The 57,671-nt window shown below is 44.8% G+C and carries 58 protein-coding genes, 1 tRNA gene, 1 riboswitch and 1 other annotated feature (2 of these 61 running past the window's edge); of the genes, 15 read left to right on the top strand and 44 right to left on the bottom strand.

Annotated elements, in window-relative coordinates:
- The 3 genes from DHBDCA_RS02840 to DHBDCA_RS02830 form a co-directional block, all read right to left on the bottom strand.
- Positions 1 to 223: the 5' portion of a hypothetical protein gene (locus DHBDCA_RS02840; RefSeq protein ID WP_015042646.1), read on the bottom strand. It extends 332 nt beyond the left edge of the window; 223 of the gene's 555 nt are visible here — the first part of the coding sequence; the start codon lies at positions 221 to 223; its stop codon lies beyond the left edge, outside the window.
- 157 nt (positions 224 to 380) lie between these two features.
- Positions 381 to 1,307, bottom strand: coding sequence for an ATP-binding protein (locus DHBDCA_RS02835; RefSeq protein WP_015042645.1), 927 nt, complete (start codon positions 1,305 to 1,307; stop codon positions 381 to 383).
- 345 nt (positions 1,308 to 1,652) lie between these two features.
- Positions 1,653 to 2,396 (bottom strand): DnaD domain-containing protein, encoded by a 744-nt coding sequence (locus tag DHBDCA_RS02830; RefSeq protein WP_015042644.1) that lies wholly within the window; start codon positions 2,394 to 2,396, stop codon positions 1,653 to 1,655.
- 202 nt (positions 2,397 to 2,598) lie between these two features.
- Here DHBDCA_RS02830 and DHBDCA_RS02825 point away from each other — a divergent pair, with 202 nt between their 5' ends.
- Positions 2,599 to 3,189, top strand: coding sequence for an HD domain-containing protein (locus tag DHBDCA_RS02825; RefSeq protein WP_015042643.1), 591 nt, complete (start codon positions 2,599 to 2,601; stop codon positions 3,187 to 3,189).
- Positions 3,190 to 3,195: 6 nt separating this feature from the next.
- On the opposite strand, the gene DHBDCA_RS02820 is transcribed toward DHBDCA_RS02825, so the two are convergent.
- The 12 genes from DHBDCA_RS02820 to DHBDCA_RS02770 all read right to left on the bottom strand — a co-directional run bounded on the left by DHBDCA_RS02820 (position 3,196) and on the right by DHBDCA_RS02770 (position 13,612).
- The gene (locus tag DHBDCA_RS02820; protein ID WP_015042642.1) at positions 3,196 to 4,944 is read right to left on the bottom strand and encodes an MBL fold metallo-hydrolase RNA specificity domain-containing protein; all 1,749 of its coding nucleotides are present in this window, start codon (positions 4,942 to 4,944) and stop codon (positions 3,196 to 3,198) included.
- 39 nt (positions 4,945 to 4,983) lie between these two features.
- Positions 4,984 to 5,622, bottom strand: coding sequence for a response regulator (locus DHBDCA_RS02815; RefSeq protein ID WP_015042641.1), 639 nt, complete (start codon positions 5,620 to 5,622; stop codon positions 4,984 to 4,986).
- Between the two features lie 17 nt (positions 5,623 to 5,639).
- The gene (locus tag DHBDCA_RS02810; RefSeq protein ID WP_015042640.1) at positions 5,640 to 6,761 is read right to left on the bottom strand and encodes a sensor histidine kinase; all 1,122 of its coding nucleotides are present in this window, start codon (positions 6,759 to 6,761) and stop codon (positions 5,640 to 5,642) included.
- Positions 6,762 to 6,975: 214 nt separating this feature from the next.
- On the bottom strand, positions 6,976 to 7,215 hold the full coding sequence (locus DHBDCA_RS02805) for a thioredoxin family protein (RefSeq protein WP_015042639.1): 240 nt from the start codon (positions 7,213 to 7,215) through the stop codon (positions 6,976 to 6,978).
- Positions 7,216 to 7,260: 45 nt separating this feature from the next.
- Complete coding sequence (locus tag DHBDCA_RS02800; RefSeq protein WP_015042638.1) at positions 7,261 to 8,262, bottom strand: permease; 1,002 nt, start codon at positions 8,260 to 8,262, stop codon at positions 7,261 to 7,263.
- A gap of 59 nt (positions 8,263 to 8,321) precedes the next feature.
- Positions 8,322 to 8,603: an ArsR/SmtB family transcription factor gene (locus DHBDCA_RS02795; RefSeq protein ID WP_025205616.1), complete on the bottom strand. Its 282-nt coding sequence runs from the start codon at positions 8,601 to 8,603 to the stop codon at positions 8,322 to 8,324.
- A gap of 287 nt (positions 8,604 to 8,890) precedes the next feature.
- Entirely contained in the window at positions 8,891 to 9,910 is a 1,020-nt protein-coding gene (locus DHBDCA_RS02790; protein ID WP_015042636.1) for a transposase, read from the bottom strand.
- A complete protein-coding gene (locus DHBDCA_RS15675) occupies positions 9,846 to 10,286 on the bottom strand; it encodes a transposase (protein WP_021315398.1) in 441 nt (146 codons plus the stop codon). The genes DHBDCA_RS02790 and DHBDCA_RS15675 overlap by 65 nt, the downstream gene beginning before the upstream one ends.
- Before the next feature lie 482 nt (positions 10,287 to 10,768).
- Positions 10,769 to 11,116, bottom strand: a complete 348-nt coding sequence (locus DHBDCA_RS02785) for a hypothetical protein (protein WP_015262315.1) — start codon at positions 11,114 to 11,116, stop codon at positions 10,769 to 10,771.
- A gap of 144 nt (positions 11,117 to 11,260) precedes the next feature.
- A complete protein-coding gene (locus DHBDCA_RS15670) occupies positions 11,261 to 11,431 on the bottom strand; it encodes a helix-turn-helix domain-containing protein (protein WP_015042634.1) in 171 nt (56 codons plus the stop codon).
- Positions 11,432 to 11,560: 129 nt separating this feature from the next.
- Positions 11,561 to 13,003, bottom strand: a complete 1,443-nt coding sequence (locus DHBDCA_RS02775; RefSeq protein ID WP_015042633.1) for an IS4 family transposase — start codon at positions 13,001 to 13,003, stop codon at positions 11,561 to 11,563.
- 93 nt (positions 13,004 to 13,096) lie between these two features.
- Positions 13,097 to 13,612, bottom strand: coding sequence for a Crp/Fnr family transcriptional regulator (locus DHBDCA_RS02770; protein WP_242824953.1), 516 nt, complete (start codon positions 13,610 to 13,612; stop codon positions 13,097 to 13,099).
- A 277-nt stretch (positions 13,613 to 13,889) separates the two neighbouring features.
- Here DHBDCA_RS02770 and DHBDCA_RS02765 point away from each other — a divergent pair.
- Together DHBDCA_RS02765 and DHBDCA_RS02760 are read left to right on the top strand one after the other, a co-directional pair.
- Positions 13,890 to 13,966: transfer RNA gene (locus DHBDCA_RS02765), tRNA-Pro, on the top strand.
- Positions 13,967 to 14,173: 207 nt separating this feature from the next.
- On the top strand, positions 14,174 to 14,323 hold the full coding sequence (locus DHBDCA_RS02760) for a small, acid-soluble spore protein, alpha/beta type (RefSeq protein WP_019226900.1): 150 nt from the start codon (positions 14,174 to 14,176) through the stop codon (positions 14,321 to 14,323).
- A 74-nt stretch (positions 14,324 to 14,397) separates the two neighbouring features.
- Here the strand turns inward: DHBDCA_RS02760 and DHBDCA_RS02755 are convergent, their stop codons facing one another.
- The gene (locus DHBDCA_RS02755) at positions 14,398 to 15,009 is read right to left on the bottom strand and encodes a DUF975 family protein (protein ID WP_015042632.1); all 612 of its coding nucleotides are present in this window, start codon (positions 15,007 to 15,009) and stop codon (positions 14,398 to 14,400) included.
- A 196-nt stretch (positions 15,010 to 15,205) separates the two neighbouring features.
- Between DHBDCA_RS02755 and DHBDCA_RS02750 the strand changes: the two genes are divergently transcribed.
- The 5 genes from DHBDCA_RS02750 (at position 15,206) to ribE (DHBDCA_RS02730) (ending at position 19,788) form a co-directional block, all read left to right on the top strand.
- A complete protein-coding gene (locus DHBDCA_RS02750; RefSeq protein ID WP_015042631.1) occupies positions 15,206 to 15,739 on the top strand; it encodes a GNAT family N-acetyltransferase in 534 nt (177 codons plus the stop codon).
- A gap of 96 nt (positions 15,740 to 15,835) precedes the next feature.
- Positions 15,836 to 15,950: riboswitch (FMN riboswitch) on the top strand.
- A 188-nt stretch (positions 15,951 to 16,138) separates the two neighbouring features.
- A complete protein-coding gene (gene ribD, locus DHBDCA_RS02745) occupies positions 16,139 to 17,284 on the top strand; it encodes a bifunctional diaminohydroxyphosphoribosylaminopyrimidine deaminase/5-amino-6-(5-phosphoribosylamino)uracil reductase RibD (protein ID WP_015042630.1) in 1,146 nt (381 codons plus the stop codon).
- Entirely contained in the window at positions 17,284 to 17,937 is a 654-nt protein-coding gene (gene ribE, locus DHBDCA_RS02740) for a riboflavin synthase (RefSeq protein WP_025205606.1), read from the top strand. Before ribD ends, ribE (DHBDCA_RS02740) begins: the two co-directional genes overlap by 1 nt.
- 41 nt (positions 17,938 to 17,978) lie before the next feature.
- The gene (locus DHBDCA_RS02735) at positions 17,979 to 19,196 is read left to right on the top strand and encodes a bifunctional 3,4-dihydroxy-2-butanone-4-phosphate synthase/GTP cyclohydrolase II (RefSeq protein ID WP_015042628.1); all 1,218 of its coding nucleotides are present in this window, start codon (positions 17,979 to 17,981) and stop codon (positions 19,194 to 19,196) included.
- A 127-nt stretch (positions 19,197 to 19,323) separates the two neighbouring features.
- The gene (gene ribE / locus DHBDCA_RS02730; RefSeq protein ID WP_015042627.1) at positions 19,324 to 19,788 is read left to right on the top strand and encodes a 6,7-dimethyl-8-ribityllumazine synthase; all 465 of its coding nucleotides are present in this window, start codon (positions 19,324 to 19,326) and stop codon (positions 19,786 to 19,788) included.
- A 106-nt stretch (positions 19,789 to 19,894) separates the two neighbouring features.
- Here ribE (DHBDCA_RS02730) and DHBDCA_RS02725 read toward each other — a convergent pair whose 3' ends face one another.
- From DHBDCA_RS02725 to DHBDCA_RS02705, 5 genes are all read right to left on the bottom strand, one after another.
- The gene (locus tag DHBDCA_RS02725; protein WP_015042626.1) at positions 19,895 to 20,092 is read right to left on the bottom strand and encodes a spore coat protein; all 198 of its coding nucleotides are present in this window, start codon (positions 20,090 to 20,092) and stop codon (positions 19,895 to 19,897) included.
- A 19-nt stretch (positions 20,093 to 20,111) separates the two neighbouring features.
- A complete protein-coding gene (locus tag DHBDCA_RS02720; protein ID WP_015042625.1) occupies positions 20,112 to 20,321 on the bottom strand; it encodes a hypothetical protein in 210 nt (69 codons plus the stop codon).
- 179 nt (positions 20,322 to 20,500) lie between these two features.
- Positions 20,501 to 23,086: an ATP-dependent chaperone ClpB gene (gene clpB / locus DHBDCA_RS02715; RefSeq protein WP_015042623.1), complete on the bottom strand. Its 2,586-nt coding sequence runs from the start codon at positions 23,084 to 23,086 to the stop codon at positions 20,501 to 20,503.
- Positions 23,087 to 23,302: 216 nt separating this feature from the next.
- Positions 23,303 to 24,292 carry a DnaJ C-terminal domain-containing protein gene (locus tag DHBDCA_RS02710; protein WP_015042622.1) on the bottom strand — a complete coding sequence of 330 codons (990 nt, stop codon included), beginning with the start codon at positions 24,290 to 24,292 and terminating at the stop codon, positions 23,303 to 23,305.
- A gap of 164 nt (positions 24,293 to 24,456) precedes the next feature.
- Entirely contained in the window at positions 24,457 to 25,401 is a 945-nt protein-coding gene (locus DHBDCA_RS02705; protein ID WP_015042621.1) for a diacylglycerol/lipid kinase family protein, read from the bottom strand.
- Between the two features lie 421 nt (positions 25,402 to 25,822).
- Here DHBDCA_RS02705 and DHBDCA_RS02700 point away from each other — a divergent pair, with 421 nt between their 5' ends.
- A complete protein-coding gene (locus tag DHBDCA_RS02700; protein ID WP_015042620.1) occupies positions 25,823 to 26,089 on the top strand; it encodes an SHOCT domain-containing protein in 267 nt (88 codons plus the stop codon).
- A gap of 121 nt (positions 26,090 to 26,210) precedes the next feature.
- Here DHBDCA_RS02700 and ltrA read toward each other — a convergent pair whose 3' ends face one another.
- The 11 genes from ltrA to DHBDCA_RS02650 all read right to left on the bottom strand — a co-directional run bounded on the left by ltrA (position 26,211) and on the right by DHBDCA_RS02650 (position 36,075).
- The gene (gene ltrA, locus DHBDCA_RS02695; RefSeq protein ID WP_015042619.1) at positions 26,211 to 27,608 is read right to left on the bottom strand and encodes a group II intron reverse transcriptase/maturase; all 1,398 of its coding nucleotides are present in this window, start codon (positions 27,606 to 27,608) and stop codon (positions 26,211 to 26,213) included.
- Between the two features lie 184 nt (positions 27,609 to 27,792).
- Positions 27,793 to 27,948, bottom strand: a complete 156-nt coding sequence (locus DHBDCA_RS15370) for a hypothetical protein (RefSeq protein ID WP_021315529.1) — start codon at positions 27,946 to 27,948, stop codon at positions 27,793 to 27,795.
- Between the two features lie 163 nt (positions 27,949 to 28,111).
- A complete protein-coding gene (locus DHBDCA_RS02690) occupies positions 28,112 to 28,819 on the bottom strand; it encodes a Crp/Fnr family transcriptional regulator (RefSeq protein ID WP_015042618.1) in 708 nt (235 codons plus the stop codon).
- A 395-nt stretch (positions 28,820 to 29,214) separates the two neighbouring features.
- Positions 29,215 to 30,561 carry a reductive dehalogenase gene (locus tag DHBDCA_RS02685; protein ID WP_015042617.1) on the bottom strand — a complete coding sequence of 449 codons (1,347 nt, stop codon included), beginning with the start codon at positions 30,559 to 30,561 and terminating at the stop codon, positions 29,215 to 29,217.
- 13 nt (positions 30,562 to 30,574) lie between these two features.
- Positions 30,575 to 30,889 carry a hypothetical protein gene (locus DHBDCA_RS02680; protein ID WP_015042616.1) on the bottom strand — a complete coding sequence of 105 codons (315 nt, stop codon included), beginning with the start codon at positions 30,887 to 30,889 and terminating at the stop codon, positions 30,575 to 30,577.
- A gap of 358 nt (positions 30,890 to 31,247) precedes the next feature.
- Positions 31,248 to 32,522, bottom strand: coding sequence for a DUF4349 domain-containing protein (locus DHBDCA_RS02675; protein WP_015042615.1), 1,275 nt, complete (start codon positions 32,520 to 32,522; stop codon positions 31,248 to 31,250).
- Positions 32,522 to 33,031, bottom strand: a complete 510-nt coding sequence (locus tag DHBDCA_RS02670; protein ID WP_015042614.1) for an RNA polymerase sigma factor — start codon at positions 33,029 to 33,031, stop codon at positions 32,522 to 32,524. Before DHBDCA_RS02670 ends, DHBDCA_RS02675 begins: the two co-directional genes overlap by 1 nt.
- A gap of 66 nt (positions 33,032 to 33,097) precedes the next feature.
- On the bottom strand, positions 33,098 to 33,649 hold the full coding sequence (locus DHBDCA_RS02665) for a chromate transporter (RefSeq protein ID WP_015042613.1): 552 nt from the start codon (positions 33,647 to 33,649) through the stop codon (positions 33,098 to 33,100).
- A gap of 45 nt (positions 33,650 to 33,694) precedes the next feature.
- Complete coding sequence (locus tag DHBDCA_RS02660) at positions 33,695 to 34,234, bottom strand: chromate transporter (RefSeq protein WP_015042612.1); 540 nt, start codon at positions 34,232 to 34,234, stop codon at positions 33,695 to 33,697.
- A 78-nt stretch (positions 34,235 to 34,312) separates the two neighbouring features.
- Positions 34,313 to 34,876: a CPBP family intramembrane glutamic endopeptidase gene (locus tag DHBDCA_RS02655; protein WP_015042611.1), complete on the bottom strand. Its 564-nt coding sequence runs from the start codon at positions 34,874 to 34,876 to the stop codon at positions 34,313 to 34,315.
- Between the two features lie 5 nt (positions 34,877 to 34,881).
- The gene (locus DHBDCA_RS02650; RefSeq protein ID WP_015042610.1) at positions 34,882 to 36,075 is read right to left on the bottom strand and encodes an amidohydrolase; all 1,194 of its coding nucleotides are present in this window, start codon (positions 36,073 to 36,075) and stop codon (positions 34,882 to 34,884) included.
- Between the two features lie 266 nt (positions 36,076 to 36,341).
- Between DHBDCA_RS02650 and DHBDCA_RS02645 the strand changes: the two genes are divergently transcribed.
- Positions 36,342 to 36,680 (top strand): P-II family nitrogen regulator, encoded by a 339-nt coding sequence (locus DHBDCA_RS02645; protein WP_025205581.1) that lies wholly within the window; start codon positions 36,342 to 36,344, stop codon positions 36,678 to 36,680.
- Between the two features lie 161 nt (positions 36,681 to 36,841).
- The gene (locus tag DHBDCA_RS02640; protein ID WP_015042608.1) at positions 36,842 to 37,048 is read left to right on the top strand and encodes an alpha/beta-type small acid-soluble spore protein; all 207 of its coding nucleotides are present in this window, start codon (positions 36,842 to 36,844) and stop codon (positions 37,046 to 37,048) included.
- Positions 37,049 to 37,156: 108 nt separating this feature from the next.
- Here DHBDCA_RS02640 and DHBDCA_RS02635 read toward each other — a convergent pair whose 3' ends face one another.
- The 4 genes from DHBDCA_RS02635 to DHBDCA_RS02620 form a co-directional block, all read right to left on the bottom strand.
- Positions 37,157 to 38,761, bottom strand: a complete 1,605-nt coding sequence (locus DHBDCA_RS02635; RefSeq protein ID WP_015042568.1) for an IS1182 family transposase — start codon at positions 38,759 to 38,761, stop codon at positions 37,157 to 37,159.
- A gap of 405 nt (positions 38,762 to 39,166) precedes the next feature.
- Positions 39,167 to 40,879, bottom strand: a complete 1,713-nt coding sequence (locus DHBDCA_RS02630) for a glutamine--tRNA ligase/YqeY domain fusion protein (RefSeq protein WP_051014018.1) — start codon at positions 40,877 to 40,879, stop codon at positions 39,167 to 39,169.
- Positions 40,880 to 40,940: 61 nt separating this feature from the next.
- A complete protein-coding gene (locus DHBDCA_RS02625; protein WP_015042606.1) occupies positions 40,941 to 41,861 on the bottom strand; it encodes an ADP-ribosylglycohydrolase family protein in 921 nt (306 codons plus the stop codon).
- Between the two features lie 162 nt (positions 41,862 to 42,023).
- A complete protein-coding gene (locus tag DHBDCA_RS02620; protein ID WP_242824952.1) occupies positions 42,024 to 42,611 on the bottom strand; it encodes a hypothetical protein in 588 nt (195 codons plus the stop codon).
- A 318-nt stretch (positions 42,612 to 42,929) separates the two neighbouring features.
- Here DHBDCA_RS02620 and DHBDCA_RS02615 point away from each other — a divergent pair, with 318 nt between their 5' ends.
- Both DHBDCA_RS02615 and DHBDCA_RS02610 read left to right on the top strand, forming a co-directional pair.
- Positions 42,930 to 44,087, top strand: a complete 1,158-nt coding sequence (locus tag DHBDCA_RS02615) for an MGDG synthase family glycosyltransferase (protein WP_242824951.1) — start codon at positions 42,930 to 42,932, stop codon at positions 44,085 to 44,087.
- 61 nt (positions 44,088 to 44,148) lie between these two features.
- Positions 44,149 to 45,414, top strand: a complete 1,266-nt coding sequence (locus tag DHBDCA_RS02610; RefSeq protein ID WP_015042603.1) for a polysaccharide deacetylase family protein — start codon at positions 44,149 to 44,151, stop codon at positions 45,412 to 45,414.
- Between the two features lie 47 nt (positions 45,415 to 45,461).
- Here DHBDCA_RS02610 and DHBDCA_RS02605 read toward each other — a convergent pair whose 3' ends face one another.
- A complete protein-coding gene (locus DHBDCA_RS02605) occupies positions 45,462 to 46,142 on the bottom strand; it encodes a SanA/YdcF family protein (RefSeq protein ID WP_015042602.1) in 681 nt (226 codons plus the stop codon).
- A 394-nt stretch (positions 46,143 to 46,536) separates the two neighbouring features.
- On the opposite strand from DHBDCA_RS02605, the gene DHBDCA_RS02595 reads away from it, so the two are divergent.
- On the top strand, positions 46,537 to 47,187 hold the full coding sequence (locus DHBDCA_RS02595; RefSeq protein ID WP_015042601.1) for a YidC/Oxa1 family membrane protein insertase: 651 nt from the start codon (positions 46,537 to 46,539) through the stop codon (positions 47,185 to 47,187).
- Positions 47,188 to 47,478: 291 nt separating this feature from the next.
- On the opposite strand, the gene DHBDCA_RS02590 is transcribed toward DHBDCA_RS02595, so the two are convergent.
- From DHBDCA_RS02590 to DHBDCA_RS02560, 7 genes are all read right to left on the bottom strand, one after another.
- A complete protein-coding gene (locus DHBDCA_RS02590; protein WP_015042600.1) occupies positions 47,479 to 48,150 on the bottom strand; it encodes a phosphoribosylanthranilate isomerase in 672 nt (223 codons plus the stop codon).
- Positions 48,150 to 49,001, bottom strand: coding sequence for an indole-3-glycerol phosphate synthase TrpC (gene trpC / locus DHBDCA_RS02585; protein WP_015042599.1), 852 nt, complete (start codon positions 48,999 to 49,001; stop codon positions 48,150 to 48,152). Before trpC ends, DHBDCA_RS02590 begins: the two co-directional genes overlap by 1 nt.
- 107 nt (positions 49,002 to 49,108) lie before the next feature.
- Complete coding sequence (gene trpD / locus DHBDCA_RS02580) at positions 49,109 to 50,128, bottom strand: anthranilate phosphoribosyltransferase (protein WP_015042598.1); 1,020 nt, start codon at positions 50,126 to 50,128, stop codon at positions 49,109 to 49,111.
- On the bottom strand, positions 50,129 to 50,911 hold the full coding sequence (gene trpA, locus DHBDCA_RS02575; protein ID WP_015042597.1) for a tryptophan synthase subunit alpha: 783 nt from the start codon (positions 50,909 to 50,911) through the stop codon (positions 50,129 to 50,131).
- On the bottom strand, positions 50,901 to 52,154 hold the full coding sequence (gene trpB / locus DHBDCA_RS02570) for a tryptophan synthase subunit beta (RefSeq protein ID WP_015042596.1): 1,254 nt from the start codon (positions 52,152 to 52,154) through the stop codon (positions 50,901 to 50,903). Before trpB ends, trpA begins: the two co-directional genes overlap by 11 nt.
- Entirely contained in the window at positions 52,151 to 53,083 is a 933-nt protein-coding gene (locus DHBDCA_RS02565; RefSeq protein WP_015042595.1) for an aldolase catalytic domain-containing protein, read from the bottom strand. Before DHBDCA_RS02565 ends, trpB begins: the two co-directional genes overlap by 4 nt.
- On the bottom strand, positions 53,076 to 55,262 hold the full coding sequence (locus DHBDCA_RS02560) for an anthranilate synthase component I (RefSeq protein ID WP_015042594.1): 2,187 nt from the start codon (positions 55,260 to 55,262) through the stop codon (positions 53,076 to 53,078). Before DHBDCA_RS02560 ends, DHBDCA_RS02565 begins: the two co-directional genes overlap by 8 nt.
- A gap of 169 nt (positions 55,263 to 55,431) precedes the next feature.
- Positions 55,432 to 55,678: a binding site (T-box leader), on the bottom strand.
- Between the two features lie 155 nt (positions 55,679 to 55,833).
- Here DHBDCA_RS02560 and asnB point away from each other — a divergent pair.
- Positions 55,834 to 57,671, top strand: the 5' portion of a protein-coding gene (asnB, locus tag DHBDCA_RS02555; RefSeq protein WP_015042593.1) for an asparagine synthase (glutamine-hydrolyzing). The gene runs 4 nt beyond the window's last position; 1,838 of the gene's 1,842 nt are visible here — the first part of the coding sequence; it begins with the start codon at positions 55,834 to 55,836; its stop codon lies beyond the right edge, outside the window.

The following is a 57,671-nucleotide window of genomic DNA, read 5'->3' as shown; positions in this document are numbered from 1 at the left end:
TCTGAACTCCCTTAAACATTTCCTCCCCATAAGTGATGTCCCGGATGACAATTTGAGGATCAAAATCAATACTTACAATTTTAATCTCAGGTTCTGTTTGTTCCGGAGTGGAAACGATCTCCGTATTTCCGATCAAGCTGCCCATAATACCAATAAGAGCAACCAATATGACCAGTCCTCCGACAAACAAATACTTTCTTTTAATAATGAAGAATTTAGCCAAGTGTCTGCACCTCCATAAAACCATTTCTAATAGAAAACCTATGCATGCTTTTCATGGACATGCATAGGTTTATACCCAAAAAATCCTTATGGTTTGAGGAAATTCGCCTTAAGCAGACAGCTTAGGAAAATATCTTAGCTTTTTTCTGATTGTACTCTTATTTTTTATCCTTTTTTAATCCTTCCCGTTTTAAATAATTCTGCATCCGGATGTCCTGTGGTGCAGACAAACGGAAAATCCTGCACATCTGAAGAAGCCGGGAGCAGGTCCGTTCTCCCAAATAATGATCGATCTCATCAAAATCAAGATTGGTCGTAATGACAGTCGGCAGCTGCTCGTTCATCCGATAATTCAAGATGGAGTAGATCCGGTTGCGGGACCATTCGGTATAATTATGCGCACCCAGGTCATCGAGAATCAAAATCGGTACGGTTCTGGCAATATCCAGCAAGTCGTATTCCGTATTTTCACTTTTATTACTGAATGTAGCACGCAGTTCATCCAAAAGGTCCGGGACAATCAAAAAGAGCAGCTTGTGATTATTTTCCAGAATCTCATTCGCGATGGAAGCTGCCAGAAACGTTTTGCCGCTTCCGACGGAGCCCGTGAAGAGCAGCCCGACTTCATGGGGATTTGTCCGGACATTTTTTACAAACTCCTTGGCGGCCTTCAGTGCTTTTTGGGCATTCAGGTAATCTTCCTGATCCTGCTGGGTGTTCCGATAGTATTCGAGGCTGAATTTTTCAAAACGGCAGTTCATCAGTTCCCTGGACAGACGTGCATATTTAAAGCTGTTTACAATCCTCTTTTTCTCCATACACGAACAGGGTACCGCAGTATCTCCGTTCAGGATGATTCCCCTGTCTCCGCAGAGCGGGCAGACAGCACCGGCTTCAATATTTGTTCCGTGCTGAACAGTCGGCTGAATCTTTATCTCCGATTCATTCCGATTTGTTTTATCCAAATCCGTTGCAGTCCGGTCTTCCATGTTCGTGTTTCCTTGATTCGGCAGCACTCTCTCAATGATACGATCTGTTCTTTCCAGATGAAATCCCCCTCTGACAACAATTTCGTTACCCTTCAATGATGTCTATCTACCTATATTTCAAATACCATTTTGCGAGAAAATGTTCTTAAAATAACCCCACAAATAATGAGATACATTCCAACGATCAGACCTGCTTGTCTAACCCGATAATCGGTCTGGGGATAGTCTAACATGCTTGTTATCAGTCTGCGTGCCACAGTACCGCGACGAGCGAAGCCTGGATGGCGTAGCGCGGCCTTTTGACGGCCACGGATGGCCTAATGTCGCGATGCCATGGATGGCAAGGAGCGACGCGTCACGGAAGACACAACGGCCGAAAGCGGTATTGTGGCACGCAGACTTGCCCTAACAAATTTGTATAATCATTCTCAGAACGCGCTACTAGAGATAAATATTATCATATTTGCTTTTGATTTTTGGTGAGCCTTTCAACGGTTTGGCATTTTTTTTATTTTGTCTGGACTGGAAATTTTGGTCCTCAGCCTCGACTTCCAGACGCGTTTTGATCCCCTTCTTCTCCCACTCTCTTAAAATAGAATCGAGATAGCGGAAATTCCGAATCCCGGCGCCAACGCCTCTTCGTAAAGCCTCAATAATCAGTTCTTCGGAATACGAGGCCATCAGCCATTTTTCAATATGTTCACACTCCAGACCGGTTAACGGCCTGCCTAATTCCTGTTCGAACAGCGAAGTCAGCTTAGCCTGAGAAAGGTCCGGCATATTCTCTATATTCATTTTGCCATTACGTTCACTGCCTGAGGACATCTGCTTAAACTCATTGATTCCCCATAATTCCAATAACTGATCGATCAGCCCACTGAAATCATATTCACGATTCACGCTGTTTTTCGCTTTGCGGCTATTGACAGAAAGCAGTCCTCGGGTCTGGAGATTCTGGATCATGATTTTGTATTCTTCAACCGAGAGTCCCATTTTTTTGGTGATCTGTTCCTCAATACGATCACTGTTCGTACTTGACTCAGTCATCATATGAATCATCAGCATCATTTCCTTGTGACCGATTCCAAGTTCCGTATAATGATCAAGAATAAGATTAGGAATCGAAACGGAACCGGAAAATAAAAGAGCTTGACAAAAGCCCCCGTATACCTTGTTTTTTGACAATGCTACCACCTCATACCATTCATTGATGTTAGAAAAAAATTATTGGCATTATTGCTACTATTCTATATATTACACTATTACTGTCCTAAAATCCTAAAGATTTTAGGAGGAAAAACAATTTTTATGACGACATTTTTTCCATGTATTGGAAGGACTTTTGCGTTTTTTTGCCGTAATACTTAACAGAAAGGTGGTGCAGGATATGGATATCTCCAAAGAACTATTTCAAATTATCAACCAATCCGGTGCTCATCCGGCTCTTGGCTGGAAACACTGTCAGCGGGTCTATCATTTATCCAAAGAATTATCTCAGCATCTCAACCTGAATGATGAAGTACTTTATATTTCTGCAATGCTTCACGATACCGGAAAGTACCCGATGTACGCGCTTCCCAACGTCGATCATACCCTCAGATCAAAAGGTGTCGCGATGAACCTGTTGAAGAGCTATCACTTTGAGCAGGAAAAACTGGCAAAAATTCTGGACGCCATTGAATGCCACATGTATTATTCCGAGCCGGGCAACAGTGACGAGGCTATTTATTTAAGGGACGCCAATATCCTTGATAATCTCGGAAACATCGGATTAATGAAACTGCTGAGCCTTGTCGGACAGGACGAGCTGATCCCGAGTCCCGATGAGGCTTTAATGCGAGCGCAGACCTTTGCTGAAGCACTGCCCAAGAAAGTATACTCCAAGACCGGCAGGAGAATCGCTGTCAAACGGCGCGAAGAGATCATGCGTTTTCTGTCAGGGATTAAGCGTCAGACTTCGGAGTATGCCTGGATCTGATTCGTTTTACCGTTTCATTCTTGTTTTTAAAAGATCGGAAATGCTCTCAAAGGTATCAATCAGGTTTTCATAGTCCTTGCGCTCATTGCTCCTATCAATGAATAGTTTCAGGTCTTTGCGGAGTTTGGTATAGGCTCTGTTTGCTTCGGAAAGCAGAACTTTTCTCCGGCGTTTGAAGGTTCTGCCCCCTGGTCCTTCTTCTGAAGATCTTTGCTTAACAGATTTGGACGAATGTGACTGCCATTCCTGAGGTGCAGGATAACCCATCCTATCTTCAATCTCCTTTAGCCAGGGCTTGGAAGGTTTCAGACGCTTGATTTCGCCGTCCGCTATCTCCAGGCATTCACCCAGTTCCGGAATGATTGGCGCAATCCCGAATTTTTGCTGGACCAGAGATGAAAACGCCTGAATCGCATCATCTTCGCCATGGACCAGGATGAGATGATCTGTGTTGCCGCCGGCGGCTTTAAGCCAGGCCAGCAATTCATTCTGGTCCGCATGCGCTGAAAAACCTTGGAACGCAACGATTTCGGCGTTGACCGCCACTTTCTCTCCATGGATAGTCACTTCTTTGGCACCGTCAGTTAAAAACCGGCCAAGTGTCCCTTGAGCCTGATAACCGACAAAGATGACCGTGGCATCGTGCCGCCACAGATTATGTTTCAAATGATGTTTGATTCTTCCGGCATCAGCCATCCCGCTAGCCGAAATGATAATCGCGCCGCCCTGTATCGCATTCAGCCGGATCGAATCCTCCGCAGTTTCACTCAAATGAAGATTCGGCATGGTAAACGGGCTTTGGCCCGCCTCCAGCAGCTGCTTGGTTTCCTGATCAAAATTCCGGGTATTCCGCCCAAATATTCTCGTCGCTGCAACAGCCAGCGGACTATCGATGTAAATCGGCATTACCGGAATTTTTTTGTCATCTTGAAGTTTGCGCAGGTAGTACAAAAGGTCCTGTGTCCGATTTATGGCAAAAGCCGGAATGATAATATTGCCGCCTTTTTGGTGGGCATTATTAATGACCCTGGCCAGGTTTTCCATTCGATTGGTTTTATCCGGATGAATCCGGTTGCCGTAGGTTGTTTCCATCACAATCATACAGGCATCTCGTATACCATCAGGATCCTTAAGCATACACGCTTCTTTAATCCCTACGGGATCTTCGACATAAGGCTGACCGGAAGTCCCGATGTCTCCGGAAAATGCAATGGTTTTCGTCGTATTGTTTTCTTTGACGCTGACAATGACATGGGCCGAGCCCAAGATATGCCCGGCATCGGCAAACTGAAAGGACAGCGATTGCGAGATCTGGGTCTTTTGATTATAGGCCGCCTCGACAAAGTGCTTTTGAGCATTCACCGCATCTTCAACCGTATAAATCGGTTCGATTAATGGAACATCCATCCTGCTGTGCTTGCGGTTTTTTCTGGTTACCTCCATTTCCTGGATGTGCCCGCTGTCCGGCAGCATCACAGAACATAGTTCTATGGTTTCCGTGGTCGCATAGATCGGCCCGCTGAAACCTTTTTTGATGAGCTTCGGAATAAGCCCGGAATGGTCAATATGGGCGTGCGTTAAAATCACAGCGTCAAGAAGGTTGGGATCAAACGGAAACGCGCCGTAATTCAGTTCTTTCATGATTTTGGAACCCTGAAACATTCCACAGTCAATCAGGATTCTGGTATCTGTTGTTTCCAGCAAATAACAGGACCCCGTCACAGTCTGACTGGCACCATAAAAACAAAGCTTCATGCGTATTCCCTTCTGCAGCCTTGTGAAGCCACAAAAAATTTATTCCAGTGTAATAAGTTTCGTCTTCACTGCTTTCAAAGCAGCCTGGGTGCGGTCTTCAACCTCTAGTTTTCTAAAAATACTGGAAAGATGATTTTTGACTGTTTTTTCACTTATAAACAGAGTTAAGCCAATATCTTTGTTTGACGAGCCTTTGACCACATAGGTAAGTATCTCCATTTCCCTGTTGCTTAATCCGAAATGATCTTTTGGACTGTTCGGATTGGAAAGCTGGCCAAGCAGTTTGCCGGTTACCGACGGGGACAGAATGGGTTCTCCAGCATATACTTTGCGGATGGAATCAACCAGAGCTTTCGGAATAACGTCTTTCAGCAGGTATCCAGCTACCCCGAGCTGTAATACCTGGAACACCTTTTCATCCGAGTCATCAACAGTAAGAATCAAAATCCCAATGTTCGGGAATTCCCTTCTGATGACTTTACAGGCTTCAAGACCATTTACCCCAGGCATATTCAAATCCATCAGCAGAACATCAAACGGCGTCTTCCTCGCCATATTAATTGCCCCTTGACCATCTCCAACTTCGGATACAACCTGAATGCCTTCTTCAAATTCCAGAATTCTTCGTAATCCTTCCCTGAGAAGCGGGTGATCATCGGCAATTACAACCCTTATCATCTTGATCCTTTCCTCCTTTATTCAGAATATGGAATGTTAAACGTAACAACAGTGCCCTTGCCCAGTTCTGATTGAATCGATAATTGTCCGGAGTAAGCCTGAATTCGCTCATTAATTCCAATCAAGCCGAAATGGGCACCGGAATTATCCAAGCCATTGCTGATATCAAATCCTTTACCATCATCGATAATCTGACCGACAATTCTGTCATCCTGAAAATTCAAATGAACCCTGCACTTCGGAGATTCCGCATGTTTGGCCACATTGGTCATCCCTTCCTGAACCAGTCGGAAAAGGGCCACTTCTACGGAAGAATCAAGCTCCCTTTCTTGTCCTTCCACGATAAGTTCACAGGTCAGCCCATACGTTTTTTCAAAATTTTTCATATAATGATTGATGGTATCAACAATTCCCGCCCCATTTAAAGGAATTGGCCTGAGTCCGAAAATGATTCTGCGGATATCCTTCAGATTATCCCTGACCAGCATATTCAGTTCTTTCAATTCTTTTTTCACCTGGCGGTGATCAAGCTCCAGAAGCTTCTCCGCTATTTCCAGACGCAGAACAATGTTGGCCAGACTCTGGGCGGGACCGTCGTGAACTTCACGGGCGACCCTCAGGCGTTCTTCTTCCTGGGCCTTGATGATCTGAAAAGCGGTTTCTTTTCTCTGGTCACTGCTATAGAACTGACTGATCTCACTGATTCCTTCTTTTAAAAGCCGCAGGGCAAGACTGACCTGGCTCATCAGGTCCTCAGCCTTAATCACTGTGATATCCAAATTTTTTAACGTTCTTTCGATTTCATCCCTGCGGGAACGCAGCTGAAGCTCTTTCGCCTGGAGCAGTTGCAGCTCTACCTGTGCATCCTTTGTTTCCGAATACGCTTCGAGCATCTGCTTCTCATTGAACTTATCGAAGTTCTTGTTGACTTCCATCAGCTTCCGACGGAAGCGTTTTTCTTTCATAAACTGGGTATCCACCATTTTGATGGTGTCTTCGATTTCCCTGCGCATAAATTCCAGCTCTTTTTTTAACCGTTGTATTTCATTGCGGGTCATCTCATAAATATTGAATATTTCTTCTTTACTGTTCTCGATTGCTTTGAGCGTTGATTCAAAAATGACTGTTAATTTATCCATGGCGTAACTCCCCAATAATCTTTGAATGGGTTAATTATATTTGATTCGACATTTTCTTGATATTTCCTACTTAAACACGTGTGAAATATGAAAGTATCTGCAGTAAGCTGCAAAAAACGAGCGAGTACTTTTTCATCGTACTCGCTTTTAATCATACCAAAATTATTTTATTCAATCACTACAAGCCAAATGCTAGCGATAGCTTCATTTTTTTCTACTTCGCAGTTTCTAGAATCTTTACGATTTCCTTGGGTTTTAGAACTTTCCCAAAAGATACCACCTTTTCGTCAATAACCAGGGCCGGCGTGGACATCACACCATAGGCCATGATGTCTTTAATATCGGTAACTTTGATTACTTCGGCAGCAATGCCCGTCTCTTCCAAAGCAGCTTTCGTGTTTTCAGCAAGGGTAACGCAATTTTTGCAGCCGGTTCCTAAAATTTTAATCATCATATTCAATACACTCCTTTTACTTGAAAATTCAAATATTATAACCTCTTATATGAGCAAATATCCGAAGGCATTAAATGTATAACCGATGATAAGAATACCAATGGTTACAATCCCTGCAAATATGATAAGCAGTTTCATTTTTACAACTTTCTTGAGCATGATCAACGACGGGAGAGAAAGTGCAGTTACAGCCATCATGAAGGATAAAGCAGTTCCCAGACCAACTCCCTTGGCCACTAACGCTTCCGCAATCGGCAGCGTCCCAAAAATATCCGCATACATTGGAACCCCTGCCAATGTAGCCAGCAATACCGAATACCATTTATCCTGACCCAGAAGCAAGGAAATCACGTTTTCAGGAATAAAATTGTGAATCACGGCACCTATACCGACACCTATTAGAATATAGACCCACACTCTTCTCACAATATCACGAACCTGATCTTTAGCAAAGTCCAGCCTTTCCCGGGCTGTTAACTGCTCCGGTTCTATTTCCGGCATTTTATTGCTGAATACAAACGGTTCTACATACTTTTCCAGCTTTGCTTTGCTAATCACGGTTCCGCCGATCACTGCCAGAATCAAGCCGACGACAACGTAGGCAATGGCAATGGTCCAATTAAAGATACTTGCCAGCAAAAGCACCGAAGCCAAATCCACCAGGGGGGATGATATTAAAAACGAGAAAGTAACACCGACGGGAAGCCCCGCACTAATAAAGCCAATAAAAAGCGGAATAGAAGAACAGGAGCAAAAAGGCGTTACCGTACCGAGTAAAGCGCCAATAATATTTCCTGAAATACCGTTAAACCTGCCGAGTATTTTTTTTGTTCTCTCCGGCGGGAAAAAGCTTTGGACATAAGAAATGACAAAAATCAGGACGGCTAGCAAAATAAATATTTTAAGAACGTCATAGATAAAAAAATGGAGACCGCCTCCCCAGCGATCCTGGATACTAAACCCTAATACATTCTCAACCAAGCGCTTTACCAAATTTGAAAGCCATTCCATCCTGAGCAATTGGTTGTTTAGCCATTCAAATACCATCTAAGTCACCTTCTTGCTGTTTATTTGTTTAATTCAATAGTTATTTTTTTTACTTTTTGTTACATTGATTTTTGTAACCTTATTAAAAAGCCGGCAATGACTTCAAGTTTACTTTCATTGATAGAATACCGCATCCAGATGCCATCCCGCCTGCCATTCACCAGACCGCTTTCACATAAGATCTTCATGTGATAAGAAAGCGTGGATTGGGTTATGTTGAACGCTTCGAGTATCTTACAAGCACATAGTTCCCCATTGCCCAACATGTCAAATATTTTCAATCTTGTTTCATCAGATAATGCTCTCATCGCTAAGGCATAAGCTTGATAATTTTGTTCCAATTCAACCGCCCCTGTTGTAGGTTTATATATTGATAAACATCAATATGTTTATATATTAGTCAAGACATTGATACTTGTCAATGTCTATGGTATATAAATATTCGGCAAATCGCAGAAAACCTAAGTAAACCTAAAGCACTGGTGAACTGGAAACTTGTAGCGAGTAGCAAAGGTCGAGATTAAACGATGATCACATACTTTATAAATAAAAGGGGATGTAACGAAACTTTATGTTTCAGTTACGTCCCCTCTCACTTTTATGGAGAAATTTTTTAAAAAGTAAGTTTCTACTCTGTACTCAGCGCCATCTTCCTCATATTATGAGCGATGCAGTGTAATCCCCACTCGATTTTAACCTTTTCTAGCCCTTTTAACAGGAATCTTCGCATACCGTGATTCCCTTTAATGTCTCCAAAGACGCTTTCAACCTCGACCGGCCTCAAGCTCCTCATGCGCAAACCTTCTTCTGAACATAAATTCCTGCGAGCCTGTTCTCTATAAGCATTCAGTCTCCGATTGACATATATTCTTCTGTTGGCGTGTGGATCCGACGACTTCACGCACTGGTTCTTATGAGGACAACCGGAACAATTCAGGCATTCATAGATTCGGATTAAACTCCTGTAGCCGTTATCACTTTTTTGGTGCCGCTCATATAAGAAATTAAGTGTTCTCCCATAACCGCAGATATATTCATCGTTTTCATGATCGTAGGTGAAGTTCTGCGGCTTCATTATGTCGTCTTTCCATTTCTTACTGGCTTCTTTGTGGAAGGTATTGTATTTGACGTAATGCTTTAACTTTTTCTCCTGCAGATAGTCATAGTTTTCTTCGCTGCCATACCCGGCATCGGCAATAATGTTTTCTGGTAATTTGCCATGGAGAATCGATTTTAATTCTTCCAGGTGGTCTTTCATACAGCTGGTATCGCCTGGCCTCTGATGAATACTGTAACCGACCACAAACTGGTTTTCTGTCCCGATCTGAACATTGTAACCCGGCTTTAACTGGCCATTTTTCATATGGTCTTCTTTCATCCGCATAAAGGTGGCATCATGATCTGTCTTGGAATAACTGTTTCTTTCCTCCAAGATATGCTCTTGCTGCTCATATTTTTGCATGCGGGGCAGATAATCTTTCGTAAGGGTATTTCTTGTTTTCTTTAACTTTTTGGTTTCAGCGTCTGTTTTCTCTTCTTCCGATTTTTTGGCCAGTCTCTCGTCGATCTTTCTGACGGCTTCCTCAATCGCCTCTGTGTCGATTGGTTTGCCATTGCCCAGTTCTTCTAAATCCTTCCGCAAATACATCCAGGATAACCTCTTTCATCCGCTGAGACCGAAAGCGGTTGATCGCCATAAAATCCGGCTTATTGCCGCCACAGAGCCACATATACATAATATTTTCACGGGCTGCTTTCGCTATCCTGCGGCATGAAAAAACCCTGTCTGTATACGCATAAACCAATAATTTGGTCATCATGACAGGGTGAAAGCTGGAACGGCCGCCTCCAGGATATTTGGCAAACAAGGGTTCAAGATTCATGCGATCGATGGCGCGATTCACAACGCGGACGACATGATTTTGTGGGATCAGGCTGTCGATGCTTAAAGGCAGGGTTTGTTGTTCCTGCACATAAGGTTTGAATACTTTCTTGGTATGTACTTTCTGTCCTTTCTTAGACACTCAAATACCTCCCAATATGGCAATCTTTATATCTATGAACATTATGCCACATTCATACCAAAATATCTCCATATATCTTATTATTTCTTCAAATATTGCAGGGTTGCATAGATTTACAAGCGAACGTTAGTGGGAGTAAGCGTTAAGAAACCAGAAATTCGAGCGTTAAGACCTGCCAACGGTTAACTTGCTGTAAGCAGCGGGGTTTTGGCAGGTTAGCGCGGATTTCTGGTTTTAGCTTGCGGGAACGGGGGAGCGGAAAATCTATGCAACCCTGCAACACCCCAAAAAGAATAGACGCCATAATTGACGTCTTTCGCTTGGGGCTAAGTTTCGTTACAGCCCCCCATTTTAATCAATTTCTATAGTATATTTTACTACTTGACAGCGTTTGTATTTCCCTTTGTTCAACCCTTTACTCCGTTAGAAGCGGCCTGATATTGTTTCGGATAATTAGTCTTATAACAGGTTAATTAATTCAATTAAATGTAGACGAAAGCCAATGTCAAACCTACAGCGGCAATTAAAATAAATAACCCCCAATAAAGTTTATTGAATCGGTTCTTTGTGAGTTGGATCATCACCCAAAAGAGTGCGAAACCTCCAATGCTCTTGATTAACAATGGAAGGCTAAAATCAACAAGTGTCCAAACATAGCATCCTGTTAATACTGCGAAGCCAAAGACAACATACATGATTTTACGGAGTTTTGTTTTTAGGTTTTGGTCATCACTAAAAGTAGCGATAAAAAATAAGACCAGGAGCACACATGCAGCCAGAAAATGCCAGGGAGTATGATTCATTATTTCTATAGGACCTAAAGCTATCAAAGAAAATCCCTCCTAGAATATAATTATGATTTATTATAAGGTGATTTATGTTTCTAATACTGTTAAGTATTTAACAATTAATAAAAAAATTTGAAAAGTTGAATTTCCATACCTAAAAATCAGAGAAGTAGCTGCTTGACCCTATTATTTAAATATGTGCGTACTAAGACAAGGGTCATCTTTTAATATGTAATATCTGTTAGTGCGGTCGACTATTTTGGCTTCTTTTAACTCATTAAGGGCCTGAATGACCATTACCCGTGAAGAACCAATCATATCAGCTAATTCCTGCTGCGTAATTATTAAATCGATCATTGTCGCGTTTGGCAGCTTTTTCCCATATTGGTTGGCAAGGTTATAACTGAAGTTTCGCACCCCTCAAAACCCTTGTATCTCTAATTTAAAGGTATCCTAATGCCAGTGGTTCCTTCTGATTATTACCGATTAACTGGCATTTTTAAGGGCTATAAGCTGATTACTAAGAAAAGAATTCTCAAATAGTTCTTTCAAATGTTCATATTCACTGGAATTCCTAAATTCCAAAATGTCCACTAAACCAGACTTGGCGATGCTGGTGATCACCACTTGCAGCAAATCATCAAATAATTCCCAGAGCCGCTCCGCTACATTCTTCTCTATGAGTTCGTCCTTGATTTCCGCAAATAATCCTTCTAAGGATTCGTAGGCGTTTACTCGTCGAAAATAGGCTAGGAGTGTATAGAGGAGATAGCAGGTCGTGATATGGGCAATCTGCGCATCGAAATCCCTCGATTGACAAGTCCCGAGCTTCAAATGCTGCTTGGCTTCCTTAAAAAAGACTTCGATGGTCCAACGGATACTGTAAATCTCCAACATACTCAATAAACTAAGAGATATATCCGTCGAGAGGAACAGTCTAAATTTCTTTTGATAGGGAAACCGGCAAAAATACAGTTTGATTTGTCCGATTCCTTCATAATCAACAAGGACTTCGAAATAACGGATATTCCGTTTCCTACAGCGTTTTTCGTTTCCCTCACTTTTGAGGACCGATTTTAATTGGCTGGCATTAAGGGAAGTCTCTTTGTAGCGATACTTCCTCGTATCTTGCCGAACACCACAGACCAAATGCATCGATTTTTTGTCTAATCCTCGAATCGTTTGAATGAACTCGTAACTGCTGAACCAGCTGTCAACCAGGACATATTTAGCCTTAAACCCCTGTTTTACCGCCCGTTTTATCATATCCAGACCGTTCGAAATTTTGCTAACATGGCATTCTCTGATCCGTTTAGCCCCAGCAGATTTGGGGTCTCGTTGCTTTTTGAACCGTTCTTTACGGTGCCTTGCCTTTTTTAAGGGCTTTTCCACTTGTAAAGTGAAGTCTATAGGCGTGAGGCTTTTACCATCGAAGAAACCAAGGGTTAAATTTTTAAAGCCTAATTTGCTACCTTTCTTCCCTGCAACATGGTCAAACACCTGGGTCATTTGTTCAATTCTTCGACCTGTCTTAGCAAGAGTTGTATCATCTAGAATGAAAGCGGACTTTTCATCCACTTCGTTCGTAGGATTAACCAATCGTTGAAACTGTTTGGATATACCGATCAGCAATGCTCTCCAAGGCATTTTTTCATTGTTCTTCAGTCGATATATGGAATCTTTCTTCATAGTAGTAACCTTTTGGAAATCGCTTTTATATAACGCGTGGACACTTTTCAGTAACATTAGGGGCAACATCAACATTAGTGAGAGGATTTCCGCGGAACTGTAACCATCCTGTTTCAGAAAACCAACTTTGCGGCAAAGCGTTTTAAGCTTGAACGTCTTCATAACTTCACATATAATATTGTTAATCGAATAGCCGTGATTTTGGAGTACGTTTTCAATTTCTTTGACAGGTTTCCGCATGATAACACCTCATTTTTGGTTGATTTGGAGTAGCATCTTATTATACCAAAAACCTAGTGTTCATGCGGATTTTTATCGTTTTTTCGTCTTATTCTAAGCCGAATTTTCGGCTGTTTTATGGGTGCGAAACTTCAGGTTATAAAATAGACCTAATAATCTTTCTTTTACAGTTCGTCTAGTTTCCTTATCTGAATTCATATTGGCATAACGCTTTTGCCCAAGGTAATCAATTATCCTTAAGGCAAAAGAAGGATCTTTCTTAATTAACATTTCAAATTGCATTTTACTAAAGCAACAGATGCAAGCCTCTTCCATGGCTAACGCGCTAGAACATTCCTTTTGTTCTTGATATAGCGACAACTCACCTAGTACCTCACCGGGACCACAGATATCCAGAATTGTTTCATGTCCATCTTCAGCACTTTGCACAAGTTTAAGTTTTCCTGATTTCACAAGAAATATAGTACTTGTAATATCCCCTTGATAAAAAAGATAGTGTCCTTTGGACAGCCGTTTTTTATTTGTACATTGACACAAGTTTGTAATCTGTTCTTTTTCCAGACCCCGAAACAGATCCAATTCTTCTAGGCAGATGAGGCAACGTTTCATGCAATTCCCCCTATGTTTATAAAGAAAATATATCAAAATAGATTCAACTTTTCAACAAAGTAAAAATAATCCCGCTTTACGAGCCAGATTATTATTTGGAATTATCAGCACAAAACCTGATCAATCTTTTATTTTCCTCGAAAGTGTCCCCTCTTTTAAGAAAAGTTATTGTCAAACAAAGGTTAGCTATCGCTCAATAACAAATATTCAAAGCATTTTATCCTTGACATGAATTCAGCCTTTTGTTATGATTTTATTTGTTCTTTAAAAGAGACATCGGGGCGTGGCGCAGTTTGGTAGCGTGCTTGGTTCGGGACCAAGAGGCCGCAGGTTCGAATCCTGTCGCCCCGACCATTGAAACTCAAAAGAAACTCCGGGTTTTTACCCGGAGCTTATTTTTTATATTTATATATTTGACCCACTTTTGAACCTCTTTATGAATTGTCATATTTAGGTTAAATGTTAAAAACTTACTGAACTAAAATAAACTACCTGTGTATTTTATTCCTATATGCAGATACTACAGATAAATAAATAATAAATAAAAAGGAGGGATATTGAATGGCTAAGTATAAACTGCCGGTTAACAAACAAAGTGTTGCCAGCGAGCTTAATGTTAACCTAGGCCCAGACACCTCCGCAAGACAGAATGGCTCTGTTGGGGGCAGTATGGTTAAGAAAACTTTTGAATATATTAACAGTAGAATCTAGTCATCAAGCCAATAAAAAATAATTTACTCCGGGTTTTTGCCCGGAGTAAATTATTATATAACTCAAAATATGACTCAAAACTCTTCCGCAGTACAGACACCATTTTTGATGCTTTCTTTTTTCAGTTCCTGATAGAAATTTGTAAACGTAATTTGCATGTAAGGCATCAGCCAGATATAGCCAAGACAGAACGGGATCGTGGCCAGGATCGCCCAGCCAATGAAGCTGAGCGTAAGCAGGAATAGCTTGCCGCGATAGCCATAGCTGATTTTTTTACTGAGATCAAAGGCCTTTCTGATACCCATATCAGGATTATCAGCATAAATATAAAAGCTCATCATATAGCCGTATGCTTTAACGATCCCCGGAATAATCAGTAGCAGTGACCATAAAAGTGTCCACAGCATATACCAGAGATATAGCCCGGCGCAATTAATGGCATTTTTAAATCCAGAAAGGACCACTTCAACATTCGGGTCTTCCGCACGGCAGAACTTTAAGGTAAAGGTCACCAGACCAATCATGAGCGGGCCCGCAATTAAAATCGTAATAATCGGACCAACACACGGGATCCAAGACAGGATGAACACGATTACGGCATAAATCAGACAGGCCAGGATTGGTCTCAGCCAGTGCCCTTTTAACTGGATGCGGGCCATGGCTCTTAATTCTTTGTTTTCAAGCATTTTCTAGTCCCCTTTCAAAATTATTAATGATGACTCCAGATGAATAATTTCATCTTAACGAAAGAAGCAACAAAATTCAAGCATTTTTGCTATATTTTACCTAATTTTGCAATTGCTTCTCCTTCTACTTGATCTTATTTCTCTACATGCTAAACTATGATTACTTAAACGCATTTTTGTTTGGAAGGTGACTGCCATGTTAAACGGCAAATTAACCCGAATCCGTCCGCTCGAAATTGATGATCTGGACACCTTGTATGAATGGTATAATGATCACGACTTCTCTTACTGGATCAGCGGCAATTGGCCGCTTGCAACCTTGCTGCGCCGGGAAGATCTGGAGAGCAAACTTTTTGAAGAGGATACCAACCGCTATGCGATTACGGATTTACAAGGCAGCCTTATCGGTACAATTGGTTTCGATCAGGTCAATATTCCGGCCAGATCGGCCCGCATCTATATCGGAATTGGTCTCCAAGATTACTGGGGAAAGGGTTATGGGACCGATGCGCTGACTGCTTTTATCCGCTACCTGTTTGGCCAGTGGAATTTCCGGAGACTGACCGCCGAAACCTGGGTCAATAACACCAGAGCTCTCTCCTGCTATGAAAGGCTCGGCTTCATTGCCGAAGGCAGGCTGCGTGAAGCCTATTATGTGGAAGGGCAATATTATGACGCAATCATCTTAGGTTTATTAAAAAAAGATTATGCCGAGGTCGTCCGCCTTTAGACTCTCTTGATCTCTGTGCAAAATGGTTGCATTCTTGACAGGATTGCAGTATGATAATTGCAGCTTGACCGATCTATGCAGTAAAACTGAATACGTTCTTTACTCTGGGGATAGGTGTAATTCCTTACCGGCGGTACAGCCCGCGAGCCTTATGGCAGATTCGTTGAAATTACGAAGCCGACAGTTAAAGTCTGGATGGAAAGAGCAAAACATGGTGTGATCGTGCACGTGCTTGTCGTGTTTGTCGCGTAGCCTCTCACCTGCTTGTTTTGAATGACTGTTGATCTGAATGATGACGCCCGGAGTATTTCCGGGCATTTTTATTATTTTTTCTATGATTTATCAATGATTTATATTTTCATTTGTCGTTGACACGCTAATGACTGGAGGGTACATCCATTGCCTGATCGTTTTACCGCAGAAGATAAAAACTACATGGAACGCGCGCTGAATCTTGCCTTACTGGCAGCAGGCAGAACCAGTCCAAATCCGCTTGTGGGCTGTGTCATTGTCCGGGATGGGCAGATTGTCGGGGAAGGCTGCCATAGGAAAGCCGGTACGCCGCATGCGGAAGTCCATGCCTTAAATGCTGCAGGATCAAGCGCAGAAGGTGCCGATGTCTATGTCACACTGGAACCCTGCTCCCATTACGGCCGTACACCTCCCTGCACCGATGCGCTGATTGCAGCAGGCGTAAAGAAAGTGATTGTCGCGATGACGGACCCGAATCCGCTGGTCAGCGGTCAGGGTGTGAAAAAGCTGCAGGATGCCGGTATTCTTGTCGAAACCGGTCTGCTGGCTGAAAAAGCTCGAAAAATTAATGAGCCTTTTCTGAAAGCGATTATCACAAAAATGCCCTTTGTACTGTATAAAGCTGCAATGACGCTCGATGGCCGGACTGCCGTAGAATCAGGAGACTCCAAATGGATCACTTCGGAAGAGGCCAGACATTTCGTTCATGGGTTAAGAAATACTTTTGACGTCATTATGGTCGGCAGTCAAACAGTCCTTCAGGATAACCCGCTCTTAACCTGCCGCAATATTGAGAATGGCCGGGACCCGGTCCGGCTGATCGTCGATGGTTCCCTGTCTGTTCCTTTAAACGCTCAGATCCTCCGGAACGAATCCGCCAGCCGCTGCATCATCGCGACAACAAAGGCTGCTGACGAGAATAAACTGCTGCGGATGCGTGAAACATTTGCTGCCGACAAGGTTGAGATCTGGCAGTATGATACGTCCAGGCAGGTTCCCTTGCCGGACCTGCTGAGAGATATCGCGGCCAGAGGCTTAAACAGCATCTTATTGGAAGGCGGCGGCACGCTCGCCGGTAAAATGCTGGAATCCAGGCTGATTGATCAAATCATGTTTATGTTGGCCCCGAAACTGGCCGGATCCGGCTTCTCCCCGCTCTCAGGCCTGCACCTCGCCAGCATGTCCGAGGCAGTAACTGTCAGTCAACTGGTGGTCTGCGAACTGGGAGGAAATTATAGTTTTACCGGGACAGTTGACTATAACCATACCAACAAAATGGGAAGTGACAAATGATGTTTACAGGAATCATTGAAGAACTGGGCATAATAAAGAGTCTAGATCTGCTGAAAGACTCCGCCAGATTAACGATTGAAGCTTCTTTCGTACTGAAGGGATCCCAAATCGGAGACAGCATTGCCGTCAACGGGGTCTGTCTTACAGCGACCGCCATCGGTTCCGGAAGTTTTTCTGTCGATGTTATGTACGAAACGCTCCAGCGAACAAACCTTCAAGAATTAAAGCAGCATACCAAAGTCAACCTGGAAAGAGCACTGCAGCTGCAAAGCCGTTTGGGCGGCCATCTGGTGAGCGGCCATGTCGATGGCATCGGAAAAATTACTGCAATGACTCCAGTCGGCATTGCTCAAACCTATCGAATTCAAACGTCCCCGAAGATAACCTCCTCCCTGCTGCCGAAAGGGTCAGTGGCCATCGATGGAATCTCGTTAACGGTCATTGATGTCGGGGATGACTTTTTTACGGTCTCCCTGATCCCCCACACCTTTCAGCATACGACACTCGGCTTTAAACGCATTGGTTCTACGGTGAATCTGGAAACCGATATCATCGGAAAATATGTGGCCAGATTCCTGCAAAAGGACCACAGCCCACCCCAAACCAAAAAAGATATATCCGTTGAATTCTTAACTGAAAATGGTTTTATCTAACGTTTAGCAAACGTTTTATCTAACGAAAGGAGCTTAAACAGATGACACAACAAGAAAATATTTTTGCAAGCATTCCGGAAGCCATCGAAGATATTCGTCAGGGCAAAATGATTATCGTCGTCGATGATGAAGACAGGGAAAATGAAGGCGATATTATCATGGCTGCTTCCAAGGTGACTCCCGAAGGGATCAATTTTATGGCCACCTACGGCCGGGGATTGATCTGTACTTCCCTGACTGCTGCACGGCTTAAAGAGCTGAATTTGGATCTGATGGTCCAGAACAACACAGATCCCCACGGCACAGCTTTTACGATAAGCGTCGATGCCGCAACCAGTACCACCGGGATTTCAGCGTTTGAAAGAGCCGATACGATTCAGGTTCTGATTAACAAAGACAGCAAACCGCAGGATTTGCGCAGACCGGGTCATATTTTTCCGCTGCAGGCCCGGGAAGGCGGTGTCCTGGTCAGAGCCGGCCACACCGAAGGATCGGTCGATCTGGCCCGGCTGGCCGGTCTTGAACCGGCTGGTGTCCTTTGTGAAATCATGAATGAAGACGGGACCATGGCCAGGGTGAACGACCTGCTGAAATTCAAGGAGAAACATAATCTGAAAATGGTAACGATCAAAGACTTGATCAGTTACCGCCGCCTGAACGAAAGACTTATTGAAAGAGCCGAAAGTATTGATTTTCCAACAGAATTTGGGACGTTTAAAGCAGTCGGTTTTAAAAGCAAAATTGACGGCAAGGAACATCTGGCCCTGGTCAAAGGCAATGTCGACGACGGGGAACCCGTTTTGGTCAGAGTCCACTCCGAATGTCTGACCGGAGACGTTTTCTACTCGCGAAGATGCGACTGCCGGGACCAGTTAACGGCAGCCATTCAGCAAATCGAACGCGAAGGGCGCGGCCTACTTCTCTATATGCGCCAGGAAGGCCGCGGAATCGGACTTCTGAATAAATTGAAAGCGTATAAACTTCAGGAAGAAGGCAAAGACACTGTCGAAGCAAATCTGGCGCTGGGTTTCCCTCCTGATCTGCGTGATTATGGCGTCGGCGCCCAAATATTAGCTGATCTCGGTATCACCAAAGTCCGTCTGATGACGAATAATCCTAAGAAAATCGTAGGTCTGGAAGGCTACGGCATTCAAGTCACCGAACGCGTCCCGATCGAAATGCCCGCGAAACCGGAAAATGAATACTACCTGACAACCAAAAAAGAAAAAATGGGCCATTTTCTGACCAATATTCGCTGACCAGTGATAATCGGCAATCCTTAATTGACGAATGACAAAGACATTAAAGAAAATAGAGAACGAAAGAGACCAAATAGCATAAAAGAAATAAGACCAAACAGGCTGTAAAAGAAAGGAAGGATATCATTTGAAAACCATTGAAGGAAAACTGTTGGCCGAAAACCTCAAATTTGCGATTGTTGCCGGAAGATTTAATGAGTTTATTACGAATAAACTTATTGGCGGCGCTTTGGATGCGCTGAAAAGACATGGCGCTGATGAAGACAATATCGAGCTCGTCTGGGTCCCCGGTGCTTTTGAAATTCCGCTGGCCGCCAAAAAAATTGCTGAACAAAAACGGTTTGATGCGGTCATCTGCCTTGGTGCAGTGATCAGGGGGGCTACGCCGCATTTTGACTATGTCAGCAGCGAAGTCAGCAAAGGTGTCGCTAATGTCGGTCTGGAAACAGGCGTTCCTGTGATCTTCGGCGTTCTGACCACCGACACGATTGAGCAGGCCATTGAACGGGCAGGCACGAAATCCGGCAATAAAGGTTTTGATGCTGCCGTAACCGCGATTGAAACCGCGAATCTGTTTAAGCAGCTTGCGTAGTAGATCGATTCTTAAAACAAGGCAAATAAAAGACGGGAAGGATATACCGCTATATAACCTTACCCGTCTTTTTTACGCATGGATCTCCACTTGCTAACAAATAATCTTAGATCGATCCTCCGGATTTTTCAATAAGTTTTCCCAGACGTTCATAGACTTTGCTTGCTTCATTCGCCAGCTGAAGATAGCGGTGCCGGATTTCATCATTCGAGGCTTTGGTGGCAAATGTCATATACCCGGAAGCCGCTGCCGAGACATCTTTTTCGTAGTCATACATCATATCTAGATCCGAAAAATTACTCATAAACTTAATAATCCCCTTCCTACATGATTTGAGCAAGTTTACTTTTAAGGAAGCCGGTTACTCCCTCGAGTGCGCTTGCCTGATCCTTAAAAAATGCTTTTACTTCCCTGTCGTGAGCCATTTCACTGAACATTTCACATTTCCTCATCGATACTTCGCTTTCAACTAAAGATCTTGTTATCATTCCCTGATCGAGAATTTTCTTGATTTCGCTTTGACTATGCTGCATGATATCCCACCTTCCAAAATTCTTAAGTATTTTAGAATTAAGTATTTTCAGGATATACAAAAAGAGCTGAATTTATGCATTATTCCCTGTCATAATAATAAAAACAACATGGGTTTAACAGATAAAACCCATGTTGTTTTTTTATATTAATGTTTCAGACTCGTTCGATCGTTTTTTTGTTAAATCTTCTTAAACTGATAGTCCTGGTCATAATCCACGAGGATTTTGGTGCCTTCTGGAAATTCGCCCTGCAGAATCTGTTTAGCCAGCGGATTCTGGATTCGCTGCTGAATCACTCTCTTCAGCGGTCTGGCCCCGAATACGGGATCATAACCTTCCTCGGTGAGCATGTACAAAGCCTTATCGGATAAAGTCAGGGTAAGTCCTCTTTCTTTCAGCCGTTTCCGTAGCAGGTCAAGCTGAATTTCCACAATCCGGACAAGATCTTCTTTCTTTAACGGATCAAAGATGATCGTCTCATCAAGCCTGTTGATAAATTCCGGCCGGAAATACCGGCTTAACTCGGCTTCAATGGTTTTACGAATCAATTCCCGACTGCTGTGGTTTTCATTCATTTCCCGGATCTCCTGTCCGGCAATATTGCTGGTTAGGATCACAACCGTATTCTTGAAATTGACAATCCTGCCCTGGCCGTCTGTGAGTCTGCCGTCATCAAGCAGCTGCAGCAGAACATTAAAGACATCACCATGCGCTTTTTCAACCTCGTCAAGTAAAATGACGGCGTACGGTTTTCTGCGGACTGCTTCCGTCAGCTGTCCGCCTTCATCATAGCCGACATAGCCGGGAGGGGCCCCAATCAGCCGGGCCACGGAATGCTTCTCCATATATTCCGACATGTCAATCCGGATCAGGGCTTGTTCATTATCAAACAGAAATTCTGCCAGGGCTTTGGCCAGCTCTGTCTTCCCTACTCCGGTAGGGCCGAGGAACAGGAATGAACCCAGTGGACGGTTAGGGTCCTGCAAACCGGTACGAGCTCTCCGGACCGCATCAGCTACCGCTTGGACAGCTTTGTCCTGACCGATGACCCGTTGATGCAGGTTTTCCTCCATCGTAATCAGTTTTTCGGCTTCACTTTCCAGAAGCTTGGAGACTGGGATATGCGTCCATTTGGCAACGATCTCAGCAATATCGCTTTCTGAGACTTCCTGCTTCAGCAGCGTATTCTCCCGGCCCGATACGAGCTGTTCAAGTTCGGCCAGCTCTTTCTCAAGCTTTGGCAGTACGCCGTACTGAAGTTCGGCAGCCTTATTGTAGTCGTATTTTTGCTGGGCATTTTCAATCTCCACCCTCGTCCGGTCAATATCTTCCTTCAGCTTGTGAATATTGCCCAATTTTTCGCGTTCTTCCTGAAGCTGGGCCTCTAGGGCACTTCTTTTTTCCTTCAGGTCCCCAAGTTCCTTTTCAATATTGGCCAGTCTTTCCTGACTCGCTTTGTCTTTTTCTTTTTTCAGAGCTTCCCTTTCAATCTCGAGCTGCATGACTCTGCGTTTGATATCGTCGAGTTCCTGCGGCTCACTGGTGATTTCCATCCGCAGCCTGGCTGCTGCCTCATCAATCAGGTCGATCGCCTTGTCCGGCAGGAACCGTTCACTGATATAGCGGTCGGAAAGGATACTCGCTGCGATGATCGCACTGTCGGTAATCCTGACGCCATGATGCGTCTCATAACGTTCTTTCAAGCCCCTCAGGATCGAGATCGTATCCTCGACTGTCGGCGGTGCAACGATCACCGTCTGAAAACGTCTTTCCAGCGCCGCATCTTTTTCGATGTGCTTGCGGTATTCGTTCAAGGTCGTTGCCCCAACCATCCTGAGCTCCCCGCGGGCCAGCATCGGTTTCAGCATATTGCCGGCATCCATTGCGCCTTCGGCAGCTCCTGCCCCGACGACGGTGTGCAGTTCATCAATAAACAAAATAATATTTTCGCGGCTTTCAACTTCCTTTAAAACAGCCTTCAGCCGCTCTTCAAACTCCCCGCGGTATTTGGCCCCGGCAATCAGTGCGCCCATATCAAGGGAGATTACTTCTTTATTCTTAATCGCTTCAGGAACATCACCGCGCACGATTCGCTGGGCCAGCCCTTCGACAATAGCCGTCTTTCCTACGCCTGGTTCGCCAATCAAAACCGGGTTGTTTTTCGTCCGGCGGGACAGAATCTGCAGTACTCTGCGGATTTCCTCATCCCTGCCGATAACTGGGTCTAGTTTTCCTCTTCTGGCCAGTGTCACGAGATTTCGGCCGTACTGTTCCAGGGCAGCATAGGTTCCTTCCGGATTTTGACCGGTAACCCGCTGAGATCCGCGGATTTCCTTTAGAACTTTCAACAGGGCTTCCCGGGTAACTCCGGCTTCTTTCAGGATCTTTCCGGCATCTCCGCCGGCCTGATCAGCAACGGCCAGTAAAAGATGTTCCGTGCTGACATAATCATCTCCAAACGGCTCCATTTGATCATGAGCGTTAACCAAAACGGTTCTCATTCTCGGAGAAATGCTCAACTGAGAAGCCGCTCCCATCATTCTGGGCAGTCTTGCGATGCTGGATTTGGTCTTCTCGCTGACGCTAGCTAGCGAAATATTTAATTTATTCAGGATTTGAGGCACAACGCCTTCATTTTGTTCCAATAAGGCTAGTAGCAGATGTTCGGGTTCCACCTGACTGTTATGGTTACTTTCTGCGTTGTTTTGCGCAGCGATGATTGCCTCCTGGGATTTTTGGGTAAAACGGTTGGTATCAAAAGCCATGCGTATCACTCCTTTGAGTTAACATACCGGTATTTGTGGTAGGTCAACGGAATATATAGCCGTTTTCGGCAGGTTGCGCCCTCCATGGCGAGTCGCTCCTTGCCATCCATGGCATCGCAACATTAGTCCATCCGTGGCTGTCAAACAGCCGCGCTGCGCACTCCATGCTCCGCTTGACGCCGGTAATTGCGGCATGCAGACCTAACTCTGGAGTAATCAGCTGTTTCTTTCCTGGCTTAATTCCTGAAGCATACTAATTTCTTTCTCAGACATCTCTTCGGGCAGGACAAGCGTAATCTTTGCGTAAAAATCGCCAAAATGGCCGGATTTATTGAGAATAGGCATTCCTTTCCCTCTCAGACGGAAACTTTTTCCGGTTTGGGTGCGCGGAGGAATCTTGATGGATATTTCTTCGCCTAATGTTTTGACTCGGGCTTCTCCGCCAAGTACAGCCTTGAAGAAATCGATTTCGATGTTGGCGGACAAATCATCTCCGTCCCGGGTATAGACAGGATGTGGAACGATTTTTACCGTTAACAGAAGGTCTCCTTTGTTTCCGTCTTTCGCTCCTGCTTGTCCCTGTCCGCTGAGCCTAATTTTATTGTTATTCTTAATACCTTTCGGAACAGTGGCTTCAATTCTCCGGCCGCCGACTTCAATCATCCGTTTGGTTCCATGATAGGCTTCTTCAAGCGTAATACTGATTTCACCTTCAATGTCCCTGCCGGCCTGCGGTCTTCTGATCCTATTCGAATAATAATCATCGGACTCATCAGCATAGTCTGCTCCCATGCCAAAGATAGAGGAAAAGAAATCAGAAAATCCCCCCATACCCCTGCCGGCACTAGAGCCAAAACCTCTGTCCCCAAATGTTTCCGCGAACTCTTCCGGCGTCATTGTACGGGTATAGCGGTTGCTCCCCGGTGATTCCTGCCAGGCCGACCAGTCAAAAGAATTCCCTCTGCCGCCGTGCGACTGCCATTGCTGGTAGTTTGCCCTTAAATCATCATATTTTTTTCTTTTGGCAGGATCGGATATCGCCTGATAGGCTTCATTAATTTCCTTAAATTTCTCTTCTGAGGCTTTATCACCCTGGTTTAAATCAGGATGATACTTTTTGGCCAGTGCCTGGTATGCTTTTTTGATGGCCTTATTGTCTGCATCCGGAGAAACGCCTAAGATTTGATAATAATCTTTAAAATCCACTGTCCTCACCACCTCAAAACTGCTTTCCTTACCCATTAATTGTATTATATGCAAAATCCTTTTAAAGGTCAATATTGGTCAGACATATATTTGTCTTCAGCTGACCTTGCAGAATCTTCATCTATATGCGTATTCATCCGTATGGTTTTAACGTTAACGGAAACTTATACCCATAGTTTCAAGCACTTAGGGATTACCCGGTATGCCTTCGGACATACCCCCGGGATCTCCCCGTCGGTTTCAAAAAGTATGGAATCCGGCATATGCAGTTCAATTTCCTTACAGCGGAACACTTGGACTTCAGGAAGATGGATATGTTGCCCTTTATAAAGCAGCGGAAAGCGTGAAAAGAGTCTGGACAGCTTCATTTCTTTTATCACAACCAGATCGAACAAACCATCATCCAGGCGGGCATCAGGCGCAATACGCATTCCGCCGCCAATATATTGACCGTTGCAGACCATAAGCCCCCAGATATTCCCTTCCCAGAATGTATCCTGGTCCATTTTCAGAGAAACACAGACGCTCTTGTACGATAGAACGGCTTCTAAAGTACTGGTCAGATAAGAGAGCTTGCTACCCATCGCTTTACTCCGGCAATTGGTCCTGTGGACCGCTTCCGCGCCGACTCCGACATTGGATGCATTCAGAAAATAACGTGTCCGTTCTTCCCCTTCAAAATTCAGAAAGTCGACTCGGCCAAGATCAGAAAGAATAATATTGGGCTCCTTCAGCATCCTGATCAAGGCGTTCAGACCTTTTTCTTTGCCTGTTTTTATTGTCCTTACAAAATCCCCGCCTGTTCCCTGTTCAAAAACAGCCAGTTCGATATCGTCCGCGACAAGCCGGTCATTCTCAATAAGACCATTAAGCACCTCATTGACAGTTCCGTCTCCTCCGACCGCAATCATCCTCCGATACCCTTCGTCCAGAGCCATACGTGTTATTTCTGTTCCTCCCCCGGAGCGGGAGGTCAGCGCATAATCGACCTGTATTCCCGCCTGCTGAAGCTGCTGGTAATACCCTGGCCAAAGTCCCTGCGTTTTTCCATTTGCTGACCGGGGATTCACAACAGCAAACCATGATTTCTGCGATTTCTGCTGGCTCATTCTCATCTTCCTATCATCTTAGTTTTTCTCGGTCATTTTCTCGATCATTTTTCTCTGTTCATCCACTGGCATGGTTTAGTTTTAAACATATTGTTTCGCTAATTTTTAGAAATCCCCTTTACACGCGAAAAATTATTTTTTCCTGCCATCGTTCATGCAGTACTTTCTTCACAAATATTCCTAGGATCAAACTGCAAGGCTTTCATTCTGTCACTATACTTGCCAAAAACCTGCAGCATATTCATTACCTATTTCATTGATTTGATTTCCTTCCCTCAGATTTGCAACCATCATAAATCAGGTACAAATGGTACAAGATATTGATGACAATGGTTTAATCAAAAAAATAGTTTTCAAAACTAGGATTTACTTTTTTAATGGCCTAGAAAATCCAAGAGAATATAAAAGGAGGTAACTAAAAATGATGCGAGGCTGGTATGGACCAGGTGGAGACTGGATGATGGGAGGCAATTATTCCTGGATGGGATTTGCAGTCATGATCATCCAATTGCTTTTCTGGCTGGGAATTATTTTTCTTGCAGTCAGGCTGATTAGAAATTATCTGGACAGACAGAACACCTCCGGTAAACCGGAAGACCACGCTATGGCCATCTTGCGCGAACGATATGCCAAAGGGGAAATCGATCTGGAAGAATACAATACCCGAAAAAGCGAGTTAGGGAGATAAAATTTTACACAAATCAAAAGATATAAAAAGTTTTATTAAAGCATATCATCAATCGAGTAGGAGGGGGCGTCTCGCCCCCGGCCTCTCACACCACCGTATGTGCGGTTCCGCGTACGGCGGTTCAATAGTTTAAGTGCAGTACCTCGTATTTCTTGGCTATGTCATCATAGCCGAGGGATTCGAGGTATTTGTCAGTCAACGTATGATTAAGTATCCCGCTCCCGGCTACTCTCCAGTAGCCTTTGCCAGTGTACCCATTCTTGTGTGCCCAGTAAACCGACATGCCGAGTGCTATCAAGTTCCCGATTCGGGTTTTTGGTTTCTTCCACTGCTTCCAGATATACATCCGTATCCGTCGTTTCAGCCACCTGTTCAGTTCCTGAATTCTGCTCTTCATACCGGCAATAGCGTAATAATTAAGCCACCCCGTTGTATATAGCTTCAGTTCCTTCAGAATCTGTTGAATGGCCCTTCCGCGATTCCGTTTTGTGATGCCTTTGAGCTTTTCCTTGAATTTCTTCATTGACTTTTCATGCACCCGTATTCCCGTACCTTTGCCCGTCCTGTACAAGGCAAAGCCAAGGAACTTAAGCTTCAGCGGTGATCCCGCTTTACTCTTTTCCGAGTTCACTTTCAGCTTTAGTTTCTTCTCAAGGTACTGCTTACAGCTTTCTAATACACGTTCTGCTGCTCTGCGGCTCTTGGTGTAGACAGCAATGTCATCCGCGTATCGCAAATGCTTGTGCCCCCGTCTTTCCATTTCCTTGTCGAATTCATTGAGGTAGATATTCGAAAGTAACGGAGATAACGGGCCTCCCTGTGGGCTGCCTTCCTCCGTCTTGCTTTTCACTCCATTCTCCATGACTCCGCTTTTCAGAAACTTCTTGATGAGGTCTATAATCCGCTTATCTTTTACTTCTTTGCGTATTATATTCATCAGCAGTTCATGATTCATCGTATCGAAGTATTTTGACAGATCGATATCCGCTGCGCGGGTATATCCCTGTTCGTAGTACTCTTTCGCTTCCTTCATGGCTTGCTGTGCGCTGCGCCCCGGTCGATAGCCGTAGCTTGCCTCCGAAAACAGCGGTTCAAAGATTGGTTGCAATATCTGCACCAATGCCTGTTGCACCATCCGATCAATGACCGTTGGCACACCAAGTTTTCGTACTCCTCCATCCGGTTTGGGTATCTCTACTCTCCTAACCGGTTGAGGCCTGTACATCCCGTTTCCTAAACTCTGTAGCAACTCCTCTCTGTGTTTCCTGAGCCAGGGCAGCATTTCATCCACGGTCATTCCGTCGACTCCTGCTGCTCCACCGTTTGACTTAACCCTTTTGAAAGCCCTGTTCAGGTTTTCTCTGTCCAGAAGTCTTTTCATTAGGTCGACTGCACCGTCTTTTTCCTTGGTTTCTCGTTCAACGATGCTCCGCGCTCCGCCGTTGTCTTCGGGTTCCACCCTATCTTCCGGGCGGCAGCCAAGGTTTCCCTCGTATTCTGCCTTCTTCACATCGTCCACCTTCTTCCTTCTTCAAAAGACTACTACTGTTCAGCCCTTCCCGCGTTTCCGCGGTACTATAGCTTCTGCTGACTTCTCATGCCTCAGCTACACATCACTGCGCGGTTTGCTCCTGTGGGTCGTCGAATGCGTCCCTCTTGTCGGGAGCGTGGTATGAGATCTCCCCGGGTAAGAACAACAACCTTCATCCCATGTAACCGCCGCATTTACTGTACAGGGTTCGGGTAGTATTGGACTTTGTTTTATTAAGCAAACTCGTCCACCCTGATTCAGCCTTATATGCGGTTTCTGTTCGTCGGTTCAGGACTTTGCTTACGGCTTCCTTTAGATTCCACCTCACGATGGACACCCTTGCCGTTCGGCTAGCACTTCCTACTACCAAGCGTGCAGCGGACTCTCACCGCCGAGTTGTTGCCCATGCCGGGCGCACTTATAAAATATCAAGGGACAGATCCCTTGATATTTTACATTACCCCTGCCGCATTTTTAATGATCAGGTTGATTTAATAGGTTAATTCCTCATTTGCAATAAGGTTACATAATTTATTGAGATCGTAAACCTTAATGACTTTTCTATTCTTTTTTATAATGCCTTCTTTACTAAGATAAGTAAATAATTTACAAACGGTCACAGGATGGGTTCCTGTTATTTTGGCAATCGTCTTTTGTGACACATTCTCAACCGCTAACTCATAATAGTCATTCACCCGATTTCCTTTTGTCAGACAGAGGTTATATAGAAAAGAGAATACCCTAGCAGAAGGACGGCTTTGATAGAAGTCCCTTGATTGATACATAAAGTATTGCGTTTTTTGTATAAGATTCAAGATAAAATTTTTTAACAAACGAGTATTCTGCGATAATATTGCAACCATCATGTCCAAAGGAAAAAAACAGACAGTGCAATCTTTTACTGCAGTAATTTGGAATTCATGATCATCATTTTGGTTAAAAGCCACCGCTATGCCGTTCTTAAAAACTTCAAGCAGATACTTCTCCTCACCATTCCGCGATACCATACTCACATCAAGTTGTCCTGAAATCAAGAAAATAACATTACTAAAAGGTATGCCGGGCGAAACGATCTTGCTTCCCCTTGCAAATGTATGCAGGCTTCCAAGAGAAGTATACATGTTTAGCTCTTCAATGGGATCAAATGTTGGAATAATAGGCATCTTTATTATACAATCTGGTATTTTCCCGTTCTCCAAAGTTATCCCCACCTTTTAAAAGAAAATATAAACTATTAGGCTTAATACTGATTATTTTCAAATACCGCTTCAAATATGCTGTTAAGAAGTTATGCCGAATTATAGAAATTTCTCGAAGCGGATATTATCAATGGGTTAATATAACATTACAATAGGTTGTGCGTAGCTATTTGCTGAAACCAAAAAAGTCATTAGAAAAAAGAAGTAAGATTCTTTTCAAATGACGACTGAATCTCTGCAATATTTCTGATAAAGACTAAAGACAGGAAAACATAATCTAAGACCAATTGCAAGTAATAAACATCTGTTTTCGTATATCTTTAAGCGGCAAGATAAGACCTCGGCCGCTTAAAGATATACCTAATGAGAAAACTGAACTGATTATTGCTTGGCGGCTAATACCTCTCAGGCCATTCCAGCCACCATTTGTATTTCTCAATTTGTTCCGTACCGTAACCGAACATATCATCGATTGTTTTCAACAGACTGGAAGAAGCTTCTCCATGGCTACCAATCCAAGTGCCTGCCTCGTGAAACCAGGACTGCTCTTTAGAGTCCCAGGGGCATACCTTCATACACCTGCCGCAGGAAGATCCTTCTTTGTTCGTTGAGCGGAATATTGTGCATTTTAGAGAGTCAGTGTTCCATCGCAAGTATCCATTATGCTCGGCTGGCTCATCATCAAATGTAATAGCGCCCCCTGGACAGTTATCAGCACATTTTTTACACACCCGACAAAAATCCTGTAAGCCAAAATCAATGGGATTATCGGGAACGAGCGGCAAATCCGTGGTTACAGCTGCACACTTATGGCGGAATCCCAGCCGGGGATGAGCTACGCAGTCTCCTGTTCTGGATAGTTCACCCAATCCCGACGCTATCAGGCAGGGACCCATGACTGCTTCATAGTTGGAAATATGATTTGCTCTGGCATTATAACCCAGGTTACGAATATAACTCGCTAAGATGACAGCAATAACACCGGAGGCATGATATGAACGGAAGGATTGACCGGCACTGATACCATCATATCCGGTCGAACCCAACATCGTTTCCAAATGCTGGTCAACCATAAACGTAATGACATAAGGCATCCTCTCCGTGACCGGAATTGATTTAGACAAATCATCCCCATTCTTAAACAAATTATCCTGCGAAGGGGACCTGTAACTATAATAAGCATAAGCGGGCATCTTGCCGATTCCAACTTCGTCAGCCCGCAAAAAATACGCGCAATCCTTAATGTGTTGGGACATTTGTGCAGGATCTGGAATCGGCAGCTTTTCAGGAGCCGGTTTCCCGCCGCACAGTGCGTCTGGACCGATAACACCGACGAATCCCATAAGAGCAGCATTAAGAGGATGTTTACCAACAAAGTGATAGTGGAAGGATTCTTTTTGAGCTTCGGGGGTTAGTTTACCACGAATAGCATAATTGAATCCTGCGTCTGCTGCATGGGTGTTTTTAATAGGACCGACGATCTTTGAAGTTCCGAGCCATTGGTCGTTATTCTCAACAAATCGGACACTGGCACCACCATAATTTGCATTGGGATGCAGCTTGGATTTGGCTCCGTTTTTGGGACCTGTCTGGCTTGCCATAGCTTCTGACGGCAAAACTCCGATTGCGCCAACAATCCCTGCTGCCAGTGCAGAAGCAGCCCCTGCTTTTAGAAATTTACGCCGGTTCATCTGAAATTTTTGTCTCTGCTGTTTTTCTTCTTGTTCCAAAGATTTTGACATTACTTTTCACCTCTTAACTCGTCAAATTAGAACTTTTCTGTTTTTTACCTAGACCTATCAATCCCACTAATCTTGCTAATACTATTCCGATGACGACAGATAATCCGAAGAAGAGAAAGATTCCGGTACTGGTAGCTTTGACATGACCAATCTGAGCATTCAGCACAATGAAAGATAATCCGATACAAGTAATCATAAACCATACCAAATACAGAGACCAATTAAGCACAGTTTTCTTTTTGTCCGCCTTGTTTGCGTAAGGTCTCAGGGCTAAAATACCTGCTAAAAAAAGCATTCCGACAACAAAAATGAGAACCACATTCAACATTTTAACACCCCCTTTCCATACTTTTTCACATCAAGTCTATAGAATAAACTCAAGTCACTCGCATTATATCTCTGTAATACGTAATATCTCTTAGTAGCTACTAATTAGCGATTATTTTTCTAATTACAGGAACTTCTCCGCTTTTTAAAAGACATTTATAAAAACAATAAAAAGCTAGGATGCAGCGTCGTACAACAACATCCTAGCTTTTTCATCGATCGTTTGGTTTAAATATATGTTATGGCAACTCATAATTGATGCTTATGGGAAATAGGAACTAATGAATATCTATATTACCGATGGTATTTAATGAGTGGCACAATGATTCAGGTATAACCACTGCATTCTGATAAAGGCTTTATTCTTCATCTTCCTTTCGTCTAAAGCTTTTCTCCGAAAGCATCCTGCGTTTTTTAATGATCCGATAGACCAGCCAGATCAGCAGCAGGATCACCAATACCGGCAGCGCATAGCCGATGAAGACCAACACATAGTTGAGCGCATTCCAGAGGAAGCTTACAGTCTTGATCAAAGCATTCTTTACGGCAATCAAGGTATTCTTCAGCGATATCGGCTGCCAGGGATCCTTAACCGTCAAGTCACTCTGGGCTTGCTCAATATTGATGGTAACCGTTGAGTATTCCACCCGGTTGTCATAGTATTTGAGCTGCCCTTTCAGGCTTTCGATCTCTTGACGGACTGTAACCAGGGAATTTTCAATTTTCAGAATGTCCTCGACGGAATTCGCTTTTTCGAGAATTTCCAAGTACCGTTGTTCCTGAGCCTCCCAAGATCTCAAACGAGTTTCGGTATCAAAATAAGCTGTCGATACATCTTCGGTATACTGGTGTTGATTGACGATGGTGCCGAACTGGGGAATACTGTCTTGAAACGTTTGGAATTGTTTGGCCGGTATTCTTAAGGAGAGAAAAGCCATCACACTGTTGTCATAATTACTGCGGGTTGATTCGGCGATATATCCGCCAAGGGCCTTGGTTTTCTCCTCGATAGCCTTTGCCGCAGCGGCGACATCATCTGCCTTCAGGAAAACATCGAGCGAATAGATTATTTTCTGCCGGGAAAAATCATAGGCTGCAGATCCGCTCGGAATCAAATTCTCCGAACTTTTTTTCTGTGCAGCAGACTCAGTAAACGAGGAAGGAACCGTATTACCGGAGTCAGCTACTGCCCCTCCAGATTCAGCCGCAACACCGGCATCAGGGCTCGCTGCAAGTTCATTCCCCATATCATCCGTGGTACGATCTGTTGCCGTTTGCAGTGAACTGACCTGTTTCTGCAAACCATCCCCCATCAGGATTCCATTCACGCCAAGACCAACGGCCAGCACTACGACAGCGGCGCAGCCGATCAATGCAAATGCTTTTTTATTTCCATATAAAAGTTTATTTTTAATCCGTGTTACAAGCGCAGATAATCTGTTCTTCTTTACAGCAGCCACGAACGTCATGTTTTCCAGCGGCTGATTTTTAACAGAATCCAAAATTTTCCCCCGGGTTTTATCTTTGATCCGCTCCTTAAGACCGTCGTCCTGATAGACATAACCAAAAAATTTCTTAAGACGCATGAGATCACCATCTTCTTCCCACATGGCTTTTATTTTATCTTCAGACATCAGCATTCACCTCCAGCCACTTCCGCCTGATAGGCTGTCCGGAAACTTTTTTTGGCCCTGTATAGCAGGCTGTCTACCGCCTGTTGCGTGGTACCGAGAATTGTCGCCGTTTCGGATGCGCTGAATCCATCGATTAGCCGTAATTGAATCACAGCTACTTGATGTTCTGACAACTGAGAAAGGGTATTACTTACAGAAAGGACAGTACCCAGGTCCTCCCCATAATCCCTGCTGTTATTTGCATCCTGGATCTCTTCTGTAATTGGAATCATATTAACCTGTTTCCTGCCCCGATAAAAATCCGCGATATAATTCGAAGCAATTTTTAACGCCCAGCTTTTCAAAGAGCTTCTTCCTTCAAAGCCGGCCAGTGATCTCCAGACCTTAGCCATGACTTCGGAAGTAACATCTTCAATTTCTGGTGAAGGAATCCTCAGACAGACAAACCTGTAAACAGACGGGAATAGTTCCTCATAGATTTCATCAAATGAGACCTCTGTTTGATTCATACCCAGACCCACCCCCCTTAAACCGAAACATTGAATTCTACCCGGGCAACAGTATAGACGGAAAGATCAGTGTATTTCTGATTCAAAATTTTTTTTAAAAATGAATATCCCCAGAATCATGGAAATGACAACCAGAAATGCCGGATTTAGTCCGGGCCAAATCAGCATAATGGCAAAAGCTGTGATCCCCAGGACCCAGGTCACTTTATCCTTAAAAGCACTCTGACCCATCTGCAGCGCCGACTGAGCCAAAAGCACTACAACGACAGGTCTGACCCCTTTCAGCATAGCCTGCAGTGCAGGTGAGTCAGCATAGTTGATCATCAGGTGGCCCAAGAATATCATGATAAGCGCCGTCGGCAGAACAGTGCCAATGATTGCAGCCAGCGCCCCGCTCCAACCCTTGACTCTATGTCCGATCATTCCTGCCAGTTTCGTCGCGATCGGTGCCGGCAAAGAATTGGATATGGCCACAATGTTTGTAAAATCTTCATTGGTAAGCCATTGATATTTGTGCACCGTTTCATTCTGGATGATCGGAATCATGGCCGGCCCGCCGCCGAAACTAAAGTTACTGGCTCTGAAAAAAGCAATAAATAAGTCCCAAAGCACTTTCATGTCATACTCCCAAAATCTGAATTTGAAATGTTCAAACCGGGCAAATCAATAGATCAGGTAACCGATGACCATGGAAAGGACAATCAGCAATACCGGATGCAGTTTTAAAAAATACAGGGCTGCCGCGGACCCGACCGCGATCAGCACGGTGGCGTAATCCAGGGGTACCTGGATCTGAAAAGCATCAACAGCCATCTCATAAGCTACGATGATCAGCAAAGCAGTAACAATGGGTCTCACACCTGTCAGTGCAGCCTTTAGATTACTGGAATTCGCATATTTTTTTAAGATACCGCCTAAGACAATCAATATAAGCACCGTGGGCAGGATCGTTGCCAGTAAGGCGACGATCGCTCCCGGCCAGGAAGCAACCTGATAGCCGAGATAGGCCGCTACTTTGGTTCCAAGCGGTCCGGGAAGCGCATTTGCCAAGGCAATGGTATCGGCAAACTGAGCATTGGTCAGCCAGTGATGATTATCAACGGTCTCTGCCTGAATCAACGGAATCATCGCCGGCCCGCCGCCAAAGGACAAGTTGCTCGCCCGAAAAAAAGCGATAAACAAATTCCACAAATCGGTTGCCATTTGTTCTCCTTCTATTCCTGTTCCTATCTTGTCATGATGCTTTAACCCAATTCAATTATAGCAAACGTTTTTGGTCTTTCAAATCAATTCAAAAGTGCCCTTTTTCATCCAATAAGCTGTTGTCATGTTGACGATGAAATGACATAACACGGGAACCCAGAGTGTTAAAGAAACGGCATAGGCAACTCCGAGAAGGATTCCCATCAAGAAGACTTCCACAAGGATAAACACCTGACGCCAATATCTGTAGTGAATCAGTGTAAAGACAACAGCCGTCAACCATAACCCTAAAATTGGCTGAATCATGCCTCTGAACAGGAATTCCTCACTGAAAGCACCGAGGAAAAATATTGGAAATAGCTCTGTTAGTGAGAATTTGTCCATCAGGATAAGGTTAATCTCATCAAACAGCCTTTCCTTCGGCAGATATTTCAAGAAGAAAAATTGAAACGCAATCAGAACGGCACAGCCGACGGCCAACGTAATCAAGGCTTTACTTAAACTACCGATCGTGAACATTTCTGCCAGCACGATTTCTCTGTCCAATGATTTCAGCATGACCCAGAGGCCCAGGGCAATAACAATCAGGATCACCTGCGATAACAGGATATTCAAACCCAGCATCTTTTTAGATATTTCCATCGCCGTTACATCCTTTCCAGCAGTCCGAGCGCAGAGCATGCCAGAACCCTGGTTCCTATGCTAAGTGCCTCTTCATCAATATTAAAGCACGGATGATGGTGCGGATGGCTGATTCCTTTCTTCTTATTCCCCGCCCCGATGAATATCAGCATGCCGGGTAAGCGATGAAGATAAGCGGAAAAGTCTTCGCCCCACATCACCGGATTGGCTTTAACCAATGCTTTTGCTCCGAATTCTTCTTTTAGTATTTCCGTTACTTTGCCGACAACGGAACTGCTGTTAACAACAGGATCATAACCGAGCTCATAATCGAAGGTGTATTTTGCGCCATAAGCAATACAGATTCCTTTAATGATATTTTCCATTCGTTTCGGAACTTCCAAACGGGTGTCCCTGTCAAATGTCCTGACAGTTCCTTTCAGGTCTACCCGCTCCGGTATGATATTAAAGGCCGATCCCCCTTGAATATTCGTAATAGACAAGACTACGGATTTCAGAGCGCTGGTCTGACGGGATACGATATTTTGCAGAGCGGTAACGATCTGTGCACTGATCAATACCGGGTCGATGGTATCCTCTGGCATCGCGGCATGACCTCCTTTACCCCATATCGATATTGTAAAGTTATCCGGGGCAGCCATTAAAGGGCCCGAGGCTAAGCCGATCTTGCCAGCAGGCAAAGACGTAAAGAGATGAAGAGCAAGAATCGCATCGACCCCGTTCAGGAGACCAAGTTTGACAAGATCTTTGGCTCCGCCGGGATGTTTTTCTTCAGCATGCTGAAAGATGCAGCGGATTTCTCCCTTCATGTCGGATCTTAGTTCCGCAAGAACTTTGGCAGCCCCGACCAGCATGGCCGCGTGTCCGTCATGACCGCAGGCATGCATGGTTCCAATATTTTGGGACCGGTAAGGCAGATCGTTTTCTTCCTGGATCGGCAGCGCGTCAATATCACTCCTGAGCGCTACCATTTTTCCCGGCATACTGCCTTTAATGGCAGCCAGAACACTGGTCTCTGTCGGTCTCGACACCTCAATGCCCGGAACTTCATGCAATCTGTCGAAGATCATATCTGCTGTATGATACTCCTGAAAAGATAATTCAGGATAGCGATGAAAGGTCCTCCTCAGATCGATGATTTCTTCGTTCCTTTCGGCAACAAGTCCGCTAATGGCTGTGATTCGTTCGTTTTCCGGCATATCGTCAACTCCTGTATCGGATAAGTATCACCTATTAATTCTCCAAAAATGTGCATAATCCTTGAAACGCCGGACTTTTATTGGCCGATCGGCAATGAATACAAAATTCTTTGGTTAAATTTCTTGCATTATGCCGGCATTCTGCTACGATAGATTCAGATAAATAGTAAACACGGACAACGATGTCCTCGGGATTTAATCCCGGGGACTATTTTTTTTGCAAATACTGTTTATCAAAAATATTATTGATCAAAGAGGTGGATAAAATGAAAAAAATTGAGTGTATTATTCGGCCAGCCAAATTAGAAAATGTGAAAGAAGCCCTCGGAAAATTTGGTATCAAAGGAATGACGGTCACCAACGTAATCGGCTGCGGACTGCAGCAGGGAAAAACAGAAGTATACCGTGGAAATGCCTATACCATCAATCTATTGCCCAAATACAAAATCGAAATTATTGTCCCGGACGAATCCGTGGATAAAGTTATCGAAATCATTACCGAAACTGCCAGAACGGGAGAAATCGGTGACGGAAAAATCTTCGTCTATGATGTGCTGAATGCCGTACGGATCAGAACAGGAGAATCGGGAGAAAAAGCCGTCTAAAAGGCATAAATTTTTTAAGAAATATTTATATTGAGCTTTTCCCAGATATGTTACTTCCTAAAATATAAGCAAACAATTACCGGGTTTAAGAAAATCAAATTCACAAATAATAAGAACGACTCCCAAACAAAAAAACTTATATTTTTAAGGAGGAAAATGACATGGCTGGTGAAAGAAATTCAAACACTCCTGCCGTCCAGGGCGTAGGAAAAGGATTGGATCAACTGAAATACGAGATCGCTAATGAAATGAACGCTACGCTGGGTGCAGACCGCACTTCCCGTGAAAACGGAACTGTCGGCGGCAATATGACCAAACGCATGATACAATTTGCTGAGCAGCAGTTGAAAAACGGACAGAGAATCTAACTTCTCTTTGTTCACTTTTAGAAGCAACGTACAAGGGGGCGTAACGAAACTTTAGGTTTCGGTTGCGCCCCCTCACTTTTTATGGTGAATTTTTTAAAATTTAGTTTCCTATCCAGTGATCAACGCCATTTTTCTCATATTATGAGCGATGCAATGTAATCCCCACTCAATTTTAACCTTTTCTAGCCCTTTTAACAGGAATCTTCGCATACCGTGATTCCCTTTAATGTCTCCAAAGACGCTTTCAACCTCGACCGGCCTCAAGCTCCTCATGCGCAAACCTTCTTCTGAACACAAATTCCTGCGGGCCTGTTCTTTATAGGCATTCAGTTTGCGATTGACATATATTCTTCTGTTAGCGTATGGATCGGATGACTTCACGCACTGGTTCCGATGAGGACACCCGGAACAATTCAGGCATTCATAGATTCGGATCAAACTCCTATAGCCATTGTCACTTTTTTGGTGCCGCTCGTATAAGAAAATGAGTGTTCTCCCATAACCGCAGATATATTCATCATTTTCATGGTCATAGGTGAAGTTCTGTGGTTTCGTTATGTCTTCTTTCCATTTCTTACTGGCTTCTTTGTGGAAGGTATTATATTTGACATAAGACACAAGCTTTTTCTCCTGCAGATAGTCGTAATTTTCTTCGCTGCCATAGCCGGCATCGGCAATAATATTCTTTGGTAATTCCCCATGCAGGAGCGTTTTTAATTCTTCCAGGTGATCCTTCATACAGCTGGTATCGCCCGGTCTCTGATGAACACTGTAACCGACCACAAACTGGTTCTCCGTCCCGATCTGGACATTGTAACCTGGCTTTAACTGACCGTTTTTCATATGGTCTTCTTTCATTCGCATAAAGGTGGCATCGTGATCTGTCTTGGAGTAACTGTTTCTTTCTTCCAGGATCAGTTCTTGCTGTTCATATTTCTGCATTCTTGGCAGATAATCTTTCGTAAGGGTGTTTCTTGTTTTCTTTAACTTTTTGGTTTCAGCATCTACTGTCTCTTCTTCCGATTTCTTAGCCAGTCTCTCGTCAATTTTCCTTACGGCTTCTTCAATAGCCTCTGAGTCAATGGGCTTGCCATTGCCTAGCTCTTCTAAATCACTGTCGCCGTATTCCGCATTTTCTTCTTCATTGATCTGATCGATTTCTTTAAATAATTCCCGGCATTTCTCCCTTAACGCTTCTTTATAGCGCTTCGTGGATTTGCCCCATACCCAACTGTATTTATTGGCATTGGCCTCAATTTTTGTCCCGTCTAAAAAATAATTTTCCAGCTTGATGTATTTTTCTTTGACTAAGAGTTCAATAACTTCAGCAAATACTTCTAGAATAACCTCTTTCATCCGTTCACTCCGGAAGCGGTTAACTGACATGAAATCCGGCTGATTGCCGCCGCACAGCCACATATACATAATATTTTCACGGGCCGCTTTTGCTATCCGGCGGCATGAAAAAACCCTGTCCGTATACGCATAAACCAATAACTTGGTCATCATGACAGGGTGAAAGCTGGAACGGCCGCCTCCAGGATATTTGGCAAACAAGGGTTCGAGATTCATGCGATCGATAGCACGATTCACAACTCGGACGACATGGTTTTGAGGAATCAGGCTGTCGATGCTTAACGGCAGTGTTTGTTGTTCCTGCACATAAGGTTTAAATACTTTCTTGGTATGTACTTTCTGCCCTTTCTTAGACATTCAAATACCTCCAAATATGGCAATATTTATATCCATAGACATTATACCACATTCACGTCAAAATATCTCCCTATATCTGCTGATTTCTTCAAATATTGCAGACTTGCACAGATTCACAAGCGGACGTTAGTGGCAGCAGCGTTAAAAAACAGAAATCCGCAGCGTTAAAACATGCCAACGGTTAACTTGCAGTAAACAGCGGGGTTTTGGCATGTTAGCGAGGGTTTCTGTTTTTAGCTGCGAGAACGGGGGAGCGGTGGACTGTGCGAGTCTGCACTACCCCAAAAAGAAAAGACGCCATTTTTTTAAATTGACGTCTTTCGCTTGGGGCTAAGTTGTGATACAGCCCCTTTACTTTCATAAAACAAAAAAATTCTCACCATGTTTCCAAGATTATTTCCAAGATTATTTATTCATCTTTGCCCAACTGTCCCGCAGTCCGACGATCTGGTTAAAGACCGGATGATCAGTGGAATGGTCTTTCAAGTCCGCACAGAAATAACCCTGTCTCAAGAATTGATATTTGCTGCCGGGATCAGCTTCTTTCAAACCCGGTTCAATTTTGCATTGTTTCAGAATTCGCAGAGAATCCGGATTGATTCTGGCAAGGAAGTCGTCACTCTCTGCCGAATCATCTTCCGTATACTGGTCATCCCTGATCAAATAGTCATACAAGCGTATCTCAGCGTTTTCAGCATGGGGCGCCGAGACCCAATGAAGCGTCCCTTTGACTTTTCTTGAGCTGGCCGAACCGCCGCTTTTGGTGTCCGGATCATACGTACAATGGATTTCGATGATCCGGCCATCTTCATCTTTCAGGACTCTTTCACATTGAATAATATAGGCATGTTTTAGCCGGACTTCATTACCGAGGGAAAGACGGAAGAATTTTTTGGGCGGCTCCTCCATAAAGTCTTCGCGTTCAATATATAGGGTCCGCGAAAACGGGATCAATCTGATTCCTGCCTCCGGATGCTCCGGACTGTTCTCTGCTTCCAGGAATTCATCCTGGTCTTCAGGATAATTGATCAGAACAACCTTGATTGGATCCAAAACAGCCATGACCCTCTTGGCTTTGGAATTCAGATCTTCACGCAGGCAATGTTCCAGTAAAGCGACATCGACAATGCTGTTAGCTTTAGCTACCCCGATACGGTCGCAGAAATCTCTGATCGCTTCCGGCGTATAGCCTCTGCGCCTTAAACCGGAGATCGTCGGCATCCGGGGATCATCCCATCCCTGAACATAGCCGCCTTCAACCAGCTGACGAAGCTTTCTTTTGCTCATGACTGTATTCGTTAGATCCAGACGTGCAAACTCATATTGCCGGGGCCTGTCCTCTTCAATCAGCTGTTCTGTCAGCCAGTCATAGAGCGGCCGGTGGTCTTCAAACTCCATCGTGCAGATCGAATGGGTAATATGTTCAAGCGCATCCGATAAAGGATGAGCAAAGTCATACATCGGGTAAATACACCAGGTGTCTCCGGTCCGATGATGCGACGCATGCATGATGCGGTAAATCACTGGATCGCGCATATTTAAATTCGGAGAACTCATATCAATTTTTGCTCTGAGCACTTTCGCGCCGTTCGGGAATTCTCCGGCTCTCATTCTTTGGAACAAGTCAAGACTTTCTTCTACGGAACGGCCCCGGTAAGGGCTGTCCGTTCCAGGCTGGGTCAGCGTCCCACGGTATTCCCGTATTTCCTCTGCCGACAAATCACAGATAAAAGCCTTGCCTTTTTCAATCAGCTCTACGGCAAACGCGTACAGCTTTTCAAAGTAATCGGAAGCATAGTACATCCTGTCCTGCCAGGAAAACCCCAGCCATTGGACATCTTCCTGAATCGACTCGACAAACTCAGTTTCCTCTTTGCTCGGGTTGGTGTCGTCAAACCTAAGATTGCAGCATCCGTTAAATTCCAGCGCGGTGCCAAAATTCAAACAGATGGATTTGGCGTGTCCGATATGAAGATAGCCGTTAGGTTCAGGCGGAAAACGTGTATGTACCCTGCCGTTGTTTTTATTCAGCTTTAAATCTTCCCGAATGATGTTATGAATGAAATTGGACGATGAATAAGAAGAATTCGATGTATTCGATGTATTTGATGTATTAATAGCAGTAACCCCCTACGAAAAACACTTATATTATCTTAGTATAGTAGATTTCTAAAAAATATCAAATACCTATTTTCGTCCCCCTGCCAATAGCAAGCAGCCTGTCCGTCAGCGCTAAGAGTTCATCTCTTCGCGAGAGCTTCTCCAGCCACCTGGAAGGTATGTTCTCTATGCCATAGCAGGCTCCGGCCATCCCGCCGGTTACTGCGCCGATCGTATCCGCGTCTCCTCCGAGGTTTACGGCCATCACCAGCGCTTCTTCCAGAGAATTGGTCTGAAAGACACAGTTTAAAGCAGTTTCCAATGTATGGACAACGTAACCGCTTGTTTTCATTTGATCAGCACTTAAGTTCATTTGCAGGGCAAACGGAGCATCCGCCTGGGCCTTTTCCAGCACGATGCGGAGTTCTCCGCCTAAAAGCAATTCCCTGACAATTTTACAGTAAAAAACCACACAAGCTCCTGCTAGTGGATCATAATGGGTCAGAGCCGATAATCTTGCCGCTAGATCCGTCATTTTCGGCAGGTTATTGTGATAGGCAATGACCACCGGGACCGTTCTCATCAGTGAACCATTGCCGCCGCTTCTCCCGCCGCTGAGTCGATGGGCATTCTCAGCGATTTGCAGCCATTCCTGTTCGTTATCCGCTTCTGTCCGGATTCCTTCCTGCAGAACCATCCGGCAGATATTTCCGATACATTTGGGCTCTTGCCGGGACCATTCCCGAAAATGACGGGCGACGTGCTTTACTGGGTCTGCAGGGTCTTCAAGAATCCCGTTGGCTGCCGCAAGGGTCATTTCTGTATCATCGGTAATTTCTCCGGGTGCCAATTTCCAGAATCCCCCGCCGGTCATATCCCGGTGTCGGCCATAGGTATGAACAATTTCTTCGCGGTTCATAAATTCAAGGGTTGCCCCAAGCGCATCCCCGGCTGCCACCCCGAGCATTGCTCCCCTTGCTCTGGAAATAAGATCTGCCATTTTGTTTTCCCCTTATCCAAATCGCGCAACTTCTTGTTGAGGTTGCAACCATTAATTGCTATACCGTTATCATAACACTTTCATTTCAAAATGAGCTATCCGAATTTCAAATAAACGGTGACTAAATATCTTTAAATATCCAGATCATTTGCATTCAGCTATCTATAAATTAATTCTATTTTGCTTAAAATACTGAATGATCTGTTCCTTCTCGGCTTCTTCCGCATGGTTGGTTGTGAGGATTTCCCCGCCTTTCATACCATTCCATTTGATATACAGCGTTTGTTCAAAGCTTTCATTGATGATCGGGTCTTCATATCTCAAAACAATTACGAAGAAATACGGAGGCACATCTTTTAATGTCTTTTGTTTGTTTATGCCTTGGAGACTAATCAGTAAGGTGGCCGAAGCATTTTTAGGAATATCATTGACGAGCGCGTATTCGTCAATTGTGACCGGTTTTTCCTTTAAACCGGCCTGAAAAACAATAGACTTGCTCCAAAGACTAACAGCCGGATGCTCGCCGACATTGGTAAAAACCATCTCAAATTCAGGTGACTCTCTCAATACCACTTCGGGAGAATCCTTGAACGTAAAGTACGGACGGTTGGCTTCTCTCTCCTCGTTCCAGGCAGATACGGTGATATAGACGGTGATCAGTGCCGTCACAGCAAGTATGGCTGTCCCAACAGTGGCAATCATATTGGAATAACTGATTAGTTTGTTTTTTTTCTTTGACAATTTGCACACTCCCAGCTATCGTTAAACAAAATCATTATTTGCAGGTTCACAGAAATCTAAACGAAATGCAGAATGCAATTTTTTCATTTTAATATATTATTGTCTTTTCGTTGATATGTTTTATTTTACACAGGCCGGCACCATGTCAACCCTATATCTTTATAATTTTAGGATTAACTAGGTACTAGCTTCGCTCTGTTTAAGAATATATATAAAATAAATGGAAAAACTAGGTTTACAAAAACCACTATTAAAAAGTAAAATTATAAATGTATAGCTACCTTCAATGATCTTTGGACAATAATAGGTTGCTGGAAAGGGGAAGTTATGATGCGGATACTTTTTCTTCCGTTCCTTCAGATCCCTACGGGTCATCATACCGTAGCCGATGCAATGATTCGTTCCTTAGAAAACCGAATCAGTAATCTTGAATGCTCAAAGATAGATTTCTTCAGTTATGCGGACAAACGGCTGGAGAAAGCATTTCGGTTAACTTACCTGACCTGGATCGACCATTCGCCCCAAACCTTCGTCTGGATTTACCGGAACTTTGTGTACCCGACCAAATCAACCAAGCACTTTAACTGGTATGAATATAAATTTCTTGACAAAATGAATAGCCTGCTGCAAGAAGAACAGCCTGATTTGATCGTATGCACCCAGGCCTTCCCGTCCTTCTTAATCGACAGGCTTAAAAATTCCGGTATCGCAACTGCGCCCGTAATCAATGTCTACACTGATTTCTTTGTGAATAAGCTTTGGGGAACTGAATACATAGATTACCATTTTGTCCCTGATCAACATATTAAGGCGCAATTAATCTCCCAGAATAACATTGATCCGTCTAAAATATTTGTGACGGGTATTCCTGTTGATGACTGCTTCCTGCCTCGGACAGCCTCCGAACCGACGCTTCCTTACCATATTCTGATTTCCGGCGGAAGCGGCGGTCTCGGCGATATTGAACATTTGCTTTACAGCCTGCCGGGTAAAAAAGAAAAATCCTACACTTTTTCCCTGCTATGCGGCAAAAACAAGAAACTGTATAAAGATATCCGCTCCCTGAAACTGCCTAACTTAAAGCCCCTGTCCTATATTTCATCCAGGGAAACCCTCAACGCACTGTATGACGAGGCCGATGCCATTATTACCAAACCCGGCGGCGTAACCATCAGTGAGACGCTTCATAAAAAACTGCCGATTTTTGTCCATTCCGCACTTCCGGGACAGGAACAAATCAATAAGAATTATCTCAGCGAGAAAAAATTAATCTATGATTTAGATTTGAATTATCCGGTCGCCAAACAGTTAGACGCCTTTTTTAAAGATCAAAACGAACAAATACTTTGGCAAAACCGCGTTGACAGCTACTTATCGGAAATAGAGTACCATGCCTGGGAAAAGATTTTGGAACTAGCCCTAGGTCAATCCGTAAAGTCCCCGATCTACAAAGAAACGGTCAATATTTCCCAAGTCCCGAGCTGATTTCGCGGACCTCAAGGATTCGGATAGAACTTAAAGTCAACTTAAGGGAAGTGAATCTGCAGTGTCCACAACCTTGCTGTGCGCCTTTATCGTCGCAATTTCAGTCTTTGCGGTCTATACCCTTATTCCCGAACTGTTTGTGCATTTTTTCGGTATTGGTTCCTGGAAACGTCATTATTCTCCAGGTGTCACCTTAACATTTGATGACGGACCCGACCCCAGATACACCCCGAGATTCCTGGCAGTATTAGCCGAGCAAAATGTTCAGGCCTGTTTTTTTCTGGTCGCTGAAAAGGCTGAAAAACAGCCGGAACTTGTCAAGAGCATCCTAGACCACGGTCATATCATCGGCAGTCACGGCTACCGTCACCGGCACGCTTGGCTGATGCCCCCGCTAAAGACCTGGAACTTGTGGAATAAAGCGATGGAGGAAATGCACCGTCTGACCGGTCAGGAACCAGTCTATGTCAGAGCTCCCTGGGGAGGGGTTAACCTTTCCTTTTTATTTTGGTGCCATTTCAAAGGCAAAAAGCTGATTAGTTGGAGTGCCGACGGCAGAGACTGGCGCATTGAAAGAACTCCGGATCACATTATGCAAAAAATAACCGGTCTTACCAAAGAAGGCACGATTGTCCTGCTTCATGACAGCGGCGGCGATGAGGGCGCTCCTGAAAATACCTTAGCTGCCCTGAAACCACTGATCATGAAAATACAAAAAGAACGCAAGCTGCCGCTCGTTCCGCTTCAGCTTCCCGACTGGTCACTGCCGAAAAGGATTGGTTTCCGCGTTTGGGAGAAATGGGAGCATTTTTACGCGCAGCGTAAACAAATTACCAGAATTGATGAACGCAATATTTTTCGCCTGGGTCTTACCCGCTACCATGGACCTGACTTGTTTAATGAAAACGGTGAATTAATCGCCTCAGCAGGTGATCTGGTCGGTGAAATCCACTTAGACAATACCCGCTTCCAGAGCCTTGGTGCCAATATCCAAAAAATCGGCTATAATGCTTTAAAACAAGCCCGGCTCTCCCTGCCTGTTCTGGCAAGCTATATCTCTTTGAATCCAGGTTATAAAGATATCAAGGTTTTCCTGGGTGTTACACTCATCAACCGTGGTGTCAAAGGCCTTGGGTTTAACGTTACTGAATATACGAATGGTAATGCCGGATTCATTGGTTTCATGCAAAAAATTGTTTACCGGGTCTATAACCCGTCCGCGAAAAAAGATACAGAAAGACTTGGAACAAAGCCCAAAGTCGTCTGGATCAGTAAAGACGCCCTGCTTGAGAAATACCTGACAAAAAAGTCATCCACGCAAGGATGACTTTTTCCATTGAATAATTCTGTTCACTTCATTCTCCAGTTATTTATTTAATCGTCAGTAGCCCCGCCATCGCCAAATACCGGAATGACATCGCCCAAAAAAGTCGGTTTGGGCTTGATTATTTTTGTCCAGAGAAAATCTTTATTTCGGGCTGCAATCTCTCTTATCTGATAGTATGCCATTGCCTGTCCGTAATCATGCTGGTCTGAGGGGACCCCATAGGCTTCAAGACCCAAAGACCTGGCAACAAAAACGGCCCGCTTTAAATGATATTCCTGAGTCACGATGATTACCTTTTTAACGAGGAATATATCCCTTGCTCTATAAAGACTTTCATACGTACTAAAACCGGCGTGATCCATAAAGATATTCTGACCCGCGACCCCTTTCTCCTTTAGGAACCTCTTCATAGCATTGACTTCATCATAATCTGTTCGGCCATGGTCACCACTCACAAGAATTTTGGGGGCCTTGCCATGCTGGTAAAGCTCATAGCCCACGGTCAATCGGTCGGCAAGCATGGATGAAGCAGTTCCATCCGGGAAAACATAGGCACCTAACACCAGGACTGCGTCAACCTCAGGTACCTGATCCACATCGCAGATGTATTTCGTACCAACCCGTTCCACATAGTGATTAATGATCAGCATATAAATAATCAGAACAACCGATATCGCCAGAAGGCAGCCAATCAGATATTGAATACGTATTTTCAAGCGCTTCTTCATTTTTCATACCTTGCCTATTCCTATATTCTGCTGGCAGCATTCAACGATGCGTCCGTCTCTTGCTATTCCCATTTATCAATTATATAATAAATTTAGTTTTTGGGGGTGAGAAAATGCAATTTGACGCCGGCATACTGCTTATTCTAATCATTAATCTGACTTTGATCTTAGCCGTTTCCTGGGCCAGTATCAAACTTGTGCATTCTTCTTCCATCTGTATCAGATTTGCTGATACTTATCTTTCGAGTTGTCCAATCAGCTCCTCATCTCCCCAAAATATTAAGGTAAAAAAGCATTTGATATTTAGAAGAAAGATCAAAACTGACCAGGATGATGACTCACCTTATTCAAACCTCCTTGTTTTATAAGAAATAAAACTTTGGAGGATGTTTCAATGAATATGATTAGCACAGTCCTTTCCCAGTTATTAGCATTCCTTGTCAGTACTACGGGCGATTGGTTCATTGCGGTTGCTCTGATTACATTAGGGATAAAACTCTTGTTATTTCCTTTGTCAATAAAACAGCAAAAAGTACAATTATTAACCGCAAATCTGACCAAAGCCAGAACAATTTTATCTGGAAAATTTCAAAATCAAATTAAAAAAGTTAACTCTGAATCAATGAAAATTGCATCTAAATATAAAATCAATCCACTGTTTACGTTTGCAACACTTATTATCCAGGCCCCGGTTTTTTTCTCCTTGTACGTTGCTATTACGCATCTGAGTATACCAGTTGGCAGTATTCTTATTCCGTGGGTATCTGATCTCCATATGGCAGATCATCTTCATATTTTGCCGGTTATTGCCGGTCTGCTTCAGACGCTGAGTGTATTTACAGCAGAAAACAAAAATTTACTGATGTTCATATTCCCGGTTGCTATTGGCGTCGTTTTTCTGTGGAAAGCACCTGTTGCCCTGAGCGCTTACTGGATTGCCAACTCGGTCCTTCGGTTTGTAGAAGTCCAGATCTTTCATCTAGGCCCTATCCAGCGAAAATATTTGAATATCCCTTCTCCGGAAGAGATGGTACAAAGACTTTAAGCAAAGGGGACGTAACGAAACTTAGTTTCGCGGCGTCCCCTTCACCTATCTAACCCAATTTTATTAGAGCTTTTTATCCATTATTACATCTTAAATTCTCTATATTTCTTCTGATTACTTCAAATATTGTAGACTTGCACAATATGCGAAAGCGAGCGAGTAAAGTATTTGTGCAAGGCTACAAAACCCCAAGAAAAGTAAAGACGCCTCTATGAAATGAGACGCCTTTGGTGGGCTAGTTCAGATGCAGCCCCTTTGCTTTGGAAGCCACGGATAGCAAGGAACGGAACGTTAAGCACGGACACGGTCGATAAACCTTTTTATTTTATCCGGGTCTTTTTGCCCTTCCGTCTCGACACTGCTGCTGACATCCAGGCAATAGGGATGGAATAAAGAAATTGCCGACCCGACATTCTCTTCATTCAAACCTCCGGCCAAAATCATCGGAATATCCCGGCCTTTGTTTTTTTCAATTTGGCCGCTCTGATTTCTTTGCAGAAGATTCCAGTCAAAACTTTCTCCGGTACCGCCATAAGCCTCAGGATCATATTTATCATAAACAAAACCGTCAACCAAACCCTGATACGCTTCCAGGTTCAGCTCTGTCCGGTCCGCATGTCCTACCCTGACAGCTTTCCAGATCGTTACTTGACGATTAGCCTGGTATTTTTCCACGATCCGCGCTTGTAATTGACGTATATATTCCGGTGGCTCATCACCGTGAAGCTGTAAGATTTGCAGACCGGCTTCCACGGCGCGGAGTAAGACATCCGGGTCCTGGTTGGCGAAAACCCCAACCGGGATAATATTTTTGTCCAAGGAAGCGATCAGCATTTTCAGTTCGCTGAGCGAGACTTGTCTTTTGCTCGGGGCTAGCACAAATCCGGAAAAATCCGGTTTCAGCTCATTGATGACCCTGACATCCTCCAGGGTACGAATCCCACAAATCTTAACTTTTGTCATCAGAATATCCCGAAGAGGAGCTCAGCAAATTTTTGTTCAAGACTGCCTGCCTTCATAAAAGCCTCTCCGACCAGAACAGCATCAAATCCCCACGCTTGCGCCGTTAGGATATCCTCGCCCGTATGAATCCCGCTTTCTGAGACCTTGATCAGATGATCCGGGACCATCGCGCCGATTCTGCGGCTGTGGTTCAAATCCACCTCAAACGTCTCCAGGTTCCGGTTATTGATTCCGATGATGCCGGCTCCTGCTGCCATGGCCCTTTCAGCTTCTGCTTCGTTATGCACTTCCACAAGACAATCCAGGCCGATCTGTTCAGCTATTCCAAGATATTCTTTCAGCTGCTGATCATCTAATATTTTTACGATGAGCAGAATAGCATCCGCCCCCAAAATCTTTGCTTCGTAAATCTGATAAGGGTCAATCATAAAATCCTTTCGCAGCAGCGGAATCTTGACGGATTCTCTAATTTCCCTCAGATAATCCGGACTCCCGAGAAAGTAATCCTGCTCTGTTAAGACGGAGATTGCCGCAGCCCCCAGCTGTTCATACATGCTGGCTATTTGCAGATAATCGAAGTCCGGAGCCAGGATTCCTTTGGATGGAGAAGCTTTCTTGACTTCCGCGATTATGGAAATCCCTGCTTTTTCTTTGCTCAGGCGTCCCGCAGTCAGGGCTGAGGCAAAGACGCCTGCAGGCCGCTCCATGTTAACATCATGCTTAAGATTATCACGATCATCATTGATTTTTAGTTTTTTTGTTAGCTTTTCGATGAGCTCTTCGCCGGAAATTTTTTTCTTCTGATCGGAAAGCCGTTTTATTTTGGCCTCTACAATTTTATCAAGGATCATTTTTATCCCCCCTTCTTCAAACTCTCCACAGGTGCAAGCCCCTTTATGGCACTAAACTGAGACCTGTACTTAAACCCTGACTTGATAAAGCCGTTTTCTACCGAATGCTAATGCTGCCTAGTCACAGCGATAAACTCGTTAAGAACCGGCAGCGCTTTTTGTTCCCGTACAGTAGCACGGGCCATCTCGATTCCCTCCTGCAAACTTGCGGCTTTACCTCCGACATAAATAGCCGCTCCGGCATTCAGGATGACGGTGTCTGCTTTGGGGCCCTGACCTCCTGCCAGAATATCCAAGGTGATCCGCGCGTTTTCCTGTGGCGTTCCGCCTACAAGATCCTGCGGCGTACAAAGGGAAAAACCATAATCTCCCGGATGGATGACATACTCGGTTACCTTTCCGTCCTTGAGTTCTGCTGCGTAAGACGGTCCTGTCAGGGTGATTTCGTCGAGACCGTCACTGCCATGGACAATGATCGCATGGACAGCCTGGTGTCTTTTCAGTACTTCTGCAGCCACGGGCACAAGGCTTTTGTCGTAAACGCCGATCAGCTGTCTTGGGGCTGCGGCCGGATTGGCTAATGGCCCGAGGATATTAAAGATGGTTTTGAAGCCAAGTGCTTTACGCACCGGCATCGCATATTTCATCGAAGCATGGAAATGCGGAGCGAACATAAAACCAAGGCCCACCTGGTCGATACACTTCCCGATTGCTTCCGGTGTCAGTGCAATCTCGATCCCTAAAGCTTCGAGGACATCCGCAGCCCCGCTCTTGCTGGTAATGCTCCGGTTGCCATGCTTGGCAATTTTTACGCCATTACTGGCAGCGACGAACATTGCCGTTGTGGAAATATTGAACGTATGAGCGCCATCCCCGCCAGTTCCGCAGGTGTCCACCAGATTTTCTGATGCACACGCCACTTTGAGGGCTTTTTCCCGCATCACCTTACTTGTCCCGTAAATCTCTTCAATGGTCTCTCCTTTCAGGCGGAGCGCCGTTAAAAAGGCTGCCATGGAGATTTCACTGGCTTCACCGCTCATAATCTCCGTCATGGAATCATAGGCCAGCTGAGCACTGAGATCCTCTCTATTGGAAAGTTTTTTTAAAGCTATCTCCATTCCCATCATTCATTCCTCCTTATTAACACGCGCCATATCGCCTAAAAACTGATCCAGACCGGACAGCCCTTCAGTCTCAAGCACCTGCTGGATCTTACTGCCGATGATCGCTATATCGGCAGTTCCAATTAAACGGGCGACATCTTCCGGGCCTTGAATCCCGAAACCTACGGCGATTGTTTTGCCGGTCTCTTTCTTTGCTTTTTGGATTCCGTCCAAAATTTCAGAGTCAAAAGTTGTTTTGCTGCCGGTTACCCCTTTGCGGGGAACGTAATAGATGAATCCGCTCCCGATATCTGCAATTTCCTGCAGTCGCTTCGGATCGGAATAAGGTGTCGCTATACTTACTGCAGCCAATCCCTGTTGGCGGGAATAATCGTAGTAGGCTCTGGCCTCATCAAGCGGAGCATCCGGCACGATGGTTCCCTGGACGCCAATCTCTTTGCACCGGTCAATAAATGCTTCGACGCCGTATTGGTACAGAATATTGTAGTAGGTCATGACCAAAAACGGGATCGGGTATTTGCTGGCCATTCTCTCAATAAACTTCAGGCAGTTGCTGACTTTAATCCCTTTTTCCAATACGGCCTGGTTGGACTTGGTGAATACCGGTCCGTCAGCAATCGGATCAGAAAAAGGTATTTGCAGTTCAATCAGGTCGACCCCGTTGTTATAAAAGCATTCAATCACTTTTTCATTGGCGGCAAAATCAGGATAGCCAATAATTTGGTGGGTCATCAGCAGTATTTTCTTCTCTTTTCTCATAGCTTCAATTTGTTTTTCAATCTGCATATGCCTTACCTCTTTCTGTGACAAATGTTTTCCAGCCCTGATCCTGCAATGCTTCCCCAATGTTGAAGATATCTTTGTCTCCGCGGCCGGACATATTGACAACGATGACATCTTCCGGTTTGGTGTCAGCAATTTCCCTGAAAAGTCCGGCGAAAGCATGCGTGGATTCAAGCGCCGGTATCAGCCCTTCCTTGCTGATGATCAGTTTAAAGGCCTCAATGACTTCGGCATCTGTGGCGGCTAAAACCCGGACCCTCTTGGTTTCCGCCAAATGAGCCAGGATTGGTGATACGCCTACATAATCAAGTCCGGCGGAAATGCTCCAGGTATCCAGCATCTGTCCGTCATCATCCTGGAGAAACAATGTCTTGTAGCCCTGAGAGACGCCGGTTTTGGCTTTGGCATAAGCGATCCGCGAAGCATGTTTTCCGGAAGCTTCGCCCTTTCCGCCTGCCTCGACGGCAACAAGTTCTACGCCGGGCTCCTGCAGGAATTCCACAAAAGCGCCCATCGCATTGGAACCGCCGCCCAGACAGGCATAGATCCGGTCTGGATTTTTGCCGCAGATATCGTTGATTTGTTTTTTCATCTCTTTACTGATTACGGACTGAAAGAAAGTGACCATCTCCGGGAATGGCCTCGGTCCGCACGCCGTGCCAAGTGCATAATGCGTGTTATCAAAATTTCCTGCCCAGTCGCGAAGCGCTTCGTTAATGGCATCCTTAAGCGTTGCCGTCCCGGTTGTCACAGGAATAACTTCAGCTCCGAGCTGTTTCATCCAGAAGACATTGGCATATTGCCGTTCAGCGTCTTCAGCCCCCATATAGATCGTCGCCTGAAATCCCATTTTCGCCGCCATGATCGCCGTTGCCACACCGTGCTGGCCTGCGCCGGTCTCAGCGATGACTCTGGTCTTGCCCAGTTTTTTCATGAGCAGGCCCTGCCCGAGCACATTATTGATTTTATGGGCGCCGGAATGATTCAAATCCTCCCGCTTGATAAAGATTTTGGCTTTACCAAAATAGGCACTAAGCCCTTCCGCATACGTCAGCGGTGTCGGCCTGCCCGAAAAGTCCATCAGGAGGTTATAGTATTGCTTATAGAAGTCCTCGTCCCGCAATATTTCCTGAAAAGCCAGACTCAGTTCATCGACAGCCGGTATCAGGATTTCCGGGACAAATCTCCCGCCATAGGCGCCAAAATAACCATTTTCCCCAAGATAGTTAACCATTTCGTTTTTCATACCTGTACCTCACTTTGAAAATGATCATAGATTCGAATCAGATCTTCGCCCGCCCCCTGGATACTATAGACAGGATGCTGGTTGAAAATCCCCGTTAAGAGCTGTTTGGGGCAGTACCCCCAAGAATGTTCGTCACCATCATGGATGTAGTAATCATTAATCAGCGCGAGTACAGGCTTTAAATCATAATGGTCTTTGCCGGCATACGGCAAAAGACATTCCAGCGGACAGTTGCCGGCTCCCCTGCCCATTCCGTTGACACTCGCATCAAGGAAGCTCGCGCCGCTTTCAACCGCCGTAATGGTGTTGGAGAAGGCCAGCTGCATATTGTTGTGCACGTGAATTCCCACATTCATACCATTTAATTCTTCCTTGTACAGCGATACCAGCTTTTTGACATCATCCGGATAAAGCGCCCCGTAACTGTCTACCACATAGACTGCTGCTGCAGGGATTTGCGCTTTGATTTTTCTTAAGCCGCAAACAATTTCCGGGATACTTTCTCTGGAAATTGCCATGATATTCAGCGTTGTCTCATAGCCTTTATTTTGCAGAAAGCGGACATCTTCGACGGCTTCTTCAATCTGGTTTAAATAGCAGGCAACCCGGCCCATGGTGAACGGTGAAACTGAGGCATTTTCAACCGATCGCCGGTCAAATCTGCCGACATCCACCATAAAGGCCATTTTGGGAAGCCCCGGAATTCCTTTGATGATGTCATATATCTCGCTGTCATCACAGAATTTAAGTTTGCCGTAGGCTGTCCGTTCATAATACGCGGGATCTGCTTTATACCCAAGTTCAAGATAATCGACCTTCGCTTCGGAGATCTTTTGAATATGGTCTTTGATATATTTTTCCGGGAACCGGAAGTTGTTGGTCAGTCCTCCGTCTCTGAGCGTACAGTCCAGAATGGTCAGATTACGCATCGTATGCACCTCCTCGTTTATGCAAAATATTGGTGATGATCCGGAATCCTTTATCCTCATCCATCGACATGATGGATTCAGGGTGGAACTGGACTGCCAGAATGTTTTTATCTTTGCTTTCTACTGCCATAACCACACCGTCTTCAGTCCAGGCCGTAATCTCAAGTTCCGGCGGTACTTTTTCAGCAAACAGCGAATGGTATCTGCCTACTCTTAGATTGGCCAATTTTTTAAAGATTACTGATTCCGAGGATATTTTTAACGCCGATTGTTTGCCATGCACCGGTACATCCAATACGCCAAGCTTTCCGTTAAAATATTCGACAATCCCCTGCAGCCCCAGACAGACCCCAAAGAGAGGAATTCCTTTGTCCAGACAGAGCCCGATTGTTTCCCGGAGTTTAAAATCAGACGGTTTGCCCGGACCCGGGGACAGCACGACCAAATCATACCGTTCTTTCTTCAAGGCTTCTCTGGCCAGATGGTGCCGCATCGTGACCACCTGACAGCCGGCTTTACGGAAATAACCGGCCAGTGTATGCACGAAGGAATCTTCATGATCAACCAGCAGCACTTGAAAAGGATCAGCCGCATTTTCTTGCCGCGATGAACAAGCTGTGAGCAGATCGTTTCTATTTTCAGTCATACCGGCTTCCGCATCACCCAATACTTTGAGAAGGGCTTCAGCCTTGACGATCGTTTCTTTTTCTTCCTCTTCGGGAATGGAATCATACAGCAGCGTTGCTCCGACTCTGACCCCGGCGATCCCGTCTTTTAAGCGGATGGTTCTGAGCGTGAGTCCTGTATTCATCCGGCCGTCAAAACTAAGGATTCCGACTGCCCCGCCGTACCACATCCGGTTGGACTCCTCGTGGTCTTCAATCCATTGGACGGCGGCTTTTTTGGGAGCCCCGGTCACTGTTACCGCCCACATATGGGTCATAAAAGCATCCAAGGCGTCATACCCATCGGCCAGAATCCCCTCGACATGGTCCACGGTATGAATAAGGTGCGAATACATTTCAATCTGGCGCCGTCCCAGCACCTTAACCGTACCCGGTACACAGATCCTGGATTTGTCGTTGCGGTCGACGTCCGTGCACATCGTAAGTTCGGACTCATCCTTATGGGAGTTCAGCAGCTGACGAATCCTTTCGGCATCTTCCAGCGCATTGCATCCTCTTTGGATTGTGCCGGATATCGGACAGGTCTCGATTCTTCTGCCTTCGACCCTGACAAACATTTCCGGCGAGGAACCAATCAGGTGCTCATTGCCAAGATGAATCAGGAACCCATAAGGACTCGGATTAATCTTTGTCAAGTTTTCAAATATTTCCGAAGGCCTGATCTCACAGCGCCGGTAAAAGGTATGAGACGGAACGACCTCGAAAAAGTCACCGCGTTTAAAGTACGCTTTAGCAATCCGGACTTTTTCCGCATATCGTCCTTCGGTATCATTTGATATTTCCTGCGCCGGAATAGTCCGGCCGTCATTTTTTATTCTCCCGGCAGCTGACAGCATCGTTTTGGCCTGACCCAGACTGGAAAGACCGTCGAATTCAAAATCATACCGAATACGGAAGCAGTCATCCTTCTGATGGTCGATGACAAAGATTTCATCGGGGATAAACAAGACCATATCGGCCTGCGCTTCATCCCGCGGCCTTTTCAGATGGATGCTTTCAAACTGAAAGATCAGATCATAGCCGAAGCTTCCATATAGACCGAGAAAAGCGTCCAGATCAGAGTAAAACGCTTCCAGCAGGCTGCGGACCACAGAAAAAACAGATTTTTGCCTGCTTCTTTGCTCTTCCGGAAAAATTTCCTGACACGGAGCTACCCTGCCCGTTATTTTGTGCTGCCCGCGGATCAGGGTTTCCAAATATGTTTCCCGCTTCAGAACGTCATAGATAAATTCCAGCAGGATCAGCCCTTTTTGATCTAACGCCGTTATTTCAATATTTCGGCCAAATGTCCGGATCTCGATCGGAGGATTGATAAATCCGATGTCCCAGCGGGTATACCTGCCCGGATATTCAAAGCTGCTGCAAAAGTAAGCGCCCTGAACATCATTCAGCTCCATGATGATTTTCTCACGATAGGACTTATCAATTTCTTCCGTTACGGAATGAATCAGAAGTCCGCCGCTGGTGTAATAAGATTTTATTGAAGTATTCATATTGATTAGCCTCCCTCGAGCTTGCTATAGAACGCCGCTCCTTGCCATCCTGGTAAAAGCGATGCGCCAAATCTATCCTTTGGATGCCCGGTAAACATGGTACCTCGCTAATGCGTGGTCTCCGTTCGGCATCAAGTCTTCCGTGAATATAAAAAGCCCCTTATCCCTAGAAAGGGACAAGAGGCTATATCTCCTGCGGTACCACCCAAATTGGTATATTACTATACCCGCTCAAACATGTACGATCATACACGTCCTGATGATAACGGGTAGGATTCCCGACGACGCCTACTATCGATGATTTCGGGTCGTACTCATGAGGCCATTCGTCATAAACTTCCCTGCCGCAATCACACCAACCTGCGACTCTCTGTAATTTTCCGTTCATGATTACTATTCTCAATCTTCGCTTTAAAGCTATGCAGTTATTGTAAATCATTATATACAAATGCTTTTTATTTAGCAAGTGAATTCACAAAAATTATTTTGAAACATTCGGTTATGCCGGTCATATATATAGTATTAGGTGATACCAGTTATCATTATTTTATTATTTAAGGAGTGAACAGCTTTGTGCGGAATTACAGGCTGGCTGGATTGGACGCAGGATCTGTCGGAATCCGGCCCAATCATTGACAGAATGGTCGACACCCTTACCCCCCGCGGTCCTGATGCTCGGGGAAAATGGCTTTATCCCGAAATTGCTTTGGGCCACAGCAGGCTGGCGGTTGTAGATATTGAAGGAGGAAAACAACCCATGACCCGCTGGCGCGGCGGCTGGGCCTATACGATTACTTATAACGGAGAATTGTATAACACCGAAGAAGTCCGCCAGGCTCTCTCAGCGAAAGGGTATTCCTTCCAAGGGCATTCTGATACGGAAGTCCTGCTTCTGTCTTATCTGGAATGGGGCGTGGATTGCGTTCAGAAACTCAATGGCATTTTCGCGTTTGGGATCTGGGACTGCCGAGAAAAGTCTCTCTTTCTGGCCCGGGACAGAATGGGCGTTAAACCGCTGTTTTATTATCACAAATACCCGTCGTTCATTTTTGCTTCAGAACTTAAAGCGCTGCTTGCCCATCCGGATATCCCTGCGGTCATTGACCGTGAAGGCCTCGCCGAACTTTTTATGATTGCCCCGGCCAGGACTCCGGGTTTTGGTGTTATTAAAAACATTTGTGAACTGAAACCCGGATACGCGATGCTGGTTAAGTTTGAAGGGATGAGACAGTGGCCGTACTGGCAGCTTGAAAACAAACCTCATACAGATGATATCCGAACAACGGTTGATCATGTTCGCGAGCTGGTCATCGATGCCATTTCCCGTCAGCTTGTCTCCGATGTTCCCCTCGGGACTTTATTGTCCGGAGGTCTGGATTCCAGTATCATAACGGCTATCGCTGCCAAGAAGTATCAGGCTGAAGGAAAAATCCTCCCCACGTTCTCTATTGACTACATCGCCAACGACAAATATTTTCAAGCAAATGACTACCAGCCGGATCCGGATGCTCCATGGGTGCGTAAAATGGCCAATTACTTCAACACCAACCACCATAATCTGTTTCTGGATACTGCAGAACTGGTCGAAGCTTTGACAGACGCTGCCGCAGCCAGAGACCTGCCGGGTATGGCCGATGTTGATTCTTCCCTGCTGCTGTTCAGCCGGAGAATCAAAGAGTCGGTAACGGTCGGACTTTCCGGGGAATGCGCAGATGAAGTTTTTGGCGGATATCCGTGGTTTCACCGGGATGATCTTAAAAATGCAGATACCTTTCCGTGGTCAACGGACCTTCAAACCCGCCTCCAGATCCTATCACCGGAAATTCTCCAGATCATCGCACCTTTAGATTATGTAAGAGAGCGCTACCGGGAAGCCGTTTCAGAAGTTCCCGTTTCGGGGACCGGGAACGCCAAAGCAGACAAAGATAAACGAATCAGTTACCTGACTTTGACCAGATTCATGCCCACCCTGCTTGACCGCAAAGACAGAATGACGATGGCTTCCGGTCTGGAAGTCCGCGTGCCTTTCTGTGACCACCGGATTGTTGAATATGTCTGGAATATTCCGTGGGAAATGAAGTACTGGCAAAATCGCGAAAAAGGCCTTTTGCGAACCGCCCTGGAAGGCATCCTTCCTGAAGATGTTCTATGGCGGCGCAAAAGCCCTTACCCCAAAACCCACCATCCCCAATTCCTGGAGATGGTCACCGGCAGACTTCGTACTGTTCTGGAAGACTCTGCCTCACCGCTGTATGAGTTAGTGAATAAAAAACAGCTTCAGGACTTAATGGCCAACCCGTCATCCGATGCCAATCGACCATGGTTCGGTCAGCTGATGGACACACCCAGACTTTTTGCTTTTCTGCTGCAGCTGGATTTCTGGTTCAAAAAATATAAGATCAGCATCAT

This window comes from Dehalobacter sp. DCA, assembly GCF_000305775.1.
Classification (GTDB): domain Bacteria; phylum Bacillota; class Desulfitobacteriia; order Desulfitobacteriales; family Syntrophobotulaceae; genus Dehalobacter; species Dehalobacter alkaniphilus.
The sequence above is the reverse complement of the archived record's forward strand: the minus strand, read 5'-3'. Positions and strand labels throughout refer to the sequence as shown.

Coding starts and splice junctions, on each gene's coding strand:
- DHBDCA_RS02675 (WP_015042615.1), bottom strand. CDS start 32,522: ATGTCTGAAGATAAAATAAAAGCCATGTGGGAAGAAGATGGTGATCTC.
- DHBDCA_RS02605 (WP_015042602.1), bottom strand. CDS start 46,142: ATGAAGAAGCGCTTGAAAATACGTATTCAATATCTGATTGGCTGCCTT.
- trpB (WP_015042596.1), bottom strand. CDS start 52,154: ATGAAAAACGAAATGGTTAACTATCTTGGGGAAAATGGTTATTTTGGC.
- DHBDCA_RS02685 (WP_015042617.1), bottom strand. CDS start 30,561: ATGTCAAAATCTTTGGAACAAGAAGAAAAACAGCAGAGACAAAAATTT.
- DHBDCA_RS02635 (WP_015042568.1), bottom strand. CDS start 38,761: ATGTCTAAGAAAGGGCAGAAAGTACATACCAAGAAAGTATTTAAACCT.
- DHBDCA_RS02720 (WP_015042625.1), bottom strand. CDS start 20,321: ATGCAGCATAGTCAAAGCGAAATCAAGAAAATTCTCGATCAGGGAATG.
- clpB (WP_015042623.1), bottom strand. CDS start 23,086: ATGGCTTTTGATACCAACCGTTTTACCCAAAAATCCCAGGAGGCAATC.
- trpC (WP_015042599.1), bottom strand. CDS start 49,001: ATGATCCTTGATAAAATTGTAGAGGCCAAAATAAAACGGCTTTCCGAT.
- trpA (WP_015042597.1), bottom strand. CDS start 50,911: ATGCAGATTGAAAAACAAATTGAAGCTATGAGAAAAGAGAAGAAAATA.
- DHBDCA_RS02800 (WP_015042638.1), bottom strand. CDS start 8,262: ATGGTATTTGAATGGCTAAACAACCAATTGCTCAGGATGGAATGGCTT.
- DHBDCA_RS15670 (WP_015042634.1), bottom strand. CDS start 11,431: ATGATCGATTTAATAATTACGCAGCAGGAATTAGCTGATATGATTGGT.
- DHBDCA_RS02650 (WP_015042610.1), bottom strand. CDS start 36,075: ATGCCGGAAAACGAACGAATCACAGCCATTAGCGGACTTGTTGCCGAA.
- DHBDCA_RS02665 (WP_015042613.1), bottom strand. CDS start 33,649: ATGAAAGTGCTTTGGGACTTATTTATTGCTTTTTTCAGAGCCAGTAAC.
- DHBDCA_RS02810 (WP_015042640.1), bottom strand. CDS start 6,761: ATGGATAAATTAACAGTCATTTTTGAATCAACGCTCAAAGCAATCGAG.
- ribE (WP_025205606.1), top strand. CDS start 17,284: ATGTTTACAGGAATCATTGAAGAACTGGGCATAATAAAGAGTCTAGAT.
- DHBDCA_RS02590 (WP_015042600.1), bottom strand. CDS start 48,150: ATGACAAAAGTTAAGATTTGTGGGATTCGTACCCTGGAGGATGTCAGG.
- DHBDCA_RS02595 (WP_015042601.1), top strand. CDS start 46,537: ATGAATATGATTAGCACAGTCCTTTCCCAGTTATTAGCATTCCTTGTC.
- DHBDCA_RS02640 (WP_015042608.1), top strand. CDS start 36,842: ATGGCTGGTGAAAGAAATTCAAACACTCCTGCCGTCCAGGGCGTAGGA.
- DHBDCA_RS02815 (WP_015042641.1), bottom strand. CDS start 5,622: ATGATAAGGGTTGTAATTGCCGATGATCACCCGCTTCTCAGGGAAGGA.
- DHBDCA_RS02565 (WP_015042595.1), bottom strand. CDS start 53,083: ATGCGTAATCTGACCATTCTGGACTGTACGCTCAGAGACGGAGGACTG.
- DHBDCA_RS02615 (WP_242824951.1), top strand. CDS start 42,930: ATGATGCGGATACTTTTTCTTCCGTTCCTTCAGATCCCTACGGGTCAT.
- DHBDCA_RS02755 (WP_015042632.1), bottom strand. CDS start 15,009: ATGCTTGAAAACAAAGAATTAAGAGCCATGGCCCGCATCCAGTTAAAA.
- DHBDCA_RS02775 (WP_015042633.1), bottom strand. CDS start 13,003: ATGCGGAAACCTGTCAAAGAAATTGAAAACGTACTCCAAAATCACGGC.
- DHBDCA_RS02680 (WP_015042616.1), bottom strand. CDS start 30,889: ATGTTGAATGTGGTTCTCATTTTTGTTGTCGGAATGCTTTTTTTAGCA.
- DHBDCA_RS02760 (WP_019226900.1), top strand. CDS start 14,174: ATGGCTAAGTATAAACTGCCGGTTAACAAACAAAGTGTTGCCAGCGAG.
- DHBDCA_RS02625 (WP_015042606.1), bottom strand. CDS start 41,861: ATGGCAGATCTTATTTCCAGAGCAAGGGGAGCAATGCTCGGGGTGGCA.
- DHBDCA_RS02660 (WP_015042612.1), bottom strand. CDS start 34,234: ATGGCAACCGATTTGTGGAATTTGTTTATCGCTTTTTTTCGGGCGAGC.
- DHBDCA_RS02820 (WP_015042642.1), bottom strand. CDS start 4,944: ATGAAGCTTTGTTTTTATGGTGCCAGTCAGACTGTGACGGGGTCCTGT.
- DHBDCA_RS02735 (WP_015042628.1), top strand. CDS start 17,979: ATGACACAACAAGAAAATATTTTTGCAAGCATTCCGGAAGCCATCGAA.
- DHBDCA_RS02700 (WP_015042620.1), top strand. CDS start 25,823: ATGATGCGAGGCTGGTATGGACCAGGTGGAGACTGGATGATGGGAGGC.
- DHBDCA_RS02805 (WP_015042639.1), bottom strand. CDS start 7,215: ATGATGATTAAAATTTTAGGAACCGGCTGCAAAAATTGCGTTACCCTT.
- DHBDCA_RS02670 (WP_015042614.1), bottom strand. CDS start 33,031: ATGAATCAAACAGAGGTCTCATTTGATGAAATCTATGAGGAACTATTC.
- DHBDCA_RS02750 (WP_015042631.1), top strand. CDS start 15,206: ATGTTAAACGGCAAATTAACCCGAATCCGTCCGCTCGAAATTGATGAT.
- DHBDCA_RS02825 (WP_015042643.1), top strand. CDS start 2,599: ATGGATATCTCCAAAGAACTATTTCAAATTATCAACCAATCCGGTGCT.
- DHBDCA_RS02790 (WP_015042636.1), bottom strand. CDS start 9,910: ATGTATTTGCGGAAGGATTTAGAAGAACTGGGCAATGGCAAACCAATC.
- DHBDCA_RS02560 (WP_015042594.1), bottom strand. CDS start 55,262: ATGAATACTTCAATAAAATCTTATTACACCAGCGGCGGACTTCTGATT.
- DHBDCA_RS02645 (WP_025205581.1), top strand. CDS start 36,342: ATGAAAAAAATTGAGTGTATTATTCGGCCAGCCAAATTAGAAAATGTG.
- DHBDCA_RS02655 (WP_015042611.1), bottom strand. CDS start 34,876: ATGGAAATATCTAAAAAGATGCTGGGTTTGAATATCCTGTTATCGCAG.
- DHBDCA_RS02770 (WP_242824953.1), bottom strand. CDS start 13,612: ATGAAACGTTGCCTCATCTGCCTAGAAGAATTGGATCTGTTTCGGGGT.
- DHBDCA_RS02725 (WP_015042626.1), bottom strand. CDS start 20,092: ATGAGTAATTTTTCGGATCTAGATATGATGTATGACTACGAAAAAGAT.
- DHBDCA_RS02705 (WP_015042621.1), bottom strand. CDS start 25,401: ATGAGCCAGCAGAAATCGCAGAAATCATGGTTTGCTGTTGTGAATCCC.
- trpD (WP_015042598.1), bottom strand. CDS start 50,128: ATGATGGGAATGGAGATAGCTTTAAAAAAACTTTCCAATAGAGAGGAT.